This is a genomic window from Xanthomonas hortorum pv. cynarae (assembly GCF_002939985.1).
GTDB lineage: Bacteria > Pseudomonadota > Gammaproteobacteria > Xanthomonadales > Xanthomonadaceae > Xanthomonas > Xanthomonas hortorum_D.
In genome coordinates, this window is the sequence record NZ_MDFM01000002.1 from 57,672 (window position 1) to 115,342 (window position 57,671).

Below are 57,671 nucleotides of genomic sequence, written 5' to 3' on the forward strand. Positions count from 1 at the left end.
TGCAAGCACTACGTCGTGACCTTGTTTGGCTGCCGTCACCGCGCCTTCGACGCCGCGCCACGACATCACCGATGCACTGGCCGGCACGCCGCCTTCCAGAATTTCATCCCAGCCGATCATGCGCCGGCCTTGCTGGGTGAGGTACTGCGCCAGCTGCGCGTTGAACCAGCCCTGCATCGCGTGCGCATCCTTGACCCCGAGCTTGCGCATCTGCGCGCGCACCGCAGGCGAGGCCTCCCATTGGTCCTTGACCGCCTCATCGCCACCGATGTGGATATACGCCGACGGGAACAACGTCAGCACTTCATCCAGCACGTTGGTGATGAAGCTCAGGCTGCGCTCGCTGGTGTTGAACAGATACGGGTTGACACCCCAATTCACACCGACCTGGGTGCGCTGGCCGGGCACGCCCACCTCTTCCGGATACGCCGCCACCGCGGCCTGCGCATGCCCGGGCATGTCCAGCTCGGGCAGCACGGTGATGTGCAGACGCGCCGCATAGGCAACGATCTCGCTGATCTGTTCCTGCGTATAGAAACCGCCGTAACGCTCGGGTGTGCCGTGCCGGCCGGCACCGGGCGGGGTGCGCCATGCACCGACCTCGGTGAGTTTGGGGTAACGCTTGATTTCGATGCGCCAGCCCTGGTCGTCGGTGAGATGCCAATGCAGCACATTGAGCTTGTGCGCGGCCATTGCATCCAGCACATGCTTGACCGTGGCCACGTCATGGAAATGGCGGGCCACATCCAGATGCTGACCACGCCAACTGAAACGCGGCCAGTCGCGGATCGCCACCGACGGCACCTCGACCTCGCCCTTGCGCGCGTCCGGTGTCATCAGTTGCCAGGCGCTGATCGCGCCATAGAACAAGCCTGCACCATCGCGTGCGGCAATGCGGATGCCCTTGGCATCCACGTCCAGGCTATAGCCTTCCTTGTGCGCCACCGGTGCCTGCGGTGTGCGCTCCAGGCGGATGCTGTGCGGGGAGGCGCTGGTTTCGGTGCGCACTTCCAGGGTCAGGCCGCGCGTGCGTTGCAGCAGGCTGGCCAGCGTCTCGGCGCTGCGGCGCACTTCGGCGTTGCCGGTGGGAATCGAGATCACCGTGCCGGTGCCGACGCGAAAGCTGCCACTGCCGCGCCTGGCTTCGGCCGGGGCGGGAATCAGGGGCAGCGGTGCATTGGTGGCAGGCAGTGTCGAGGCGCTGCCGGGACTGGCCGCAGCCGGCGTGCTCGCTGCATCGCGTTGGCCGCAACCAGCTACCACCATCGCAGCAAACGCCAGTGCAAGCAGGCGCGACGACTGCCTCTTCGATAACAGCAGGCTCGACGACTGCATGCTCAGTGACCGCATGCTCGATGATGGCTTGCGCAGCGACAGCCGGCGCGATAACGACAAGCGCAAGCCAGGTGCGGAGTTCGACTTCATGCAATCACATCCCGATGTGGCGGCGAGAACACGGCAGCCACGCACAGTAGCAAAGCCATGCCGGATGACGCAGGGACTGGCGCACGCTTCGTTCGCGTGCGCGCAGTGTGCAAGGGGCGTTGTAGAACGGCGAATGCACATCGCAAGCAGCAACAAAACGGGCGCGTGCGGTGCCGGAATCGTCGGTCTCTCCCGATTCAAGCACCGAGCCGCGCCCGCCAGGTCGTGCAACGTTGCGACAACGCGCTTAGCGCTGCGCGCTCGGCAACTCGTCCCACACCTTCGGGTCTTCGGCGCCCAGCACCCAGCAGCTGAAACCTTCCAGGCCGTACTGCTTCACCATGTCGTAGCGCGCCTTGAAGCTGCGTGCGTCCGGGCGGAACACCCACTCGCGCATATCGTCGCGATAGAAGTAGAACCACGATTCCTGCTCGACCGGATCCCACTGCACGGTGGCGTTCTGTTCGATCGCCAGCGGAAACGATTCATCGGCATCGATATACGTGGCCGCGATGTTCGACGCTTCGGTGCCGTCTTCCTTCACCGGGTTACCGGTGTACCAGCGGTAGCCGTAGGTGGCGATGCCGAGCGAAAGCTTCTCTTTCGGCACCTGGGTGATGGCGTAATCCAGATGCTTCTTCATCCACACCATGCCATCCACCGGGCCGGGCGTGGTCCAGCGGGTGTGCTGGTCGTAGGTCATGATGCTGACCAGATCCGCGGCCTGGCCCAGCGCCTTGAGGTCATACGCACCGCGCCAGTATTCCCACATCCACTTGGAGAACTGGCCGCCTTCGGCATGGCCCGGCGCATTCGGCACCACCGCCACCGACATCTTGAAACCGGCCTTGTGCAGCGCATCGGCGGTCTGCTTGACCATCAGCGTGTAGGCGTCGCGGTCGGTCCAGGCGATGTTTTCGAAATCGAACTGAAAGCCGTAGTACTTGTTTTGCTTGCCGTGGATCAGCAGCGACTCGATCATGCGCTTCTTGGCCGCTTCGTCGTGCATCAGCTTGTGGAAGCCGTCGCGGCCGGTGGTCATCGACAGGATCGGCATCACCCGCAGCTTGTTCTGCTTGGCGATGTCGTACAGGTACGTGTTGGGCGTGCCGTTGACCAGGCCGTTCTGGTCCACGCCGTACCAGGTCGGCACCACCACATCGATCTTGTCGACGTTGGCGATGAACGAGTTGGTCGATTTCTGCGTGTTCATCAGATAGAACAACGCCGTGGGGTTTTTGGCCAAGGCAGGCGCACAGGCAAACGCCAGCGCGAGCAGTATCCAGGTCAATCGCTTGCTCATGAAAACAGCATCCGTCAGGGAGTGGAGGAAGAAAGGTCGATGCGGAAAACGTAGGCGTGTTCGCCGACCGGCTTGGCCGGCAGGGTCAGATGCAGGCCGTCGGCCTGCTGCTCGAACGGCACTTTCTTGCCGTTGGCCAGCAACGTCACACCGCGCACGCCATCGGCGGAGGTGAGCGAGCGGATCACCGCCTTGCCACCGGCCGGCCAGCCGAGTTCGATCGCAAACAACGCGCCATCGCGTGTGGTGAAGCGGAAATCTTCGGCCGTATACGGCTTGGTCTTGACGTCCTGGAAGGTGCCGCCCACCACTTCGGTGGGGCCTTCGCCGTACACGCGCCACGGCTTGCTGTCGTAGATCGCGCCGCCGTTGGTCTTGAGCCACTTGCCGATCGAAAGCAGGATGCCGCGCTCGGTCTCGGGGATCGAACCATCCGCACGCGGGCCGATGTTGAGCATCAGGTTGCCGTTCTTGGCCACCACGTCGGCCAGCATGTGAATGATGAAGGTCGGCGATTTGTAGGTGTCGTTTTCGATATAGCCCCACGAGGCATTGCTCACCGAGGTATCGGTCTGCCAATGGGTGGGATGGATGCCGGTGAGCTGGCCGCGCTCGATATCCAGCGTGCCGGCGCCTTCCGGAAACGCGCCGAGCTTGTAGTTCACCACCACGCCGCGATCGGCCTCGGTTCGCGCTGCGCCCTGGTTGTAGTAGTAGGCCAGCATGGTCGGCAGGCTGCTGCGGAAGGTGGGGTGGGCAATCCACCAATCGAAATAGATCAGGTCCGGCTGATAGGTATCGATCAATTCGGTGGTGCGTGCCAACCAATCGTCCAGCCACGCCTGCGACACCGGCGTCCAGTCGTTGGCCACATCGGCATCGTCCTTGCCCGGCAGGCGCACCTGCGCCGGGCCGTACAGCGCCGCATAGCGCGGATCGTTGACGTCCGAATCGAACTTGCGCCCGCCGTCGAAGAACCAGTTGTGCTCGGCGCGATGCGAGGACAAGCCGAAGTGCAATCCCTGCGCGCGGATCGACTTGGACAACTCGCCCAGCAGATCGCGCTTGGGCCCCATCTTCACCGCGGTCCAATCGGAGAGCTTGGAGTCGTACAGCGCGAAGCCGTCATGGTGTTCGGCCACCGGCACCACATAACGCGCGCCGGAGTCGCGGAACAGCTTGGCCCAGCCATTCGGGTCGAACTTGGGCGCGGTGAACTTGGGAATCAGATCCTTGTAGCCGGAGCTCGCCTGCGGGCCATAGGTCGCCACGTGGTGCGCGAACTCCTTGGAACCTTGCAGATACATGTTGCGCGAGTACCACTCGCTGCCGAACGCCGGCACCGAGAACACGCCCCAATGGATGAAGATGCCGAACTTGGCGTTGTCGTACCACGCCGGCGATTGGTAGTTCTTCAGTGCCGCCCAGTCGGGGCGGAACGGGCCCTTGCGTGCGCCTTGTTCTGCCTCGTGTACCAGCCGCTCGCGCTCGGGTGCGTACTTGGCGGTGGCGCTGAGCCACTGCTGATCGATCTGTTCGGGGCTGAGCGTGGTGGCGGTCGGCGCAGTGGGCGCGGTTGGCGATTGCGCGTGCAACGACAGCACCGGGCAGGCCACCAGCAGAGCGAGCGCAAGCGCGCGACTCCTGGGTACAGCTCCGGCGTGGCGGCGGGATGGAGCCGCGTAGTGGCGGCTATCGGTCGTCATGGGAACTGCACTCCTGTAAGCGAAACGTGTTGGCAAGACGGCAACCGGCACGTGGATGGCGGAAGCGGGCCTGGCGATAGTCCTTCAAGCGCGAAGGGATATGGCCAGTGGCACTTCTGAATGCAACCGATGGCCTGGCGCTGCAGGCGCAACGACAGGCAAAAAAAAGCGCGCCACCGTGGAGGGACGGTGGCGCGCCGGGACTACATCAGAACTTGAAGTTCAACTGGGCCTGGTAGCCGCGGCCGTTCTTGTAGAACGCGGTCGGGGTATCACGCGTGTTGCTGAAGACCCGGTAGGTGGAATCCAGCAGATTGGTCGCGCCGAAGGTGATGCCCATGTAATCGGTGATCTGATACGAGGCGTTCAAATCCAGCTGCTTGTAGGCATCTGCAAAGTCACGCGACTGCAGGCGACCGATCTGGGTGAAGTACTTCGAGCGGTAGCTGTAGTTCACGCGCACCGTCCAGTCGCCGTGTTCCCAGTACGGAATCACGTTGTAGGTATCGCGCGACAGGTACGGCAGGTTCAAGCCGGAGCTGGAATCGGATTCGGCAAAGGTGTAGTTGGCCTGCAAGCCAAAACCCAGACCGAAGGTCTGCTGGTAGTTGACCGACACGCCGGTGACCTTGGCGTCCGACACGTTGACCGGCGTGGTGACCTGGTAATCGCCCGGCCGGGCCGGCGGTGCCGGATTCAACGGCTGCGTGGTGGTAGTGCTTACGATGTAGGAGCTGATGTCGCGATAGAACACTTCACCGGACAACATGCTGGACGGGGCGAAATACCACTCGGCCGCCAGATCGTAGTTGGTGGATTCGTACGGCTTCAGATCCGGGTTGCCGCCGTTGGCAGTCAGATCGCCGGTACCGCTGTTGATGGTGAACGTGCCGGCCAGATCGGCGTAGCGCGGACGCGCGATGACCTTGGCCGCCGAGAAGCGCAGCACGGTGTCGTCGGTGATGTCGTAGGCGATGTTGAAGCTCGGCAGCGCCTTGCGATAGTCGTTGGTCTCGGCAACACGGTCGAAGTTGGTGCCGCCATCGTTGCTCTGCCAGAACTCGGACTTGTCGGTGGTGTCGACCAGGCGCACACCCACGTTACCGCGCCACTGGCCGGATTCGAAGTTCAACTGCGTGTAGACGTTCTGGGTGATTTCCTTGACCTGGAACGAGGCGCCGAAATCGGTGCGGTACGGGCCCTGCGGCTGCGACAATAGATAGTTGCGCACCGAATCCAGACTCGCGGTCGACCAGTTGGTGAGATCGCCACTGGCACCCAAACCGTCGTACAGGCTGCTGGGCGTTCTGCCGGGATTGAACTGCGTCAACGACACTGCGTCGGTGGAGTTGATGCGATTGCCGCGTGCCTCTACGCCATTGTTGTGGTTGATGTACTTGTAGCCGAACTGCAGCTTGGTGAACGGGCCCCATTCCAGGTCGCGCGAGGCGTCCCACTGGAAGTACTTTTCGTCGTCCTTGCTCTTCTGGTAGGCGATACCGCCGGCCTGCATGATAGGCGTCCCTGTACCGGGAACATTACCCACCTGACCTGGTGCCAGGCCTGCCGGATTGCCCGGTAACACCCAGTTGGCCGCGCCACCATTCTCATAATTGACCGCAGTGTTGCGGCCATCAAAGGCGTAGTTATAGCCGCCATCCTGCATCAGGTACTTCATCAGGTATTCGGGGTTCTTGCCACCCGTCGCCTCGGTGTAACCACCCTGCGTGGTGAAGACCCACTTTTCGCCCGACCAGTCGTGACGCAGGTTCAGGCTTTTGGTGGTAACAGTACTTTCGCGATAGATCGTGTCCAGCTGCGAATAGGGTTGGGCAAGACCGTTATCGGCGAAATTTGCAGACGTGACCACGCCATCCTGTACTGTCGCCCTATCGATCAGACGCATATTGTTGATCTGGACCTGGTTTCCGTTCGCGTCCAGCGACCCATCGGCTGCCGGAGAAGAACAGTTCGGGCAGACATAGCGCGCCTGGCTGAAGTTGTTGTACTTGCCCTTGATGTACAGGCCGGTCAGGTTGAACTCGTTCTGCTCGTTGGGCTTCCACTGCAATGCACCCTGCAGGCCGCTGCGCTCGCGGGTCTGCTGGAAGAATGCACTGCTGATGCCGGCCGGCACGCGGGCGGTGGCCACATCGCTGCCGTCGCCGGTGATGGTGGCGCTGGCGGGGATGTTGGCACCGGTGGTGTAGCCGAAGTATTCGATACCGGCGCGTGCCAGGTCCTGCTTGTCGTGCGTGGCGGAGATCAACGCGCCGAAGGTTTCGTCGTCGTTCTTCCAGCTCCACAACGCCGAGCCGCGCGGATTACCTTCTTCCGAGCGATCGTTGTAGTTGTAGCCGATCGAGCCGCGGATGGTGTTCTTGGGCAGGTCCAGCGGCTTGCGGGTGTGCACGATCACGGTGCCGCCGATCGAGCCTTCGTCGATGCGCGCCTCGGGGGTCTTGTAGACCTCCATCAGGCCGATGATTTCCGGCGACAGCAGCGTGTAGTTGAAGGTACGGCCGCTGGTGTCGGTCGGGTTGCCGCCCCAGTCGCCGGAGGCGATGGTCTGGCCATTGAGCAGCACGCGGTTCAATGCCGGGTCGGTGCCGTTGATGCTGACCTTTTCGCCTTCGCCGAACTGGCGGTCGACGCTGATGCCCGGCAGGTGCGAGAGCGATTCTGCCGCATTGATGTCCGGGAACTTGCCGATGTCTTCGGCGCTGATGGCGTCGACGATCGAGTTGGCCGAGCGCTTGACCGCCTGGCTCTTCTCCAGCGAAGCGCGGTAGCCGGTGACGGTGATCGTGTCCAGCTCGGTGGTGGACGAGGGCGCGTTTGGAGCAGCTTGCGGAGCGGCTTGCTGTTCTTGTCCGGCAGCCATGGCAGCGCCGGAGTAGTACAGGGCGGCGGTAATACAGAATGCTAACGTCGTGGTGCGGCTGTGCATGGCTAAACCTCGTTGGTTAGTGCTTTGAGCGCGGATGGCCCGTGGTGAGGCGCAACGCGCTCGGCGTGGCCGGCAAAACAACACGCCCTGACCGATCGCGGTGATTGCGCTGGCACGCGTCGTGAGAAGCGGGTCCAGGCGATTCGCGTGGTAGAGGAGGTGTCCCCCGTGTGGTGAAGCGGTGTGGCGAATGCGACTTCAGCGAGTCGAACGTCGGGTGACGCACCACTCACGAATCCGGAATCGGCAGGCGAGGGGATGGCCCGATGTTCAGTCCCGAACAGTCCATGGCCCCTCCTGCCAGAACCCTGATTTGGATCGAGTCTCGCGTAGCGTTGACAGCGTTGTCAACACATCGTCACAGATCTCTGAAGCGCCTGCGATTGCGCTGCAATGCAGCAAATTTGCGACAGGGTTCCGTTTGCGCCGATGCAGTTGCGCAGCACGGCGTGAGAACGTGCGCATCGCGATTCGCTGTTTCTATGGTGAATTCGCAATGCAATGCGTCCCGACGCTGATTTGTGCGGAAATCGCTGCCACAGATGCGGATTTTTGGTGGATGATGAAATCAACAGCGCCCCGCATAAATCGTGATCGCAACGGTTGCGTTACAGGGCGATTGCTGACAACGTTGTCTACCCGTTACCGTTCGTCGGCTAACGGGACATGACACCGGCCCGCTGCCATTTATCAGGAGAACGCGTGAGCGCAAGCAGCCCAATGGACGCGGTGTCTTTTCCGCGCACCGAAACCTTCGTGGCCGCAGATGTGGGCGGGACGCATGTGCGCCTGGCGCTGGTGTGCGAAAGCATCGATCCACGCAAGCCGGTCACTGTGCTGGACTACCGCAAGTACCGCTGCGCCGATTACCCGGGCCTGGCCGAGATCATGTCGGCATTCTTCGCGGAGCTGGGCTGTGCGCCGGTGAAGCGCGGCGTCATCGCCAGCGCCGGTTACGCGCTGGAAGACGGCAGCGTGATCACCGCCAATCTGCCGTGGGTGCTGGCACCGGGGCAGATTCGCAGCCAGCTCGGCATGCAGGCCTTGCATCTGGTCAACGATTTCGAAGCGGTCGCCTATGCGGCCAATTACATGGTCGGCAATCAGGTCCTGCAGTTGTCTGGCCCCCCGCAGGGTGCAACAGGTCCGGCGCTGATCCTGGGCCCCGGCACCGGGTTGGGCGCAGCGTTGTGGATTCCCAACGGCGCCAACGCGGTGGTGTTGCCGACCGAAGCCGGCCACGCCGCACTCGCGGCAGCCAGCGATCTGGAAGTGGCGTTACTGCAGCAACTGCGCCGCACGCGCACGCACGTGGCCACCGAACATCTGCTTTCCGGCCCGGGCTTGTTGAATCTCTATACCGCGCTGGCCGCACTGCGCAGCGAGTCGGCCGTGCACGCCAGCCCGTCTGACGTCACCGCCGCCGCATTGGCCGGTAACGACACGTTGGCACGCGATGCCTTGCAGGCGTTCTGCGGTTTCATGGGGAGCGTGGTCGGCGACATGATCCTGCTGTACGGCGTGCGCAGCGGTGTCTATCTGGCTGGCGGCTTCCTGCCGCAGATCGCCACCTTCATCGCCGAAAGCGACTTCGTCGCGCGCCTGCTCGACAAGGGCGCCTTGCGTCCAGCGCTGGAGCAGGTGCCGGTCAGCATCGTCGAACATGGCCAGCTCGGTGTGATCGGCGCGGCCAGCTGGTTTTTGCAGCACGGGCGCTGATTCGATCTCCCGTAGGAGCGCACCTGGGCGCGATGAAGCGTTATCGATAACGCCTCGTCGCGCCCAGGTGCGCTCCTACGCTGTAGAGCGAGCATCAGACGACCCGCAGCATCGCCCTATAGATCCCCAAACCGCGACTGCAGCGCCGCAATCGCCGCAAGCCCTGCGGTTTCGGTGCGCAGAATGCGTGGACCCAATTGCAACCCGCTGAAACCAGCCTCGCCGAGGATTGCGCGGTCGCGCGGCGACCAACCGCCTTCCGGCCCGATCGCCACGATCACACGCTGTTGCGCGGCGACCGGCAGCGTGGCCAGGCGATGCTCGCCATGCGGGTCCAGCGTCAGCCGTAGCGCATGCGGATCGCTGGCCTGCGCCGCGTCCTGCAGGCCCAGTGGCGCAGCGACCGTGGGCACGCGTGCACGCCCGGATTGCTCGCAGGCCGAGATCACCACGCTGCGCCAGTGCGTCACGCGTTTTTCCATCCGCGCCGGATCCAGCTTGACCTCGGTGCGCTCGGCGTTGACCGGCACGATCGCCGCAACCCCCAACTCGGTCGCCTTCTGCAGGATCAGGTCCATCTTCTCGCCGCGCGCGATGCCCTGGATCAGCGTGATCGACAACGGCGATTCGTTGCACAGCGGCTGCGCACGTTCCAGCATTGCGCGCGCTTCGCGCTTGCCGGCCAGCGTGATACGCGCGTGGTAGTCGCTGCCGTCGCCGTTGAACAGGATGCAGGCATCGCCCTCGCGCAGTCGCAGCACACGCAGCAGGTGATTGGCCGACTCCTCCGGCAGCGTCACTTCCTGGTCGCAGTGCAGCGGCAGCGCGACATGCGAGCGGGTCAGGCGCATGCAACGGCCTCCTCGATGGCATGGCGGGTGGTGGCAGCCAGCAGCGCAAGCTGTGCTTCGTCCACGCAATACGGCGGCATCCAGTACAGCACATCGCCGAGCGGGCGCAGCACCACGCCCTTGTCGAGGGCCGCGCGATAGGCCTTCAGGCCCACCCGCGCCGCTGCCGGGAACGGCGTGCGCTTGTCGCCGCCCTGGGTGAGCTCGAACGCCACGATCATGCCGGCCTGGCGCACGTCCGCCACGTCGGGGTGTTCACCGATCTGCGCGGCCAATGCGCGCATGTGCGCGGCCGTGTGCTGGTTGCGCGCAATCACATCGTCGTCTGCAAAAATCTGCAAGGTGGCCAGTGCCGCCGCACACGCCAGCGGATTGCCGGTGTAACTATGCGAATGCAGAAACGCACGTTCGCGCGAATCATCGAGAAAGGCGTCGTACAACTGCTGCGTGGCCAGCACCGCCGAGAGCGGCAGAAAGCCACCGGTCAATCCCTTGGACAGACACAGCAGGTCAGGCATGACACCGGCCTGCTCGCAGGCGAACAAGCTGCCGGTGCGGCCAAAGCCGGTGGCGATCTCGTCGGCGATCAAGAACGCGCCATGCGCATCGCATAGTTCGCGCGCACGCCGTAAGTAAGCCGGGTGATACATGCGCATGCCGCCTGCGCATTGCACGCGCGGCTCCAGGATCAGCGCGCAGATCTCGCCGGGCGATCGTTCAAACAACGCCTGCAACGCATCGGCGGCCTGCAGCGCATAGTCTTCCGCGCTCTGTCCGGGCTCGGCCAGATACGCATCCGGCGAGGGCGCAAAGATCGATTCCAGCAGCAGCGGCGCATACACGCGGCGATACAGCGGAATGTCGCCGACCGACAGCGCGCCGATGGTCTCGCCGTGGTAGCCGTTTTCCAGCGCCACGAAGCGGGTGCGGCGATGCTCGCCCCGGTTGTGGAAATAATGGAAGGCCATCTTCAACGCCACTTCCACGCCGGCCGACCCATTGTCGGCATAGAACACTTTAGATAGCGGCGCGCGGCCGGCCTGACGTGGCGCAATCGCCAACAGGCGCTCGGCCAGTTGCACTGCCGGCGCATGGGTGAAGCCGGCCAGCATCACCTGCTCCAGCTCGCCGGCCTGGCGCGCGATGGCCGCGCCGATGCGCGGTTCGGTGTGGCCGAACAGGTTGGTCCACCAACTGCTGACCGCATCCAGATAGTGGCGGCCGTCGTAACCGACCAGCCACGCACCGTCGCCACGCGCGATCGGCACCAGTGGAAGTGTGTGCGGGTGCTCGCGCATCTGCGTGCAGGGGTGCCACAGCACCTCAAGATCGCGTTGCCGCCAATGTTCGGCAGCTTGAGAGGCTGCCGGGTCTGCTAGGATTTCGGGCTCATGAACATGTCGATGCATACGCCTATTCTATCGGTCGCCCCCGCCCCTGCGTGTCACGCATGAGCCCGCGTCTGCCGACCATCCACAAGATCACCGATCTCGGTGACGGGCCGTTCCGTCGCCAGCAACTGGATCTGGAATTTTCCAACGGCGAGCGCCGCTTGTACGAACGCCAACTCAGCCAGGGCCACGGCGCGGTGGTGGTGGTGCCGATGCTGGATGCGCAGACCGTGCTGCTGGTGCGCGAGTACGCCGCCGGCGTGCATCGCTACGAGCTGGGTCTGGTCAAGGGCCGCATCGATGCCGGCGAGACGCCGGAGCAGGCGGCCGACCGCGAACTCAAGGAAGAAGCCGGTTACGGCGCGCGCCAGGTGCAGGTGCTGCGCGCGATGACGCTCGCTCCTACTTATATGAGTCACCAATCCTGGTTGGTGCTGGCGCGCGATCTCTACCCCGAGCGGTTGGTTGGCGACGAGCCCGAAGAGATGGAAGTGATTCCCTGGCCGATTGCCCGTCTGGCCGACTTGATGCTGCGCGACGATTTCTCCGAAGGCCGTTCGCTGGCTGCCCTGTTCATTGCGCGCGAGTGGCTGGAGCGCAATCCATGATCCGCATTCCGATGGAACTGCGCGAAACCGTGATCGCCATTGCCCGCGAGGCGGGTGATGCGATCATGCAGGTGTACGCGCAGGACTTCGCGGTGCAGATCAAGGACGACGCCAGCCCGCTGACCCAGGCCGACCTGGCCGCCAATCGCGTCATCGTCGATGCGCTGCGCCGGGTCACGCCGGACGTGCCGGTGCTGTCGGAAGAATCCGCGCACATCGCCTGGGAAGAACGCCAGTACTGGACCAGTTACTGGTTGGTCGACCCGCTCGACGGCACCCGCGAGTTCGTCAAGCGCAACGGCGAGTTCAGCGTCAACATCGCGTTGATCCACATGGGCGCGCCGGTGCTCGGCGTGGTGCAGGCACCGGTCGATGGCCGGGTCTGGTACGCGGCGCGCGGGGAGAACGCCTACCGCCGCGATGGCCATCGCGACGAAATGCTGCAGACGCGCACGCCCGCCGCCACACCGCTACGGGTGGCCGCCAGCCGTTCGCACCGCGACGCGCGCACCGCGGCCGCACTGGAGCGCATGGGCGAGATCGATGTGGTGGCGCAGGGCTCGTCGTTGAAGTTCTGCCGCATCGCCGAAGGCGATCTCGACGTCTATCCACGCTTCGGCCCCACGTCCGAGTGGGACACCGCTGCCGGCCAGTGTGTGCTGCATGCCGCCGGCGGCGTGTTGCTGGCGGGCGGCTCCGGCAAACCGTTTCGCTACAACCGCCGCGACACCTTGCTCAACGGTGATTTCATCGCGTTGGGCGATCCGAATCTGCCGTGGCGCAGTTGGCTGGTATGAGCGTCGCTATGCCTCAGACCCCGCCGACCGGCGACATCCAGCGCCTGCTGCAGTTGATGGCGCGTCTGCGCGATCGCGAGCACGGCTGTCCCTGGGATGTGGAGCAGACCTTCGCCAGCATTGCGCCGTACACGATCGAAGAAGCCTACGAAGTCGCCGACGCCATCGATCGCAACGACCTGCCGGGCCTGCGCGACGAGTTGGGCGACCTGCTGCTGCAGGTGGTCTTCCATGCACAGATGGCAGCAGAGCAGGGCGCATTCGACTTTGCCGACGTGGTCGCCACACTCAGCGACAAGCTGGTGCGCCGCCACCTGCATGTCTTCGCCGATCAACAGGTCGACGGCGCGCAGGCCGTGAGCGCCAACTGGGAGCAGATCAAGCGCGAAGAACGGCGTGCAGCCGGCCATCAGGACGACTCCGCACTTGCCGGTATCGCACGCGGCCTGCCGGAGTGGCAGCGCTCCACCAAGCTGCAGTCGCGCGCGGCGCGGGTCGGCTTCGACTGGCCCGGCCCGGCACCGGTGCTGGAAAAACTGCAGGAAGAAATCGAAGAATTGCGCGTGGAGTTCGCACGCGGCCCGGTCGCCGACAACCAGGCACGGCTGGAAGACGAGCTTGGCGATGTGTTGTTTGTCTGCGCCAACCTGGCGCGGCACGCCAAGGTCGATGTGGGCGCCGCACTGCGCCATGCCAATCTCAAATTCGAGCGCCGCTTTCGCGCCATGGAAGCGCTGGCGCAGACCGCAGACACCAACCTGGCAGCACTGTCCCTGGACCAACAGGAAGCGCTGTGGCAACAGGTCAAGCGCGGCGAGCGAGGCGAGGATCCGGCTGCTTTCGACCAGCTGGTCGCTGGCAAACCTGCCACCTATCAGTCAGTCGTCGGCGAGCAAGGTCTCGATGCCTCCGACCCGCATCAGGCAGACCGCCACCAGCAGGATTTGAACAAGCAAGATTTCGACAAGCCAGACCGCGCATGAATTCCGCACCGACCACGCTGCTGCTGTTCGCAGCTACCGCGGTCGCCGAACTGGTCGGTTGCTACCTTCCTTATCTATGGCTGCGCAAGGACGGCAGCATCTGGTTGTTGCTGCCGACCGCATTGAGCCTTGCCATCTTCGTATGGTTGTTGAGCCTGCATCCCGAGGCCAGCGGGCGCGTGTATGCGGCCTATGGCGGCGTCTACATCGCCAGCGCCTTGTTGTGGTTGTGGTGGGTGGACCGGGTGACGCCGACGCGTTGGGATCTGTTGGGCGCCGCCTGTTGCCTGCTTGGCATGGCCATCATCATGTTTTCGCCGCGTAGCGTCTGATCGCGCGCATGGCGAGGTCGTGCGGCTGACGCAGCGCCACGCTGGCGACGCACCGAGCATCGCAACGTGCGGATGCAGCGACTCGATGGCAGCTCACAGGAGTGGCTACGCAAATTGCTGCGGCGCGGCGAACACGCCGTTCCCGCAAGCGCGGCCGGGCGGCGATAATGGTCTTCTTTTCCCTTGGACCGGCGCGCATGACCCAGAAGACCATCCTCAACGACACCCATCGTGCGCTCGGCGCCAAGATGGTCGACTTCGGCGGTTGGGACATGCCGATCCATTACGGCTCGCAGCTGGACGAGCACCATCAGGTGCGTCGCGACGCCGGTATGTTCGACGTCAGCCACATGACCGTGGTCGATCTGCACGGCGCGCGCGTGCGCGAATTTCTGCGCTACCTGCTGGCCAACTCGGTGGACAAGCTCAAGGTCTCCGGCAAGGCGCTGTACACCTGCATGCTCAATCCGCAGGGCGGGGTGATCGACGACCTGATCGTCTACTTCATGAGCGAAGAGTTCTTCCGCCTGGTGGTCAACGCCGCCACCCGCGAAAAGGATCTGCAGTGGATCGGCGAGCAGGCCGCACGTTTCGATGTGCGCGTGGAAGAGCGCAGCGACTTTGCGATGATCGCCGTGCAAGGTCCCAACGCACGCGCCAAGGTCATCGAGCTGGTGGATCCTGCCGACAGCGCTGCAGCCAGCAAGCTCGGCCGTTTCGCTGCACTGCAGACACATTCGCGCGATGGCATCGCACTGTTCCTCGCACGCACTGGCTACACCGGCGAAGATGGTTTCGAAATCGTGTTGCCGCAGGACGCGGCGGTTGCGTTCTGGAACGCGCTGCTCGCGCAAGGCGTCAAGCCGGCCGGTCTGGGCGCGCGCGATACCTTGCGTCTGGAGGCAGGCATGAATCTCTACGGGCAGGACATGGACGACGCGGTCACGCCTTATGAGGCTGCGTTGGCGTGGACCATCACCCTGGACGAAGGCCGCGACTTCATCGGTCGCGCCGTGCTCGAGGCGCAAAAGGCGCGGGGCGCGCCACGCCAACTCATCGGTGTGGTCATGGATGAGAAGGGCGTGCTGCGGCACGGCCAGAGCGTGTTCACCGCCAGCGGCGAAGGCGAGATCCTGTCCGGCACCTTCTCGCCCACGCTCGGCAAGGCGATTGCATTCGCGCGCGTGCCGGCCGGCAGCATCGACGACCTGCGCGTGGACATCCGCGGCAAGCAGGTGCCGTTGCGCGCGGTGAAGTTTCCGTTCGTGCGCGATGGCCAGGCACAGCCCGGCGTGCTCGGACAATGAGTCAAACGCTGCCGGGCGTGCAGACGGTCGGCAGCGCGCAACATCGGTAGCAACCAAGCAGTCCTGCACGCGCGTGCACCTGTCTTGTCGCGCGGTCTAAACTAGCCACCTGTCCCTAACCCCAGTTTCCCCGGAGCACACATGAGCGAGATCCCTGGCGACCTCAAGTTCCTCAAATCCCACGAGTGGGCCCGCGTCGAAAACAGCGGCCGTGTGACCGTCGGTATCTCCGACCACGCGCAGGGCTTGCTGGGTGACCTGGTCTACGTCGAACTGCCGGGCGTCGGCGACACCGTGCAGGTCGGCAACGGCGCGGCAGTGGTGGAGTCGGTCAAAGCCGCCTCCGACGTCTACAGCCCGGTCAGCGGCACCGTCGTCGAGGTCAATAGCGCACTCAGCGACAAGCCGGAAACCATCAACGAAGACGCTTACGGCGACGGCTGGATCTTCGTGGTCGAACTCGACGACAAGGAAGAGCTCAACGACCTGCTGTCGCCGGACGACTATGCCGAGCTGCTGGAAGAAGACGCGCACTGATCGCGCCTGGCACATCGCAACCTCGGATGGCCGCTCCTGGAGCGGCCATTTTTTTTTGCACGCCAGGCAGGCTGCGCCGGCGCGCCGGTATCGATTGCAGTGGCCAGCGAACTGCCGCGTTGCCGAGTCCTCGAACGATGCCTGCATGCCAGGTGCCGGTCTCCATCGCCACGCTCGGCGGCCGAGCGAAAAACACCGCACGCGCCAGGCACGCATCACCACCACCGCGTCGAAGGATGTCCGCGTGCAGGCGCGTCGGATTTCTGGCGTGAGCCAATCGTGAGGACGCGGCGTGTGCGTGGTGAAAAAAACTGGCGCTCGCATGCGTCGATGGTCGATCGTTGGACGCGATGCAAGGCATGCATGCATGCATCGAGTCGTCCATGCAGACGCATGCAAGGTGATCGAAGAGCGCAATAAGTTTGCGCATTTGTGCTGATGCGATGCCCCAAGCGCAGTCGTTGGATAAAAAATTTTCAGCTGGCGGACAGGCGACGCGAGACATCACTGCCTTGCACCTCGCGACGCGTCCGTCATGCCGATCCAGTCGCTGCATTTTTGACCGCTTCAAAAAAACAGCACAAAAGAAGTGGTTTTCTGAAAACCCGATTGCACGAATGCGCGCGTCGCTCGCACGCGCATGCCAGTGCAAGGCCTGTCTGGATCACCTCGACGCGGCGCATTGCGATGGCTGGCTGAAAAAAAATTGCAAAAGAGTGTTGACAGTAAAAAAAAGCGTGATTAGGTTTCGCCCAGCAGACGTTGCTGCGAAAGAGAGTGAGCAGAATCGACATCAAGCCGACACGCTTGTTCCAGATGTCCACCGAAGCGCTATCCACGGTGGAGTCGGGTCCGCTTCTCTCCAAGAAAGCAGCAGTCGTTCCGATCACGCACCCGTGTCGCCGTTCGATGCGGGTGTTTCTGTATCCGTCCCGTCGCGCATCACCTGCGGATGGTTCTCGACGACGGCATGCCGTCGCGGGGTTTGGTTCAACTGGGCGTTTCACCTCCATAGTTCACTGACGAGGAGCCAATTACATGGCCACTAAAAAAGCTGCAAAAAAGAAACCCACCGCCAAGAAGGCAGTGAAGAAGACTGCCGCCAAGAAGGCAGTCAAGAAGGTCGCCAAGAAGGCAACCGCTAAGAAGGCAGTGAAGAAGGCTGCTGCCAAGAAGGCCGTCAAGAAGACTGCCAAGAAGGCAACCGCCAAGAAAGCAGTGAAGAAGACTGCCAAGAAGGCAACCAAGAAGACTGCCGCCAAGAAGGCAGTGAAGAAGACCGCCAAGAAGGCAGTGAAGAAGACTGCCAAGAAGGCGACCAAGAAGACGGCCGCCAAGAAAGCAGTCAAGAAGACCGCCAAGAAAGCAGCAGCTCCGAAGAAGGCGACCAAGAAGTCCGCCACCAAGAAGACTGCCGTAAAGAAGGTCGCCAAGAAGAAGCCGGCCGTTCGCAAGAAGAAGGCCGCTCCGGTCGCGCTGCCCGCAACTCCGGCGCCGCTGATCTGATCTGCAACACCCGATCGCCGTAAACATCGAGCTCTCTCCCCGACGCCCAGCGGGGAGGGAGCTTTTTTATTGGGTCGCTCTCAACAATCGCGAACGCCAAAAACAACAAAGGCGACCGAAGCCGCCTCTGTCTTGAATCGCTGCAAACGCTAACTCAGCGCGGCGATGCCACCGACTTGCCGGACGAGGCACCCTTGCCGGCAGGATCGGGACGCTCGGCCAGCATGTTCTCGCTGCCGAAGTCGCCATCCACATCGATGTCCAGCCAACGCTTGGCCGGCAGGCCGAGTGCGCGATCCAGGATGGTCGGCAGCATGCCCGACGGCAGACCACTCTCGCCGTTCCACATGATGGCGATGCCAAGGTCGCGCTCGGGCAGCAGCGCGACCAGGCCGCGATAGCCCTGCACCGCGCCGGCATGGAAGATGACTTGATGGCCGGCGTAATCGAACACGCGCCAGCCCAGCGCGTAGCTGGCAGCGTCCACACGCTCGTGGCGCCAACCCGAGCGCATCTCGCCCGGTGTGGAGATCAACGGCGCATGCAGCGTCGCCAGCAGCGGCGCTGGCAGCACGTCGGTGCGGTGACCGGTGTGTGCAAGCAACCACTGCGCCATGTCGCTGGCGCTGGCGTTGACGCCGGCAGCGGGCGCCAGGCGGTAGTAGGTCGGCTTGGGCGTCAGTGCCACCCAACCGCCGCGGCTGCGCACATGCGGGCGTGCCGCATGCGGGCTGGCCTGGATGCCGGCCAGGCCCATGCTCGCGTCATTCATGCCCAACGGCTTGAAGATGCGGCGCTCCACCGACTGCTCATAGAAGCTGCCGGAAGCGGCGAACACCACATCGCCGACCAGGCTGAAGGCCACGTTCTGATACGCATAGCAATCGCCCGGCGCGCAGCGCAAGGGTGCAGCGGCGAGCTTGTGGCTGAGCGAGTAGTAGTCGACGTTGGATTCGATATCGCGGTCGTAGGCGTTGCGGGTCAGGCCAACGCGGTGGCTGAGCACCTCGGCGACGGTGAGCTGATGGGTGGCGACGTTATCGCTGAGCTGGAAGCCGGGCACATAATCGACCACCTTGCTGTCCCAACGCAGCACGCCGTCGTTGACCAGCAGGCCGGCCATGGTGCTCGCGAACGCTTTGGACAGCGAAGCAAGACGGAACACGGTGTGGCCATCGACCGGCTGCGGATGATTGACGTCGGTGACGCCATAGCCGCGCGCGCTGAGTACTTTGCCGCCCTGCACGATCGCCATCGCAATACCGGGCACGCGGTTGCCGTATGTCAACTGATTGGCCATCGATTCGAACGCGGCCACATCGAAGCCGGCCGCCGGTGCCAGCACACTGCTGGCCGGAAGCGAGGCGCGATACTGCAGCGGAGCGGTGGGCGACTGTGCGGCGGTGGCCGGCTGCAGCGCAAAGGCAGCTGGCGCGGGCGTCTGCGCGGTGGAAGAGAGGGCCAGGGGCAATAACGCCCCGAGCAGCCCGATGGCCAACGGACGAAACCGTCGGGGCCTGCGCATTTCAGTCATGGTTGTCCCGCCTGTTCCACTGCCTCCGGCGATTCTAGCGCCGCGCTTCGCAATAGCACAAACTGCCAGAAGATGAATGGGCATCATATTGATCCTATTGATGATTTTAGGTTCAGAAATCGGGCTGCGCGGAGCGCTTCGAGTGCGCCTCGGCACCTGTGCAGATGTGGCTGCAAGCGGCGTGCCGTCTGGATGCAGGATCAGTCCGTTGTGTTCTGCGCCGCGGCGCTGGTGGTGCTGCGCCGCATCGGCTAACTTGCGCGCTTCCTTCGTGGGTGCCGCCGCTGCCATGTCCACGCTGTCGGGCCCGTTTGTGCAGGCGATTTGTTCACCATGACCAGCCGATTTTCTTCGTCGCAGTCTGCGGCTGGCCGTTTGAGCGGCGCGTTGCGCAGCTCGCCGACGCTGGCGTGGAGTTTTCTGTATTTCTTCTGCCTGCTCAGCGGGTATTACGTGCTGCGCCCGGTGCGCGAGGCGATGAGCGCCTCGGCGGATGTGGAAGCGATCTTTCCCACCGGCATGATCGCCTTCTTCGCCGCGCATGGCATGCCGCTCAAGGACTTCACCCTGCAGGTGCTGTTTACCTGCACCTTCCTGATCATGGTGTTGCTGCAGCCGGTCTACGGCGCATTGGTCAGCCGCTATCCGCGCCGGGTGTTCCTGCCGGCGGTGTATGGCTTCTTCATCGCGACCCTGTTGCTGTTCTACGTGTTGTTCGATAGCGGCGTGCCCGGGCGCGGCATGGCGTTCTTTTTGTGGGTGACCGTCTTCAACCTGTTTGCGGTGGCGGTGTTCTGGAGCTTCATGGCCGACGTCTTCAGCAATGCCGAAGCGCGCAGTTACTACGGTTACATCGGTGCTGCCGGCACGCTGGGTGCGTTTCTCGGGCCGATCCTCACCCGCACCCTGGTCGAGCGCATCGGCATCGCGCATCTGATGCTGGTGTCGGCCGGGTTTTTGACGGTATGCATGGTCTGCGTGCTGCGTCTGCGCTTGTGGGCGGTTGCGCGCGAGCAGGAGCGACAGCTGAGCTCCGGCGAAGTGCCGATGGGCGGCGATGTGCTCGGCGGGCTCAAGTTGATCGTGCGCGAGCCGTTGCTGCGCTGGTTGGCCTTCATGGTGTTGTTCGGTGTGGGCGTCGGCACCTTGCTCTACAACGAGCAGGCAGCGCTGGTACGGCGGCTATACACGGACGCAGCGGCGGCCACCGCCTATTACGCGAGCATCGATCTGGCGATCAACGCGCTCACCCTGGTATTGCAGCTGCTGGTGACGCGCGCGCTGTTGTCGCGTTTCGGTATCGCACCGGCGCTGTTGATTCCGGGTGTGGCGATCACGCTTGGCTATGCCGTGCTGACAGCCTCGCCGTTGCCGATGATGATCGCGATCGTGCAGGTGATCACGCGCTCCAGCGAGTTCGCACTGGCCAAGCCGGCGCGCGAGACCTTATACACGCGCGTCGACCGGGAATGGCGTTACAAGGCCGGCGCGGCGATCGACACCGTGATCTACCGCGGTGGCGATCTCACCTTCGTGTGGGTGCACAAGCTGGTGTCGGCATTCGGCTCCAGCGCCGTGTTCGGCGTCGGTCTGCTGGTGGCCTCGGGCATGACACTGGGCGCATTCGGTCTGCTGCGCGAGGCGCGCAAACTGCCTGCCGAGCGCGATGCGCAGACCGTCAGGCAGACCTCCGACTAACAGTGGCTGGCAAAACTACTTTGCTGCCATCAGGCGGACGCGACTGTTGCTGGGTACTGCGTGTACCACTCGTACTATGCCGGCTTTGAGTACGCCGTCCGCAGCCACCTGCCATTGCTCGCAACGTTTTTACAGCCACTTCAAGGCAGCGAATCTTTGTTGCCTTGTCGTAGTTGGACAGTGCTGAAGCTCACCTGCAGAGCGGATGATCTCAGGGCTAGAGCGGCTGATCTGCGGCCTGGCTGCAGGGCCCTTGCCCGCCCACCCTCGCGGGACACGCCGCAAGTACGTCCGTGTAGGCTCTTACGCGGCATCCATGCCGCGTAAGGTCCCGCGACGGTGAGCGGGAAAGGACCAATCAAGAGTGTCGGTGTGTAGGGTGCAAGCAGTGCATGACGTGCTTCCAATTCGCTAACTCTCATGTAGATGCGGCCTGCATCAGCAGGCCGATGTAGCCTGAGAGATGGCCCGCTTTTCACAAAGCTAGCGATCAGCTCCCTGGTGCGGTGTCCTCACCGCTTGCGGGATCGTGTGGCGGCATGGATGCAGCCACCGAGCCTACATGGACGTACTTGCGGCGTGTCCCGCGGGCGGCGAGGGCATCGCGCCCTCGACCAACGCGGCTTGGGACCATCGAGATGACGCAAAGAGCGGCAACAAAATGCTGCGCTCACTTTCAGGCTGTCGCGGCCGGTGTTCGGCGAGGCATGTAGCACCGGGGCACTCCGATCCTGAGCGCGCCCTACGTGCCACCGGTCGAGAGCTCGCGACCTTCTATCAGCCACTCAAGGAGCAGGCAGCAAGCCACGGCGCGGCTGTCAAACAGCGGCTGTCAAACATACGTAGCCGGTGCGCGCATGGCAGCGCTTTACTCGTACACGCAGGTCTTGCATCTCTTCCGCCCGTCTTGCGGCAGCATGAGGTTTGATCAGCTGCTTCGGACCGGATGACTGCAATCGCGACTATGCTGGCTGCCACGTTCATTACGCCAATCTGCCATGTCCCTGTTCGCCATCGTCGCCGGCCTGTGCGTCGCTCTGCTGCACGTCTACATCCTGGTGTTGGAAATGGTGCTGTGGACGCACCCGCTGGGCCTGAAGACCTTCCGCAATACCCTCGAGAAGGCGCAGGCCACACGCGTGCTGGCCGCCAACCAGGGCCTCTACAACGGCTTCCTGGCCGCCGGTCTGTTGTGGGGCGCGTTGCAGGCCCGCACCGACGTGCTGAGCTTCTTCCTGGGCTGTGTGGTGGTGGCGGGTTGCTACGGCGCCTATAGCGTCAACCGTCGCATCTTCTTTGTGCAGGCGTTGCCGGCGTTGATCGCGTTGGTATTGGTGTGGTTGCCGCGCTGAAAGTTCTGCCAGCAGCGTGTTCGCTTCCTGTAGGAGCGGGCCTGACCGCGATGTGGCGTTACCGGTAAAGCTTCATCGCAGGCAAGCCCGCTCCTACGAAGGTGTAGCCGCTGGTAACTGTCTGAGGACCAAGGCGGCAACCCACTTGCGAGATTGCCAATCTCCACAAACAACGACGGCGGGCCGAAGCCCGCCGTTGTCTACTGTCACCTTGGCCTGCGCCTTACGCCGCTTCGCGCGGCTGCTGTGCCTGCGGCTTGTCGTAGTAGCTGGCCGCACGCAACTCATGCGGATCGAAGTCGTCGACGGTGATGGTATCCATCATGATCGCGCGCAACTCTTCCAGCTGCTTGCGCTCGTCTATGGTGATCACGCCTTCGGCCACGGCCTCATCCAGCTGCGCGGGGAAATCCAGTGCTTCGATCCCCTTGGTCTTGAGCGCCTTGAGGAACTTGCGCTCCACCGGCTCGGCCAGCACGGCCTTGGCCAGGTAGCTGGCGATACGGCCGCCGGGATTGTTGGCACATGGGGTCAGAAACACACCCTGGCCCAGACGGTCGCGTGCTTCGTTCGGCGTCATCAGGATCGATGCCACGCGATGGCCCAGGCGGTCGCCCGGCGCTTCAGCACGACGGCCGAGCGGGAAAATCAGCACCCACATCAGCCAACCCACCGGACGGATCGGGAAGTTGCGCAGCGCGGCCGACAGCGCGGTCTCGATCTTGTGCACGCTATCGTGGAACGCCCATGCCAGCAGCGGCTGATCGGCGGCCGGTGCGCCTTCGTCGTGATAGCGCTTGAGCATCGCGCTGGTCAGGTAGATGTGGCTCAGCACATCGCCCAAGCGACCGGACAGCGATTCCTTGAACTTGAGCTTGCCGCCCAGCATCAGCATCGACACGTCGGCCATCAGCGCCAGGTTGGCGGAATAGCGATCCAGCTTGCGGAAGAACCGACGCGTATAGGCATCGCCCGGTGCAGCGCCGATACGTGCGCCGGTCAAGCCGAACCAGAACGAGCGCACCGCGTTGGAAATGCCGAAGCGGATGTGACCGAACAGGCTCTGATCGAAGTCTTCCAGACCGCGACGCGTATCCGGATCCTGCGCCGCCTTCATTTCCTTCATTACCCACGGGTGGCACAGGATCGCGCCCTGGCCGAAGATCAGCAGGCTGCGGGTCATGATGTTGGCGCCTTCCACGGTCACGCCGATCGGCGCCGACTGCCAGGCACGGCCGGCGAAGTTGCGCGGCCCCAGGATGATGCCCTTACCGCCGATCACATCCATCATGTCGCTGACCACTTCGCGGCCCATGGTGGTGCAGTGGTACTTGGCGATCGCCGACGGCACCGACGGCACATCGCCACGGTCCACCGCCGCTGCAGTTGCCTGCGACAACGCACTGATCGCATAGGCCTTGCCGCCGATCCGTGCGAGCGCTTCTTCCACGCCCTCGAAGCGGCCGATCGACAGACCGAACTGCTTGCGGATGCGCGCATACGCACCGGTCACCACCGCCGCATACTTGCCGCCGCCGCTGGCCGTGGAGGGCAGGGTGATCGAGCGGCCCACCGCCAGACATTCATTGAGCATGTTCCAGCCCTTGCCGACCATGTCCACGCCACCGATCAACTGGCTGAGCGGAATGAACACCTCGTTGCCACGGATCGGGCCGTTCTGGAAGGTGGAATTCAGCGGAAAATGCCGGCGACCGATTTCGACTCCCGGCGTTTCGCGCGGCAACAGCGCCAGGGTGATGCCGATGTCCTTGTTGTCGCCGATCAAGCCTTCCGGGTCGTACATGCGGAACGCCAGGCCGATCAGCGAAGCCACCGGTGCCAGGGTGATGTAACGCTTGTCGAAGGTGAGCTTGACGCCGAGCACGTTGGCGCCATTCCACTCGCCCTTGCAGACAATGCCGTAGTCCGGGATCGAGGTCGCATCGGAGCCTGCGAACGGGCCGGTCAGACCGAAGCACGGTACTTCAGTGCCGATGGCCAGACGCGGCAGGTAATAGTCTTTCTGTTCCGGCGTGCCGTAATGCAGCAGCAACTCGCCCGGCCCAAGCGAATTGGGCACACCGACAGTGGAGCTGACCACGCTGGAGATCGAGGACAGCTTCTGGATCACCTTGTGGTGCGCCAGCGCGCTGAAGCCCAAGCCGCCGTATTGCTTCGGAATGATCATGCCGAAGAATTTCTGCTTCTTGATGTAGTCCCACAGCTCCGGCGGCAGATCGGCATGGACGTGGGTGATCTCCCAGTCGTTGACCATCTTGCACAGCTCTTCGACCGGGCCATCCAGAAACGCCTGCTCTTCGGCAGTGAGCTGCGGCTTGGGATAGTTGAGCAGCTTCTGCCAATCCGGATCGCCGGTGAACAGCTCGCCTTCAAACCCCACCGAGCCGGTTTCCAGCGCAATGCGCTCGGTCTGCGACAACGGCGGCAGCACCTTGCGGAAGAAGCCCATCAGCGGCGTGGTCAGCAGCGGCTTGCGCAGGAACGGCAGCAAGACAGGCGCCGACACCAGCACCACCAGTACGGCAGCGACGATGGTTGCGGTGAGATTGGCACCCAGCAACCAGCAGGCCACCAGCACACAGGCGCTCAGCGCGACCCAGGTGGCAAGGCGCATGCGGTGGTAGGCAGCGATGCCCGCCGCCAGGATGACGAGGAGGAACGGTGCAACGATGCTCATGGTCTTGCTCCAGTGACATGCTCGGTAATGTTGGACGCTGCGATGGTGCCAACCGAGGGCAGTGCATCCAGATAATGCAACACGGTGGCGGTAAAGGTGGTGTTGTCGTCGCCGGCCAGCATGTGCGTGGCATCGGGCAACTGTACGTGCTGCGCATGCGGGGCGATCGACAGGAATTCGCTGATGGTGTCCGGTGTGACCAGATCGCTGCAACCGCCGCTGATCAACAGCATCGGGCAACGCACCTGTGACGCGGCGTCCAGCAATGCCTGCTGCTGCGTATGCGGATCCTGTCCCGCCAGTTCGTCGATCAGGCGCGGGTCCCAATGCCAGTGCCAACGCCCGTCGGCACGCTGCCGCAACAAGGCCTGCAACTGGTCTGCGGTCTTGCGCGGACGATGCGGCAAGTATGCGGCAATCGCGTCTGCCACCGCATCCAGCGATGCGAATCCGCCCGGATGTGCAGTCATGAAACGCAGGATGCGCTCCACGCCCCGCGTATCCCAGCGCGGCGTGATGTCGACCAGCACGATCGCCCGAAACAAACCCGGCCAGCGCGCCTCTGCCAGCAGACCAAACAGCCCGCCCATCGAGGCGGCGACCAGCACCGGCGGCTCGGATTGCTCACCGGCGAGCACGATCAGATCGTCGGTGAATTGCGTGGCCGAGTAGGGCACCTCAGCATCGTTGACGCTGGAATCGCCATGCCCGCGTGCGTCGTAAGACAGCGCCCGGTAGCCGGCTTCCGCCAAGGCGGTGGCCGTGCCTTCCCATGCGTGTCGTGTCTGACCGAATCCATGTGCCAACAGCACGGTCGGTGCGTGCTCCGTGCCCTGCGCCGACACCGCAAGCAACGTCTCACCAATACGGATGTTGGTGACAGACGTAATGCAGGCGAGGCTAGAGGAAGAGGTGACCATACCTAATGGTATGGATCTAGTGCGCTCACTGTCAATACTCAGTGGTATGGATGGTTAAGCCATTGAATCCTGGCGGTTGTGCCTGCATTTTCTGCCGCATACTGCAATCGACCCGAGCGTATGGTTAAATCGTCACAATGAACGACACCACCGATTCCAGCCCCACCACGCCCCGCGCCAGTTCCGGTCGCGGTCAGCGCCTCAGCGCAGACGATTGGGCACAGGCCGCGCTGGACCTGATCGCCGAACAAGGTGTCGGTGCAGTCGCCGTAGAACCACTGGCGCGCCGGCTCGGCGTCACCAAGGGCAGCTTCTACTGGCACTTTCCCTCGCGCGACGCGCTGCTGCAGGCAGCCCTCGAACGCTGGGAGATATTCGAACAAAAAGAGGTGTTCGGCAGCCTGGAAGACGTCCCGGATCCCAGCGCACGCTTACGCGCGCTGTTCCAACTGGTCGCGCACGAAGTCAAACCGCACGTCATCTACAGCGAACTGCTCAAGGCACTCGACCACCCGGCCGTGCGCCCGGTCATCGACCGCGTCTCGCAACGCCGCCTCGACTACCTGATCGCCTCGTTCCGCCAGGCCGGCCTCACCCGCACCGACGCCCAACACCGCGCCCGCCTGGCCTACGCCGCCTACGTCGGTTTCCTGCAGCTGTCGCTGCAACTACAGCAACCCAAGCAGGCCCGCGAAGACTTCGAAGCCTACGTCGAGCATGTGATTCAGACGTTGATTCCGGGGTAGGTTTCAGGCGTTTCTGCAGCTGCTCTAAGAAGATTGATTGTCTAGTTCCAAAGCAAAACAAAGCGGGCCGGATAACCGGCCCGCTTTGTTTTTACACCTCGTCTCTTAGAACGCGAAGGTAACACCCAGCGTGTAGAAACGGCCAATTGCATCGTAGAAGTTCGGGAACGTGTTGCCGCTGTTCTGAGAGGTGTCGCCGATCGTATTGCCCACAACCGGAGCTTTCTTGTCGGTCAGGTTTGCTACCGACAGGTTGACCGAAGAGTTGAACGGCAGTTTGTAGTTCACGCCGAAATCGAAATAGCTGTAAGACGGGATTTCGGTGTAAGACTCGAACCAGGTGCCAGTGTTCGGCTCCACTTTCATCTTGCTGCTATAGCGCCATGCGAGCGATACCGAAAGGTCGTTGTAAGACCAGCTGGAGCGCAGGATGGAGCGATACTTAGAGTTAGGTGTGCAGCTGACGCTGTAATAGCCCAGGCAGTCGCGGTTTTCAGACTCGGGCGTAGCCTGGGATTCCAGTGTTTGCACCAAAGTCGCGTCGTAGGCGAGGTTCAAGCGTCCGAGGGTGCCGGGCAAGTCGAAGCCATACTTGACCCCGAGGTCGAAGCCATCAGTCTTCAGAGTGCCCTGATTGCTGAGCAGCAACGACACGCCACGCGAGGTAGTACCGTTGAAGGTGCCGGTCAGCGGCGAGCGGCCCACCAGCGCGCAATTGCCGTTGAAGGTCAGCCCCGGGTTGAGCGCCGGGTCATAGCAACCCGAAATCACGTCATCCACGCTCTGCGAAGAGATGGTCTTCTCCATTTCGATCTTCCAGTAGTCCAGCGTCACTGCGAAGTTCGAGGTTGGATTCCAGACCAAGCCGATCGTCTGTGTATCGGCCTGCTCAGGCGTCAATAGCGGATTGCCGCCAGTCAAAACGTTGACTTGTCCGGCATTGGGCTGAGCGACAAGACCAGCAGAGCCAGCCGGGACACCGGTCTGCACGCACAGATTAGAGAGTGTGCCGGGAGTATTGGCTTGTGCCGCACTAATTGCCGCACCTGCACACGGATCAGTGTCCAGATTTCCGAGGCCGGTTACCTGAGGAGCGAACAGCTCGCCAATTCCGGGAGCACGGTTCGCACGCTGAAACATGCCGCGGAAACGCAGGCTTTCGATCGGTGCCCAGTTGAGGCCGTACTTAAAGCTGCCGTACTTGTCACCCGTGTTGGATGTAGTCGAAAAATCGGAGTAGCGATATCCGCCCTCGAGCGACAACGCATAAATTCCCGGGACGTTGTCGATTAGCGGCACAATCAGCTCAGAATAAGCCTCATTGATCGTGAATCCGCCGTTGCGATCCGGTACTGGTGCACCGGTACCCATCACCTCGCCCTGGATCTGGTTTGGACCGTCAGAACGGGTCGCCGCAGTGGCGCGACGGTGTTCTGCGCCCACCGCGACACCGATCGGATACTCGGACCATGGGCTCTTGAAACCACCCAGGTCGCCCGAGAAGTTGAGTGCTGCGTTGTCTTGTTCAACATTCTGGACGGAGAAAGCGCTCAGATTGATGAAGTTGATCGCTTCCGGCGAGATCGAGCCTTCAGGACCCCATATGTTGAGTGGGACGCACCCATTGCTCGGGTCGACGCATGTCGTTCCATCAAGCGACATCAGAGCCTGGCGCGTCTTTGACAGCGAACCCCAATTGCGGCGCTCCGCCAACTGCTCGGACTCACCATGCGACCAGAATGCGTCGTACTTCCAGCTGTCCGAAATGGCACCACGGAGTCCAACAGTAGCCTGGAAGGTCTTGGTATCGTATCGGTCTGCGCGTGGGCCAAGCTCGGTCAGACGACGGCCGACGGTCAGTCCTTCAATCATGGTCGGATCGCCGGCAACGCAGTTGCCCGCAGCAATGCCGTAAGCCTGACACAACTGCTGGCGTGCCGGTTCGGGGATAAGCGGATTTCCGATCGGCATGTCGAACGCCTCTTGGAACAGTCCGCTCGGCGCAAGCGAGGCCTCGACGCGAGAGCGCGTGTAGTTCACCTGACCATAGGCTTCTGCGTGTTCGTTTATCTCATAACGGCCAAGTGCAGTGGCCTGGTAACGATCAAGCGCAGTCTGGAAAAGGTTGACCGGATTAAAGTTGTAGGTCTGGACTGAGTTAACAATCTGACCAGTGGTGGGGTCGATCTGGCCACGGCCGTCAAGCGTGCCGTCTTCGCCCGGAGCACCCCACACGCCAGGAGGACCGGCGATGAGTGAAGGCACGGTTGTGCCGGAGCCCTGCGGATTACCACTTCCGGACGAGCGCGACACTTCACCCCATGCGCGATCACCTTGGAAAACTGGATCAACTTTGGTGTGTCCAACGCTGAAGACGACGTTTCCTTTGCCATCAGCCGAATTGGCGCCCATCGTAGCTTCGATGCGCTGGCGTGCGCCGTCGCCATACTTGGATTGACCGTAGGAGCTCTGAACTTCCACGCCTTCGAAATCGCGGCGCAGAATGAAGTTGGCCACGCCGGAGATGGCATCGGCGCCGTAGACCACGGATGCGCCGCCTGTTAATAGATCCACGCTTTGAATCAGCGCAACTGGAATCGTATTGGTGTCGACAACACCCGACAGATCGTAGGGCACCGGACGGCGGCCATCGACCAAGACCAGTGTGCGATTCGAGCCCAGTCCGCGTAGATCGATCTCTGCAGCGCCAGTGGTGCCATTGTTGGTGCCAGGGCCGACGGTAGGCGATACGCTCGGCAATTGCTTCACGAACTCTTCAACCGCAATGGGTTGCGTGCGCATGAATTCCTCGCGCTCGATGCTCGTGACCGGGCTGCTCGTGGTCAGGCCGGGCGTTGAGATGCGGCTACCCGTTACAGTGATGGTATCGAGCGTGGCTGCTTCGCTGGCAGGCGCACTCTGCGCGACCGCGGCTGACGACAGGGCGGCGTTGCTCACACCAATGACCAGCGCAAAAACAACAGCATCGCGCAGCTTGTTGGACTTCAAATTCATTAGCTCTCTCTCCAAGTGATCTTGGGTACTGCCAAGGGTTGTTTGCCTGGCGGGGGTTCCGAAAGAAGCGGATCCAAAACGTCAGGGTGAACCGATGGTATATGCGTTGCGCGAAGAATTAAAGTCCCGTTAACGAAAAAGAAGAAAGACGTGAAACAGAGGCGCGCGGCAGCATCCAGAACGAAAAACGCCACCGGCGACAAACCGGTGGCGTTCTGGGAAAGTACTTTTGAATCAGTGGCTTACAGGTCTTGTTCGTACCGAACGTACGGGATCGTGCCGTCGTTGTTGCTTTCATTGTTCGGGGCGAAGGGATTTTTGCCGCGGGAGATGACATTTTCCGCGCCGACTGTCAACTGCCCGCTCCAGGGAGTGCGCCAAGTCAGACCGAGCCCTAAGCCTTCCCATTTTTCCGGCTGGCCGGGAACGTCGACCACGCGGCCGATGACGTTGGCGCTGAAGGCACCATAGCCGCCGCCGACGCTAAGGGTCTTGGTGTCCCACTGGTCTGCGATGGCCGGGGAGACGTCTGCCAAGGGCACCAGCCGCGCGCGGGCATAGGTGCCGCCGATCGAGACAAAGCCTTCGCGGCCGATGTTCTTCTGGCCGAACACGGTCAGGTCGTTCTGTTCGACGCGGGTCAACGGTGCCTTGCCGGCGCCGATCAACCAGGCGGGCAAGGTGTCGCGGCCGGTGCCGGCGGTGACGCCAGCGCGTGCGCCAGCGCGATTGAAGCCCAGCGTCGCCGAGACCCGGCGCGATGCGGCAGCGCTGTCGTCTTCTTCGTCGCCGATGCCGGCAAGCAGGCAATGGCTGGCCAGACCGTTGATGTTGGTGCCACGGCTGCTGTTGCAGATCAGGCCCAGCGAATCGCCCGAGGTCAGGCCGAAGGCCGCATCCAGCGAATTGCGTCCAAAGTGCCAGCGTGCGCCGGCCTTCTGCTCGCCGGTCGGCTCCAGATACAGGAAGGCTTCCACCTTGCCGCTGCCCTTGTTCCACACCGGCAGGATGGTGCTTTCGCGCAGCTGCTGGGAGGCGGCCGACTGCGCGTGCACACCCGTGGCTGCCGCAAGGGCAACCAGCAAAGCGAGCGGAAGGCGCAGGAGGTGTCGCATACCAGAGTTCAGACCCAGGAGGAGTTGTTAAGTTCCCGAGAGCGGGCGACGAGAATGCTAGGGTGTTTATGATTATTTAACAAGTGGGTACGTTCCCCAGAAAGCACCCGTCAAACCTTTCTACTGCAACCTTTCCGGCGCTTCCAGCGAGGGTTGCGCTGCGCTGAAAAGTACGTCGAGGGCGGTCAACGGAAAGTGATACTCACGCCCGCAGAACTCGCAGCGCACCTCGACTTCGCCAGTCGCCTCCGCCGCTGCGCGGGCTTCTTCTTCGCCCAGGGACTGCAGCATCGAGGCGACCCGCTCGCGCGAGCAGGAGCAGCCGAAGCTGAGCGGCTTGTCGCCGAGCAACTGCGGCTCTTCTTCGTGGAACAGGCGTTGCAGCAGGTCTTCGCCAGCCACCGACAGCAGTTCCGGGGCACCCAGAGTATCGAACAGCGCGCCGATGCGGGTCCAGCCGTCGTTGTCGCCCTCGTCGCCGGGCAACTTTTGCAGCAACAGGCCGGCCGCCTGGTCCGGGCCTGCGGCCAGTAACAGGCGGGTCGGCAACTGCTCGGACTGGTGGAAATAGGTTTCGAAGGCTTCGGCCAGATCCGGGGCCTGCATGCCGACCAGGCTCTGGTAGCGCTGCGGTTCGCGCGGGTCCAGGCCGGGATTTTCGATGGTGATCGCCAGTAGTGCGGCTTCGCCCAGTTCGCGCAGGTCGGCGGGTGCATCGGCGCCGTCGGCCAGTTGCACGATGCCGCGCAAGGTACCGGCTGCGGTGCATTCGGCGAACAAGGTGCGCAGTGTTTCATTGCCGCGCAGCTGTACCGACAGACGTCCGTCGACCTTGGTATGGCCGGTGAACAATGCTGCGGCCACCGCCGCTTCGCCGAGCAACTGGCGTGCGGCAGGCGGGTACTCGGCCGCGCCTTGGATGTCGTGCCAGGCCTGGGTCAGGCGCACGTGGACGCCGCGCACGCCGGCGGCAGGCAGCAGGAAACGGGAAAGCTGATCGTGATCGGTCATGGGAACATCGGACGTAAGGGACGCCGGTTGCCGGATAATGCGGCAGGCATCGGGATGAATAGGTCGTAGCAAACAATGGGGACGGATGCATTGGATGGCAAGCAGGTAGCACCAACGCGGCGCGCTCGGCGCTGGCTGCGCTGGGTGTTGGCGGCACCGTTGTTGTTCGCCGCCGCGAGCGTGGTGCAGGTGCTGGTGCTGCGGGTGGTTGATCCGCCGATCAGCAGCATGATGGTGGGGCGCTATCTGGAAGCCTGGGGCGAAGGCGACTGGAATTTTTCGCTGCATCAACAATGGCGCGACTACGACAAGATTGCTGCCAGCCTGCCGATTTCGGTGGTGGCTGCGGAGGATCAGCAGTTTCCAATACATCACGGTTTCGATCTGCAGGCCATCGAGAAGGCGCGCGATCACAATGCGCGCGGTGGGCGCGTGCGTGGGGCGAGCACGATCAGTCAGCAGGTCGCCAAGAACGTGTTCCTGTGGCAGGGCCGCAGTTGGGTGCGCAAGGGCCTGGAAGCCTGGTACACGGTGCTGATCGAGCTGTTGTGGCCGAAGCAGCGCATTCTGGAGATGTATCTCAACGTGGCCGAATTCGGCGACGGGGTGTATGGCGCGCAGGCCGCTGCCCGGCAGTTCTGGGGCAAGGATGCGGCAGGGTTGTCGCCGACCGAATCGGCGCGTCTGGCGGCGGTGCTGCCCTCGCCACGTCGCTATGACGCACGGCGCCCCGGGGCCTATGTGCAGCGGCGCACCGCGTGGATCCAGCGGCAGGCGCGCCAGTTGGGCGGTCCTGCGTATCTGCAGGCGCCATGAGCATGAGCGCGTTAGAAACAGCGCAACTGCCGGCTGCAACAGATCGCCTCACGGTGGTGATTGCGGCCTACAACGAAGAGACCAGCATTCCGTTACTGCATCCGCGTCTGTGCGCAGTGCTCGCTGGCTTGAGCGGATTGGAAACGCACGTGCTGTATATCGACGATGGCAGCAGCGATGGCACCTGGACTGTGTTGCAGGCGCTTGCCGATGCCGATGCGCAGGTGAGTGCGGTGCGGTTGTCGCGCAATTTCGGCAAGGAGGTTGCCATTTCTGCGGGGCTGGATCATGTGTTGCCCGGCGCGGTGGTGCTGCTCGATGCCGATGGGCAGGACCCGCCGGAGTTGATCCCGGAGTTCGTTGCGCTGTGGCGTGCCGGTTACGACAACATTTTCGGCACGCGGATTTCCCGCGAGGGCGAGAGCTGGTTGAAGCGCAGTGCGGCGCATGCGTTCTATCGGGTGATCCGGCAGTTGTCTCGCACGCCGATTCCGGCCGATACGGGGGATTTCCGGTTGTTGTCGCCGCGTGTGGTGCATGCCTTGCAGCAGCTACGCGAGCGCCACCGGTTCATGAAAGGCCTGTTCGGCTGGGTCGGGTTTCGCCAGGTGGCATTGCCATACCGGCGTGCGCCGAGGCTGTCGGGACGCAGCAAGTTCACGGTGTGGCGGTTGTGGAATTTCGCGCTGGATGGCATCACCAGTTTTTCCACGGTGCCGTTGCGCGCGGCGACCTATCTCGGTTTGCTGACCGCACTGGTGGCGTTCCTGTTCGGTGGCTGGGTGGTGATCAAGGCGGCCTTGCTGGGCGACCCGGTGGCGGGTTGGCCGACCATGATGTCGGTGATCCTGTTTCTGGGCGGGATCCAGCTGATTGCGTTGGGCTTGATCGGTGAATACCTGGGCCGGCTGTATGACGAGGCCAAGCAGCGCCCGCTGTATCTGGTCGATACCCACTGCGGCGCGGTGGGAGTAGTCTGCGATCACCAGACCAAGCGCGGAGCGGGCCATGCAGACCGTACGACAGCTGTTGGGGACCAAACAGGTTGAGGTATTTGCGGTTGCGGCCGACGCCGCAGTGATCGAGGCGATCCGCTTGATGGCCGAGAAGGGCATCGGTGCGGTGTTGGTGATGGACGGGCCGCGCCTGATTGGCATCGTTTCCGAGCGCGATTACGCGCGCAAAGTGGTATTGCGCGATCGCGCCTCATCGACTACCAGCGTTGCCGAGATCATGAGCACCGAAGTGGTGACAGTATCGCCATCGGACACGGTGGAGCGTTGCATGCAATTGATGACCGATGGACGCTTCCGGCATCTGCCGGTGGTCGAAAACGGCCGGGTGCACGGGGTGATTTCCATCGGCGATCTGGTCAAGGCGGTGATCGAGAACCAGCAGCGCGATATCGATCAGTTGCAGCGTTATATCGCGAGCTGACACCGCGCTGGCTGAAGCCTTGCAGCCAAGAGTGGCTACAAATTTGCTGCGCCCACCGCTAGATTGGTGCGGCCGGCTTTTTGGTTGCAAACGTGCACATTGCAAGGTGCGATGTTCTCAGCGCTTGCGGTACCTTGTGGCGGCATGAATGCCTTTACGGAGCTCCATGGATGGATGCACCGGGTGTTCCGAAGCGGTGAGAGCATCACGCCCGCAATCCGCTTGGTTTGGGAACATTTATCGGTTTGGGAGCATTCAAACTGCGCTGAAGCTCTCGTCCGGCTTGCTAGGGGATTGAACGGTGCGGATGGCTCGGTTTTAGAGCGGATGATCTGCGGCTTGGCTGCAGGGCCCTTGCCCGCCCACCCTCGCGGGACACGCCGCAAGTACGTCCGTGTAGGCTCTTACGCGGCATCCATGCCGCGTAAGGTCCCGCGACGGTGGACGGGCAAGGACCAGTGGAGATGGTCGGTGTGCGTGGTTGCGATTGGTGCACGCTGCGCGTTCGACCGATGATGGTGCGGTCTGATCAGCTCAGTTCGATTCGACTGACGTCACTGCTATTTCCGACACTTCACTCGTCAACGAAGGCGAGTGCGGCGAAGATTCTGCCGCACTGGATACAGCGATCGAGCTGTTTTGTTGGTCACTTCAAGTCGCGCAGTTGGGCTACTTTGCGAACTTGCCGCCGCAGTCGCTGTCCTTGCCGGGGCCTGGTTCGAAGGTCGCGAGCAATGCTGCGGGCGGGGCGATCATGCCCAGGCCGACGGCAAGCGCGCCACGTAGTCCCAATGCTTTGAAGTCCGGCCGGAAGCTGGGATCCTTGAAGGTGCCGCCGATTCGCAGCGGCGAGCGCAGGCTCAGGATGCTGCGGTCCTTCGGACGTGGACGAAGCAGCAGATCCAGCGTTTCGTCTTTGAGGCTGATGCTGCCTTCGCCAATGATGATGGTGTCGGTGCTATCGAAGGCCAGGGCGCGCGATTGCATCAGGCCGTCTTGCACACCTAAGTCGCCGAAAATGCAGCGCACCGGAATCTGACGATCCTTGGTGAACAGATATTTGAGCGACTCGGCAATGTCCAGGCCGGCCAGCTCCATGATCAGATTGCCCACATGACCCCGGCCCATGCCAACGCCGATCGTGCCATCGGCGCTGCCGAGCATCGCGGCGATCGAGTTGCCGCGACCACGCAGATCGAATTCGCCCCCGATGGCGCCCGAGGCTTGTTTTGCGAGCGCGGTGTCGGGGAATAGCTGATCCAGCCGAATCCCGCGAAGGCCGGCCTTGAGTTGCGTGGTGATCACTTCGTTGCGTGCATCCATGCGGATGGTGGAGCGGATATCGCCGCCGGCAACGCCGAAGTTGAGCGGGTCCAGTTGCAACAGGCCGTCCTTCAACGTCAGCGAGGCATCCATGTCGTCCAGCGGCCACGATGGTGCGTTGATGCGCTGTGCGCGCCAACGCACCTGCGCATCCATCGCGCGCAGTTTGGACAAGTCATAGGGCGTGCTGGGCAACACACGCGCACTGGCGGCAAGTTGTGCAGCCTGTTTTTTCTGTTCGGCATTTGCCGATTCATTCGTGCCGGTCTTCGGTGGCGCACCGATGAAGCCGGCCAGATCGTCGAAATCCAGGCGTTTCGACGCCAGATCCGCACGCAGGAACGGGCGCTTGTTGCGTAGGTCCACCTCGGCAGTGCCGGCAAGATCGCTGTCGCCAGCGGTGCCGGTGAACTTTTCATAGCGCCAGATCTTGCCGTTGCGGCGCAGATGTCCGTCGAGTTTGTACGGCGGCGTCGACGGCATGGCGACGCCGGTCAAGGGATACAGGTCCTGCATGTCCTGCCCACTGAGCGCCATCTGCAGATCGAAGACCTGGAACTGGAAGGGGTTCGTCAGCGTGCCGCGTACGTGCGTACGGGTGGCGCCGGCGCTGCCGCGCAGATCGATGCGGAAAGGATGCTCGCTCTGGCTCAGCTCCATCGGCGAAGCGGTGTCGCCCTTGAGCGTGAAGGGGTAGCCCTTCCAGCGGCCTTTGCCGTCGATGCCGATCGGCGCTGCACGCTGATCGCTGCTGGGCGGTGCGAGACTGTTGATCGCCACATCCACATCCGAGCGGTTGGCGGCATCGATATATTGCAGCCGCCCGTTGTGGACCAGCAGGCGCCCAAGCCGTGGCAGCGTGCCGTCGCCATCGTCCTGATCGAACACCCAGTTGCCCGGATGCGTGTCGTCGCCCGCTTCCAGCAGTACCTTCGGGTGATCCAGGCGAATTTCCGGCAAGCGCACATTGCCGCGCAGCAATGGCCACAACTCGACATCGATCTCGGCCGAATTCAGTTCGGCCATCGGGCCGCGCTTGGACCACTGCGCATTGGCCAGGCTCAGCCGGTTGCCACGCACGGTGGTGGTGCGGCCCAGTTTCACATCCAGATAGCCCAGATGAAATTCGCGACCGGTCTTGGCACTGACCACGCGCTCGACCGGGCCACGTAGCCAGTTCCACTCGAACAACAGCACGAAGATCACCACAAGGACGGCGACGATGCCGAACCCGATCAACCAGCGTCGACGACGTGGTGTGCGGGGAGGGGGAGTCGCAGCGGTGTTGGTCACAGTGTTCACGCGGGCCATGGTTGGCGACAGCTTGTGCACGGCGCGCGAACGCGCCGTCAATCGTCTATCACAGCACCTGCGCAGATCACACCACTTGCGCAATCACCGCAACGAAGTGACAAGCGCTGCCGGCCAGCACGAACAGATGCCAGATCGCATGGAAATAGCGTTGGGTGTCGCGCTGATAGAAATACGTACCCAAGGTATAGAAGAGCCCGCCGGCCAGTAGCCAGCACAGCGACCAGGTATCGACCGAGCGTAACAGGGGCTGGATCGCGACCAGGATCAGCCAGCCCATCGCCAGATACAGCACCGTGGACAGCAAGCGAAAGCGTCCGGTGAAAAACAGTTTGAAGATCACCCCGGCGGCGGCAATCGTCCAGATGGCGGCGAACAATCCCCAACCCCAGGAGTCGCGCAGATTGATCAGCGTAAACGGCGTATAGGTGCCGGCGATCAATAGATAGATCGCGCAATGATCCAGTATCTGCAACCGTGCTTTGGCACCCGGATGCGGGATGGCATGGAACAAGGTAGAGGCGACGTAGAGCAGCACCAGGGTGGCGCTGAAGACGATGGAGGTAGCCAGCTGCCAGCCATCGCCATAAATGGCGGCCAGCGTGATCAGCACCGAGCCACCGGCCAATGCGGCAATTGCGCCCAGGCCGTGGGTCACGGCACTGGCTATCTCGTCGCGCAGGTCGGTCGAGGGGGAGGCGTCTGCGTTCATGCCAAAAATGTACCGTAACTGCGAGCAATTCGCATCGCCAGCAGTTGCATTTTCATGCGTCGGTTCAAGCAGCGGTCAATCGATCGCCTTGGCATGCGCATGTTCGCGCGTTGCGGAAAAGCGCACGTCCGGTGCGCGTTCCTGGGCCAGCTGCAGATTCACCCGGGTCGGTGCCAGATAGACCAGCTGGCCGGCCGCATCGATGCCCAGATTGCCGGCATTTTTCTCGCGGAACTCTTCGAGCTTCTTCGGGTTGTCGCAATGTACCCAGCGCGCGGTGGTGACGCCCACCGGTTCGAAGATCGCATCCACGCCGTACTCGTCCTTGAGCCGGTAGGCCACCACGTCGAACTGCAGCACGCCCACCGCACCAAGAATCAGATCGTTGCTCATCAGCGGGCGGAAAAACTGCGTGGCGCCTTCTTCGGACAGCTGCGCCAGACCCTTTTGCAACTGCTTGAGCTTGAGCGGGTCGCGCAGGCGCGCGCGGCGGAACAGCTCAGGCGCGAAGTTGGGGATGCCGGTGAACGACAGCGATTCGCCCTCGGTAAAGGTGTCGCCGATGGAGATGGTGCCGTGGTTATGGATACCGATGACATCGCCCGGCCAGGCTTCGGCAGCGATCTCGCGATCGGAGGCCATGAAGGTCAGCGCGTTGGCCAGCTTCACGTCCTTGCCGCTACGCACGTGCAGGGTCTTCATGCCGGCGGTGAACTTGCCCGAGCACACGCGCATGAAGGCGACGCGGTCGCGATGTTGCGGGTCCATGTTGGCCTGGATCTTGAAGACGAAGCCGCTGAGCTTGGCTTCGGTCGCCTCGACGCGACGGCCGGTGGTGTCGCGCGCTTGCGGCGGCGGTGCGTGTTCGATGAAGAAATCCAGCAGCGGTTGCACGCCGAAGTTGTTGACGCCCGAACCGAAGAACACCGGGGTCTGCTTGCCGGCGCGATACGCCTGCAGATCGAATGGATTGCTGGCGCCTTGCACCAGGTCCAGATCGTCGCGCAGCTCGGCTAGCATCTGCGTGCCGATCTTCTCGACCAGACCCGGCGCATCCACCGACGGAAAAATGGTCGAATCCTGGCGGGTGAAGTTGCGCCCCTGTTCGTACAGGTGCACCTCGCCGGTGATCAGATGCACCACGCCCTTCAGGCGTTGGCCCATGCCGATCGGCCAGGTCACCGGCGCGCACTGGATGCCGAGTACGGTTTCGACTTCATCCAGCAGATCGATCGGGTTCTTGCCCTCGCGATCGAGCTTGTTGATGAAGGTCATGATCGGCGTGTCGCGCAGCCGGCAGACTTCCATCAATTTGATGGTGCGTTCTTCCACGCCCTTGGCCACGTCGATGACCATCAGCGCCGAGTCCACCGCTGTCAGCACCCGATAGGTGTCCTCGCCGAAGTCGGCGTGGCCGGGGGTGTCGAGCAGGTTGATCACCTTGCCCTCGTACGGGAACTGCATCACCGAAGAGGTGACCGAGATGCCGCGCTCCTTTTCCAGCGCCATCCAGTCCGAGGTGGCATGGCGGGCGGCCTTGCGGCCCTTGACCGAGCCGGCCATCTGGATCGCACCGCCGAACAGCAACAGCTTTTCGGTCAGCGTGGTCTTGCCCGCATCGGGGTGGGAGATGATGGCGAAGGTGCGGCGGCGCGCGGCTTCGTTGGAGACGTCGGACATGGGTTGGGCGCGCCCGGTCGGACGCCTGCGGAAACTGAGGAAGCCGGTGATTATAGCGGCTTCGCTCCGGCACGCCTTTCATGACCGGGTCGAGCCAGTCGGCCATGGCGACGCCACCATCCTGGCGTCTGCGGGTCAGGGCGCCGGCGATGGAAACTGCAGCTCGCCTTGCGGGCCCAGCATCCGGAACGGCAGCGAGATCAGCTGCATCCCGGCATTGCGCTGAAGCGCGAAATGCAGGTGCGGGGCGGTGCTGAAACCGGTGTTGCCCGAGCTGCCCAGCTGCTCGCCGGCAGCCACCACCTGGCCGGCGCGCACTGCCACGCCATCGGGTGCCAGGTGCGCGTACACCGCCATGCTGCCGTCGGCATGCAGCACCCGCACCAGATTGCCGCCGCCGGCCGCCGGGCCATGCGGGCCGTCTTCGCTGCTGTCGCGCTGCACCTGCATGACCACGCCCTCGCGCGCTGCCAGCACCGGCGTGCCGTGCGGCAGCGCGAAGTCCACCGCATACCAGTTGGGCGCATCGGTGTGGCTGAAATGCCCACCGAAGCCTTGATCTACCTGCACCGGCACATCGCGGAACGGTAATTGGTAGCGCACGGGCTGGGCGCGTGCCTGTGGGGCGCCGGGCACGACGTCGAGCTTGAGTCCGAGCCCGCCCAGGGCGCGCTGGTTGCTGGCCGGATACAGCCGGGCGAGCAGGCGGCGTTCGTGCGCGGCCAGTTCTACCGTCAACGGTAATTGCGGCACGGCGCGGTAATCCTCGCTGGGCGGTGCGCTCAGTCGCACCTGCGCAGGTCCGGCCAGCGGGTTGCTGACCCAGGTCAGATAGGCCGGCGCCTGCCATTCGAGCTGCAGCAATGGGCCTGTGTCGCCGGCGTCGAGTACAGACGGGGTGGCCGAAGTTCCAGGCCCGGTTGCGGCCGCAGCGCCGGGCCAGTGCCAGCGCTGCTGGGCGCTGGCAGGTGCAGCGCAGGGCAGCATCAGGGTCATCGAGACCGATGCAAGGACGCGCAGGGCAGTGCGAGACACGTGGTGGGGCACGCGATCGGCTCGGACGGGAGAGGCGTCAGTATGCGGCGCATCACACGCTGCAGTGGTATCGGATGAAAATATATCTTTCCATCCGCATGAAGAGATTGACATCGCAAAAAGGCGGTGGCATCTTAGCCTCACCATCGAGACCGGCGGAGGGACAGGCCCTTTGATGCCGGGGCAGCCAGCGGAGCGCGCAAGCGCCCGCGTTTGGTGCCAAATCCTGCGGGGACCTGCGTGTCCGCCGAAAGATGGTTCGATTTGTGCCTTGTGCACGTCGAACGCGAGCTCCCGCGAAGCTCGATGGCCGATCCACCCCGGATATCGCCATGAGCCTCGTGAATACAGCATCGCCTTCTACTACCGACTACGCCTATACGCCCGCCACCACCGATGACGGTTTGATTGCCGTGCGCGGCGATCTTGTCATCGCGCTGCCGATGCGGCATGCCGGCATGCGCGAGCTGCGGCTGCGCTATGAGCTGGTTGGCGCGGCCAATGCGCCGGTGGTGTTCGTGGCCGGCGGGATTTCTGCGCACCGCCATCTGGCCGCCAGCGGCTTGTTTCCCGAGAAGGGCTGGGTGGATGGCCTGGTTGGTACAGGCCGCGCGCTGGATCCGGCATCGCGCCGGCTGTTGGCATTCGACTTTCTCGGCGCCGACGGCACGCTGGATGCGCCGATCGATACCGCCGACCAGGCCGATGCGATCGCCGCGCTGCTGGATGCATTGGGCATCGCGCGCCTGCACGGTTTTGTCGGTTATTCGTATGGCGCTTTGGTCGGTCTGCAATTCGTCACCCGCCATGCCGCCCGTGTCGGCACGCTGGTGGCAGTGAGCGGTGCGCATCGCGCGCATCCGTATGCCGCAGCGTGGCGCGCACTGCAGCGCCGCGCGGTGGCGCTAGGCCAGCTGCAATGCGCGGAACATCATGGACTGGCGCTGGCACGCCAGTTCGCCATGCTGAGCTACCGCACGCCGGAAGAATTCAGCGAACGCTTCGACGCGCCGCCGGAAGTGATCAATGGCCGCGTGCGCGTGGCGGCCGAAGACTATCTGGACGCCGCTGGCGCGCAATACGTGGCGCGCACGCCGGTGAATGCCTATTTGCGGTTGTCCGAATCTATCGATCTGCATCGCATCGACCCCGCGCAGGTGCGCGTGCCCACCGTTGTCGTTGCGGTAGAGGGCGACCGCCTGGTGCCGCTGGCCGACCTGGTCACGCTGGTCGAAGGCTTGGGCCAGCGCGGCAGTCTGCGCGTGCTGCGCTCGCCGTATGGCCACGACGCCTTCTTGAAAGAAATCGATCGCATCGACGCGATCCTCACCACTGCCCTTCGCATCACCGGAGAAACCGCATGAGCTTTCGTGACCCCACCGACGCCCCCTGTACCGCTGCCACTGCCGCTGTCCGCGCCGGTATCGATCGCGACACGGCCTATGGCGCGGTAACGCCGCCGATCGTGTTGTCGTCGAATTTTTCCTTCGATGGTTTCGGCAACAAGCGCCAGTACGACTACACGCGCAGCGGCAATCCCACCCGCGATCTGCTCGGCGAAGCGCTGGCCGAACTGGAAGGTGGCGCCGGCGGGGTGATCACCTCCACCGGCATGGGCGCGATCAATCTGGTGCTCAACGCGCTGCTGCAGCCGGGCGATACGTTGGTGGTGCCGCACGATGCGTACGGTGGCAGCTGGCGCCTGTTCAACGCGCTGGCCAAGAAAGGCCACTTCGCGCTGATCACCGCCGACCTCACCGACCCGCGCTCGCTGGCTGATGCACTGGCGCATTCGCCCAAGCTGGTGCTGATCGAAACCCCGTCCAATCCGCTGTTGCGCATCACCGATCTGCGCTTTGTCATTGAGGCGGCGAAGAAGGTCGGCGCGTTGACGGTGGTGGACAACACGTTCCTGTCGCCGGCACTGCAAAAGCCGCTGGAATTCGGTGCGGATCTGGTGCTGCATTCCACCACCAAGTACATCAACGGCCATAGCGATGTGGTGGGTGGTGCGGTAGTGGCGCGCGACGCGGAGCTGCACCAGCAGCTGGTGTGGTGGGCCAATGCGCTGGGCCTGACCGGTTCGCCGTTCGACGCCTTCCTCACCCTGCGCGGTTTGCGCACGCTGGATGCACGTCTGCGCGTGCATCAGGAAAATGCCGACGCGATCGCCGAGCTGTTGAACGGGCATGCGGCCGTCAATCAGGTGTATTTCCCCGGCCTGGCGTCGCACCCCGGCCATGCATTGGCGGCGCGCCAGCAGAAGGGCTTCGGCGCGATGATGAGCTTCGAGCTGGAAGGTGGCGAAGCGGCAGTGCGCGCGTTTGTCGATGGCCTGCGTTACTTCACGCTGGCCGAGTCGTTGGGCGGTGTGGAAAGCCTGATCGCGCATCCGGCATCGATGACGCATGCGGCGATGACCGCCGAAGCCCGCGCTGCGGCCGGGATTTCCGACGGGCTGCTGCGGTTGTCGATCGGGATCGAATCGGCCGAAGATCTGTTGATCGATCTGCGCGCCGGCCTGGCACGTGCCGAAGCGACGCTGACCACCGCAAGCCGCAAACAGGTCGACGCGTGAGTACTGTGCTACCTGCTTCGCGTCGCGCGTCGGCGGCCGCGGTGACACCGACGCCACGTCTGGCCTTGCTGGGCACCGGCACCGTGGGGGGCGCGTTCGTGACGCGCTACACCGCGCTGCAGGAGCGTCAATTGCGTTTGCCGCGCTTCGATTGGCTGGCCAATTCGCGCATTGCCCACGACTGCGGCACCAGTGCGGAACAGGCATTGCGGCAGGCCAATGCAGCGCCGCGCGGCCAGGCGGTGTTGCAGCCTTGGGCGGAGACCACCGCATTGCGTGCCGGCGATGTGCTGGTGGATGCCACTGCCAGCGACGTGGTGGCCGATTGGCATGTGGAATGGCTGTTGCGTGGTGTGCATGTGGTCACCGCCAACAAGTTGGGCCAGGGCACGGCGTTGTCGCGGGCGCAGGCGCTGCACGCGGCGCGTCATGCCAGCGGTGCGCACTATGGCGACAGCGCGACGGTGGGCGCGGGGCTGCCCGTGCTCAGCAGCGTGCGTGCGCTGGTGGCGGGCGGCGATCATATCCATTCGATCGAAGGCGTGTTGTCCGGATCGTTGGCGTGGCTGTTTGATCGCTATGACGGCAGCGGCGCGTTTTCCGATTGCGTGCGCGAGGCGATGGCGGCCGGTTACACCGAGCCGGATCCGCGCATCGATCTGTCCGGCGAGGATGTGCGGCGCAAGTTGCTGATCCTGGCACGCGCGGCGGGTTGGCAGCTGGAGGCCGAGCAGGTGCATGTGGAATCGCTCGTGCCCGCAAGCATTGCGCGGGTTCCGCTTGACGCCTTGGATGCGCAGCTGGGCGCGCTGGACGAGGTAGTGGGCGCGCGTTGGCAGCAGGCGCGTGCCGCAGGGCGTTGCCTGCGCTTTGTCGGTCGCGTGGATGCGCATGGCGCCAGTGTGGGCTTGCGCGAATTGGCGCTGGATCACCCGCTGGCCGGCGGCGCCGGTACCGATAACCGCGTTGCGATCAGCAGCGATCGCTATCGCGAGCAGCCGTTGTTGATCCAGGGCCCGGGCGCGGGTGCGGAAGTGACTGCGGCGGCGTTGCTGGATGATGTGCTGCGGATTGTGGCGGGTTGATCGAGTGATCGTCGTTGTTTGAAGCATCGCGCAGGCCAAGGCTCTGGCTTGATCAGGTTGCAGCAGGCCAACTGCCTGGCAATCGTGTGCTGAGAGACGCGGCATCAGATACGCATCGATGCGCATCCAGCCGCAGCTCGCATGTCAGCGAGCTGCGGCTTTCAGATCAGCGTAGGTCAGGCGACACCGTGCGACCGGCCCGCCGCTTACAGCGCAATCGCCTTCAATAACGCAGCATTGAAGCGCTTCGGGTCCTGCACCTGCGGGGAATGTCCGAGGTCGGCGAACTCGATCAGCTTCGCATTCGGAATCGTCTCGGCCGCACGTTTCCCCAGCTTGGTGTAATCGCCGACGCGTGCCTTGACCTCGGGCGGTGCGGTGTCCTTGCCGATCGCGGTGCGGTCCTTGAGGCCGATAAATAATGTGGTCGGCACGGCGAGCTTGGGCAGTTCGTAGACCACCGGTTGGTTGAACACCATGTCGTAGGTCAGCGCCTGGTTCCAGGCGACGGCCTGCCTGCCGTTGCCCAGCGACATGCCGGCCTGCATGCGCGCCCAGCGTTCGAACTCCGGCTTCCACTGGCCGGCGTAGTAGACCTCCATCTGATATTTCTTGATCCGCTCGAAACTGATCTTCAGTTCGTTGTCGTACCAGGCATCGACGCTGCGCCACGGAATGCCTTCGGCCTTCCAGTCTTCCAGGCCGATCGGGTCGACCAATGCCAGATGCTCGGTGGCCTGCGGATACATCAGCGCATAGCGGATGGCGAGCATGCCGCCCATCGAATGACCGACCACCACGGCACGTTCGATGCCCAATTTTTTCAGCAGCGCCTGCGTGTTGTCGGCCAGCTGCGCGAAGGAAAATTGATAAGCCGCCGGCTTGCTGGATTTGCAAAAACCCACCTGTTCCGGCGCGATGACGCGGTAGCCGGCGGTGCTCAACGCGGCAATGGTCTGCTCCCAGGTGACGGCGCAGAAGTTCTTGCCATGCAGCAGCACGGCGGTGCGTCCGTTGGGCTTGCCGGTGGGTGCGACATCCAGGTACGCCATTTCAAGCGGCTGCTGTTGCGAAGTGAACGCGAAGGTCTTGACCGGATAGGGATAGTCGAAGCCTTCCAGACGCGGGCCATAGCTGGTTTCCTGCGCCATCAATGGACCGCAGGCCAGGGCCAGGGCGAGAGTGCAAACAAGCTGTCGCATCGCGATCTCCGTGGGAATTCAGCCTTCGACGGTACACACGTGCATGTGGTGATCGCGTTCAACACGGCAACCCGCGTGCGGGAACGCCTGCTGTGTCGGATCAGTTCGCTGCGTCTGATTTCCGGTGCGATGCGCCAGGCGCGCGGGGTGGCCGCAAATCTCTTATTGCAGCCGATGAGGCATGGCAGCTAACGCCTAATCGTACTCAGGCGCGCCTTCACGATCGCGCGCAGTTGCCTGCCAATGCAGCCGAGCGAGACCCGCCACCGCTCAGCATTCGATCACGTTCACTGCCAGGCCGCCGCGGCTGGTTTCCTTGTACTTGTCCTGCATGTCGCGGCCGGTGTCGCGCATGGTCTTGATGACCTTGTCCAGCGAGACCTTGTGCTTGCCGTCGCCGCGCATGGCCATGCGGCTGGCATTGATCGCCTTCACCGCGCCCATCGCATTACGTTCGATGCACGGGATCTGCACCAGGCCGCCGATCGGATCGCAGGTCAGGCCGAGGTTGTGTTCCATGCCGATTTCCGCAGCGTTTTCGATCTGCCCCGGGTTGCCGCCAAGCGCGGCGACCAGACCGCCTGCCGCCATTGAACACGCCACGCCCACTTCGCCCTGGCAACCGACTTCGGCGCCGGAAATGGAAGCGTTTTCCTTGTAGAGAATGCCGATGGCCGCAGCGGTGAGCAGGAAGTCGAAGATGCGTTGCTCGGATGCGCCGGGGCAGAAGCGATCGAAGTAATGCAGCACCGAGGGAATGATGCCGGCCGCACCGTTGGTGGGTGCGGTAACGACGCGGCCGCCAGCAGCGTTTTCTTCGTTGACCGCGAGCGCGTACAGATTGACCCAGTCCAGCGTGGTCAACGGATCGCGCATCGCCGCTTCCGGTTTGGACGACAGTTCGCGATACAGCGCCGGTGCGCGACGCGAGACGTTCAGGCCACCCGGTAGCGTGCCTTCCTGGCGAATCCCGCGTTCCACGCACGACTGCATCGCCGCCCACAGTTCGCGCAGGCCGGCGCGAATTTCGTCTTCGCTGCGCCAGCTCTTTTCGTTTTCGAACATCAGCGCGGCGATGCTCAGACCGCTGCGTGCGCATTGCGCCAGCAGTTCGTCGCCACTGAGGAACGGGTAGGGCAGTGGCGTCTCGTCGGCGACGATGCGGTCGTCGGCGGCATCGTCCTGGTTGACCACAAAACCGCCACCGACCGAGTAGTAATCGCGCGTGGCGATCACGGCGTCATTGCCGTCGTAGGCGGTGAAACGCATGCCATTGGTGTGGTACGGGAGCTTCTGCCGTTTGTTCATCGGCAGGTCGCGTTTTTCGTCGAAGGCGATGGTGTGCTGGCCCATCAAGTTGATGCGCTTGCTGGCGCGGATGCGCTCGAGCGTGGCGGGGATGATGTCCGGGTCGATCAGGTTGGGGCGGTTGCCTTCCAGGCCGAGCAGCACGGCCTTGTCGGTGCCATGGCCGCGGCCGGTCAACGCCAGCGAGCCGAAGATCTCGGCGCGGATGCGCACCACGTCCTGCAGGCGTCCGGCGTCGAGCAGCCAGCGATGCACGAAGCGTTCGGCGGCGCGCATCGGCCCCACGGTATGGGAGGAACTCGGACCGATACCGATCTTGAACAGGTCGAACGTGCTGACAGCCATGCTTGCCGGAGAGGTGAGCGTAAAGGCGGCTATTCTAGTCTTTCGGCGATTGCGGCACGGCTGCAGCGCAGCATGAGACCTCTCAATGGGCCTGATCCTGTACCAGCGCGACGAGTGCCACCTGTGCGATCAGGCCGTGGAGGTGCTGGCGCAGGCGCGCGCGGGCGAATTCAGCAGCGTGTTTATCGATGGCGATGCGGCGCTTGAGTCCGCTTATGGTGAGCGTGTGCCGGTATTGCGCGATGCGGTTGGGCGCGAGTTGGGGTGGCCGTTTGACAGCCATCGTTTGCGGGAGTGGTTGAACTCCGGCACGCGCTGATGCGGCGCTCGTGGACCCGGTACGCGCCAGATTTTGGATTTAGAGCGGCTTAAAACGACTTCACGCCGCTCTGGTGCGGAGCGGATGATCTGGGCCTTCGCTGCAGGGCGGCCGATCTGCGGGTTTGCTGCAGGGCCCTTGCCCGCCCACCATCGCGGGACACGCCGCAAGTACGTCCGTGTAGGCTCTTACGCGGCATCCATGCCGCGTAAGGTCCCGCGACGGTGGGCGGGCAAGGACCAGTCGAGTTGATCGGTGTGCATAGGTTTCAATAAAGCAATCAGCAAACTGTCTGGTGCGGTGTCCTCGCCGATTGCGGGACCGTGTGGCGGCATGGACGCCGCCACCGAGCCTACATGGACGTACTTGCGGCGTGTCCCGCGAGCGGTGAGGGCGCCGCGCGCTCGACCGACTCAGCGTTTGACATGTGCGTTTGACTGCATCCAACAAGATGCGGCTAACAAACTCATTTTGTCGGATACCCCTTCAAAATGTCAGCTGCATTGATTCAACGGCACCATTGCTGCTCGCAGGGCACGCCATCGTGGTCGCCGTCCATTTCGGTATTTGGGCAATGCTGCAACACGTAAGTGGCATCGTCGCAGGAGGTCATCTGCGAGCAGTGCGTGCGTCCGCCACAGCTGTATTGCGCGGTGGGCGCAGACGCAGGAGTGGTTGCTACGGGCCGCGTTGGCGACGACATTTGTTCTAGTGCCGATGCCCGGGTGAATACATCGATCAAGTAATCGCGCTGCTGATAGGCGAACGCCCCGCCACCGAGCACCAGCATCATGAGCAAGACCTTTCCAAGCCCTATCTGTCTTTTTGCCGGCGCCATGCGTGCCGTGTTGCGTCGCACAGGCGCGTCATGCTTGGGCGCACGCGCTCCGGCGCGCATCACGCGCACCGCTTGCTGTCGCCCATCCTTGCTTGGTTCGATCTCGAAGGAAATCAGCTCGCCGATACGCGGCGCATCTGCGCTTCTGGGAAACGCGGAAATATGCACGAACACCTCATCGCCCGGCTGAGCAGGGGTAATGAAGCCGAAGCCGCGATCGGGGTTCCAGCGGGTCAACGTTCCGTGTGTGCGCATCGTCGGCATCCTTTGGGCGAGTGCCGAGTCTAGCTGTCGCGCGGTGTCATTCAATCATCGGGCACAAAAAAACGGCGGACCCGACGAGGTAGTCCGCCGTTCAATGGCCGCGTCCGGTTGCGGCCGGTGGCGTTACTTCGCCTTGAACACGACCTTGGTGCTGATCGCGGTTTCGTTGGGAATGGTCTTGGTGTCGGTCCAGTCGCCGCTGCCCACGCCGAAATCCAGCCGTTTGACGGTGGCCTTGCCGGCCAGCACCGGCTGCGCGCCGGGTGTCCAGGTGAAGGTCAGCGTGACCGGCTTGCTGATGCCGCGCAATTCCAGCGTGCCGTCGGCGGCGTACTGGTTGCCGCCGAGTGCGCGGAACTTGTCGGCGCGGTAGCGCGCGGTGGCGAACTTGGCCACGTTGAAGAAGTCCGGCCCCTGCAGGGTCGAATCACGGTCGCCATTGCCGCTGACGGCACCTGCCAACGGGATGCGCACGTCGAGCTTGGCACCGGCCAGATTGGCCGGATCGAAACTCAGCGTTGTGTCGAAACCGGGGAACTTGCCGGTGAAGACTTCGCCGTCGTACTTGCTGGCAAACACCAGCGACGAACCGGGCGCCTGCACGTAATCGGCAGCGAGGACCGGGGCGGCAGCGAACGTGGCCACCAGTGAGGCGGCGACCAACAGGGGAGAGGCGAACAACCTGGACGACATGAGGAATCCTTTAGGGTTTGGAAGAGAGCCAACCGCGCGGCAACATCCGCACCAAGGTGGCGTCACGCTGGAACAGGTGGTGGTAGAGCGCAGCGCCGGCATGCGCCAGCACCACCGCAATCAACAACCAGAAGCCCCACTCGTGGATGAAATGCGCAATCGCGCGCAGTTGTTCGTCCGGCGGGCTGAGCTTGGGGACGGCAAACAAGCCGAACCAACGAAACGGGCGCAGGCCGCTGGTGGAGTCGTACAGCCAGCCCGACAGCGGCATGGCGAAGATCATGGCGTACAGCAGCCAGTGGGTGAGCCCGGCGATGCGTTCCTGCCAGCGCGGCGTACCGCTTACCGGCGGCGGCGCGCCTGCATAGATGCGCCAGCCCAGCCGCACGATCACCAGTGCCAGCACGGTCAGACCCACCGACTTGTGCGCGGTGTAGACCCAGAAATATTTCGGGGTCTTGGGCAGGTCGCCCATGATCAGGCCAACCACGCCCAACGCCAGAATCAGTAGTGCGATCAGCCAATGCAGGGTCTGGCTGACACCGCCCCAACGTTCGATGTTCTTCAGGCTCATGCTCCCGATTCCGGGCTGGTGGCAGCGTCAGGGGCGGCGGGTGTGTTCTGCAGTTGCGGTGCGTCGTCTTCGGCGCGGCCCTCGCGCACGGCTTCGGCTTCGATGCGCAGTTCCACCGAGTCGCCGATCATCGACTTCCACGCGTCGATTCCGAACTCGGCACGGCTCAGCGTGGCGGTGGCCGAGAAACCGGCAGTGCGCCGGAACGGCGGCAGCGGATGACGTTTGAGCGCGTTGAGGGTGACATCCAGGGTGACCGGGCGGGTGACCCCATGCAGGGTCAGATTTCCAGTGACCTTGGCGTGGTTTTCGCCGCTTGCGACCACCTGCGTGGAGACGAAATGCGCGTCGGGAAACCGCTCGGCGTCGAGCAGGTTGCGCGCCAGCGTGGCCTCGTTCCACTTGGCATCGCCCAGGTCGGCGCGGTGCAGCGGCACGTTGACATCCAGCCGTGCGGAGGCCCAGTCGTCCGGGTCGAACACCAGCGTGCCGCTACTTCCGGAAACGGTGCCCAACGCCTTGGAAAACCCGGCATGTTCGACTGCGAACAGCACCCGCGTGTGCACCGGATCCAGCGCGTAACGCACCGGCGCGGCGGTTGCGGCAAGGCTGGTCGCGACCAGGGCGGGAAGCAGCAACAGGCGGGCGAGGATTGTCATGGGCGGATTCTAGGCATTCCCGCTGCGCTCCGCTTGGCTTGCGCTCGCAACGATCCGTTGCGAGCATGCGGGCTGGACGTGGAAAGGATGCCCACATGCGTGCGCTCATCGTTGTGCTTGTCTTGATGCTTGTCTTGCTGCTTGGCGCTTTGCCATGTGCGGCGAAGATTCCCGAGATTCCCCGTTTCCGCATTGTAGGGCCCAGCGATGGACTTCCATCGACCATGGTGGTTGCGATCCACCGGGATCGTGCCGGTTATCTGTGGCTTGGCACCCTGGATGGCCTGGTGCGTTACGACGGCGCGGGATTCAGGACCTGGAGACACGATCCGAACGACCCTGCGTCGTTGCCCTGCAATGCCGTCCAGGCGCTGCATATCGATGCGCTGGACAGGATATGGATCGGCTGCGGCAAGACGCTGAGCGTCATGGATGCCGGACGACGCCAGTTTCGCCACTATCGCACTGCGGACTATCCTTTGCTGAAGGACGGCGAGATCTACAGCATCGCTGCGTTCGACGGCGATATCTGGGCCGGGACCACGTCCGGCGCGCTGGTCCGCATCGATGCTGGTGGGACGATGTCGTCGGTGGATCTGGGTGCGGTCGATGGCGATCTTGACCAGGCCATGGTCATGAATCTTGCGGCGGACAACCGGCAGCGGCTGTGGATCGCAACCAGTAATGGACTGGCTTATTACGACGGGAAACATCTGCGTCGCGAATATGTCCCAGACGAGCCGAACCGGCAGTCGGCCATTTTCGGTCTGCAATGGACCGGCGACCGTCTGTGGCTGGGCAGCGAGTCTGGATTGCATGTCATGGGGTCCAACGATCAATGGCAGCCGCTTCCCTGGGGAACGATGTTCGGTAGCGGCAACGAGTTCTGGGGCGCAGTGGCTGCTCAGGACGGCGAGTTCTGGCTAGGGAGCGGACGCGGTCTATGGCGGACGCGTGGCGAGCGTCCACCGGTCCCTGCCTTCAGCGGCGAGGGTCCGTTGTCGCGCCGTAATGTGGTCGGTCTGCTGGGAGCGGCCGATGGGGGGCTTTGGGTTCCGATGCATGGCACTGGCCTGGGGTATTTGCCTGCGGATTGGAAGCGCAGTGCCGTGCTCAAGCCCGCCGCGCCGACCGGCGATGCCATTTATTGCAATCTGGCACCCGCCACACGGTCTGGTGGTTTGTGGCAGGTGGATACAGACGGTCGCTTGTTGCGCGTTGATCCGAGCACGGGCGACACGTTTCAGACAGGATTGCAGTCGCCGCATCTCAAGGGCATGGAGCTGGTGTCGGCGTTGGAGGATCGTCTGCAGCGTGTCTGGCTGGGCAATTTGAGCTTTGGTCTCTCGCGGATGGATCTGCGCACTGGTGAGTTCATCCACTGGCCGTCCGATGGTCCCGAACCGGCATCCGCGCTGTCGGCGCCGGACTGGATCATCGAGCAGGGCGACACGGTGTGGATGGCATTCCTCGACATGGTGCAGCAGCGCGATTTACGTAGCGGCCGCGTCTTGCAGCGCATCACTCAGCAAGACCTGCATGGCCTCAGCGACATCGCTGTACAGCAGCTTGAACAAGGCCCCGACGGGCGTGTCTGGGCTGCGGGCGAGGGCGGCATGTTTGCCTGGGACGACACCTCTCGCCGCTTTGTGCCGGTTGCAGGTCTCGAAGGAACCCCGATCCAGGCGTTTGCCAGCCAATCGCCGGAGACGGTGTGGGTATACCGGGCCACCGGTGCGGAACAATGGAAAAAAACCGCAACAGGCTGGACGCGTGTGCGCCACGTGGGCGAAGCCGACGGGCTGGCCGGGTTCGACGCCTCTGCAATGCAGATCGACCCGCATGGCAGGGTCTGGATTTCCAGCTTACGTGGGCTCTGGCGGATCGATCCCTCGGTGACGCCGGCACGGCTGCGCAATATCGGCACGCGCGATGGGTTGACCAGTCAGGAATTCGTCCAGCATTGCCTGCTGATGGCGGGCGACACCTTGATCGGGGCGACCAGCGATGGCTCCACCGTATTGCTGGATACCGCAATGCCCGATATCGCACCGTTCGTGCCCGCATTGCAGTTGGAACATCTCAGCGTGCTGCGTAATGGTGCACGCATCGCGTTGCCGATGGATCGCCCGTTTCAGCTGGGTCCCGGGGACCGGCAGTTGCAGATCGTCAGTCGTCTGCTGTCGTATAGCGATCCGCTTTCCAATCGTTATCGCAGTTTCTTGAAAGGCTTCGATACGGAGTGGCAGACCTCGGGCAACGCGGGGATCCGCGAATTTGCCAGTTTGCCTGCCGGCAACTACGAGCTCGCGCTGCAGGGTGTAGACCCCTTGGGTAATCGCTCGCAAGTGCGCACCCTGCGATTTACGGTCAATCCACCCTGGTGGCGCAGCGACGTCGGCATCGCGCTGATCTGCCTGCTTGGATTGCTGCTGAGCGCATTGCTTGCCGCCGCTTACCGCCGGCGTGTGCGCATGCGTGCGCAATGGCAACTTGCGCAGCACAAACGCGAGCTTGCCGAGCAGGCGTCGCAGGCCAAGACGCGGTTTCTTGCGACCCTGGGGCACGAGGTGCGTACGCCGATGACCGGTGTGCTGGGGATGAGCGAGTTGCTGCTGCAGACACCGTTGGATGGACGTCAGCAGGGCTATGCCAGCGCAATCCAGTCGGCGGGCAAGCATCTGCTGCGGCTGGTCAACGATGCGTTGGATCTGGCGCGGATCGAGGCCGGCAAGCTGCCATTGGATTACCGCGATTTCGATTTGCGCCAGCTGATCAGGCAAGTGGCCGAGCTGGTGCGCCCGACTGCCGAGCAGAAGCAGTTGGTCTTCGAGTGCGAGCTGGAGGATGCGTTGCCGCCGGCACTGCACGGCGATGCCAGCCGGGTGCAGCAGATCCTGCTCAATCTGTTGTTCAACGCGGTCAAGTTCACTGAGCACGGCAATGTGAGTTTGCGTGTCTCAGTGCTGCCGCAAGGCCACAAGCGAGGCATCCGGATGGAGGTGCGCGATACCGGCCCCGGCATGAGTGCAGAACAGCGCGGGCGCTTGTTCCAGCGCTTCGAGCAGGCCGAAGGCGCGCTCACGCTTGCGCGGCATGGCGGCAGTGGCCTGGGGCTGGCGATCTGCCGCGAATTGGCAGCGGCCATGGGCGGTGAAGTGACGGTCAGCAGCGAACTGGGGCGGGGCGCGTGTTTCGTGGTCGAGCTGCCATTGCGCTGGGTGGCTGCGTTACCCGCAGTGACGCCGAATGTGGCACGCACAACGCCGCTTCACGATCAGGCGCCACTGCAGCTGCTGCTGGTCGAAGACGACCCCACCGTGGCGCAGGTGATTGTCGGCCTGCTGCAGACGCGCGGGCATCAGGTCACGCATGTATTGCATGGTCTTGCGGCACTGGCCGAGGTGAGCACGCGCAGCTTCGATGCGGGGCTATGCGACCTGGATTTGCCCGGCATCGACGGCGCGGCACTGGTGGCGCAATTGCGCGCGCGCGGCGTGCGTTTTCCGATCGTTGCGGTGACCGCACGCGCCGACGCCGATGCAGAACCGCAGGCAATGGCGGCAGGGTGCAATGGATTCTTGCGCAAGCCGGTCACCGGCGACTTGCTCGCGCAGGTACTGGCGCGCGCGCTTGCTGACGCCAGCGACGCACAGGAAGACCCGGTTGCCGACTAGGGGCGGCCGTAGCGAAGCAGGTACAGTGCAGTCCCGCCAGGGAGCGCGCGCAAGCGTGCAGGTGGCGATGGGGACAAGGATGAAGATGAAGAAGGTGCTGCTGTCGTTGCTTGCGGTCTTGTTGCTGCTGATCGGTGTGGATGCGTTGGCGGTGAACCAGATCGAGACCCCGCGCATGCGCCGGTTCGGGCCGGTCGAAGGCCTGCCTTCGCGCATGGTGCTGGCCTTGGCGCAGGACCGGCAGGGTTATATCTCGGCGGCCACCAGCGATGGTCTGGCGCGCTATGACGGCATCGGCTTGCAGGTGTGGCGGCATGATCCGCACACCGCAAACTCAGTTCCCGGCAACGAGGTCGAAGCGCTGTTTATCGACAATCGCGACCGGGTCTGGCTGGGCATCAATGGCTCGCCGCTCAGTATGCTCAACACAGAACGTGAGGCCTTTACGACATTTCCTGACGTCGCCGAAGCCTGTGCCGGGCAGGTCTGGTCGATTGCGCAGGCGCAGGGCGCGATCTGGGTTGGGAGCAGTGGCGGCGGCCTGTGTCGACGCGAAGAAAATGGCCGGGTGACGGTATTCCGCGCATCGCCTGATGTGCCGGATGCACTGCCTAGCGACACCATCATGAGCATGGTGACCGACGCGCGCGGCCGATTGTGGATTGGCACCGCCAGCGGTCTGGTGCTGCGCGATGACGAGCGTTTCGTGCGCATCGCGCCGGACCGCCTGAGCGCAACGGTGTTCAAACTAAGCAAGGATCCCGACGGCACCCTGTGGGTGGGCAGTAGCAAGGGTTTGTACCGGGTAACACCCGCCGGCGTGCTGGAACCCGCGCCCTGGGACGGATCTACCGACATACGTGCCGGCACGGTGGTGCACGATGTGCATGGTGGCTACTGGGTGGGCGCGGCCGATGGTTTTTTTCGAGTAGCGCCCGGCGAAACTGCGCTGCGAGTGATGGAAGGCGATCGTGGTAGTGGGTTTCTTACTGCGCACAGCGGTGTGCTCGATGTCATGCAGGACCGCCAGGGCGGCCTGTGGCTAGGGATGATCTCGCAAGGCGTGGCGTACCTGCCGCCGGACTGGCGACGCTTTTCCACGATTTTCGAGACGCAGGGCAAGCCGCTGGAGGGCCTTTACCTGGTGAATGCCGCCGCCGATGGCGATAGTTTTCTGGTGACCACTGGCGAGGGGGTTTATCGGGTCGGCGATCAGGGCAACGTTGTGCCCGTGTTGCAAAGCGATGTAATGGGCGGCGGTACCGTGCAGTCGGTGCTGCCGACCGGCGACGGCAGTCTGTGGGTTGCGCTGCGGGAGGGTGTCACCCGCTATACCCTGAAAACAGGGGAGAAACGCAAGCTCGCGATGGAGATCGGCACGTCCGACACCCATAGGGTGGAACTGATGGCGCCAGGTATCGATGGCGAGTTCTGGCTGTCGATTGTGGAAGCCGGCGTGCAGCGGCGTGCGGCAGACGGACGGCTACTGGCAACGTTCCACTTCGGTACCGACCTCGGCGAGGTGGGTGGCATGGTGCAGCAACTGGTGATACGTCCCGATGGCTCGGCGTGGGTTGCGGCCGGTGACGGGCTATGGGTTTGGCAGGGTGAGCGCTTTCGCAAGGTGATCGGCGACGCTAGCCGCGAAGTCTATGCGCTGGCTTTCGTATCGCCGCGCGAATTCTGGGTGGGGCGCCCGGGTGCGCTGGAGCGCTATCACTGGGATGGTCAACAGGCGCGCCTGCTTGAGCGGGTCGGGCGCGAGCACGGTCTGCCGTCCACCGAAATACGCGGTCTGGCCTTGGGCGGCAAAGACACGGTGTGGGCGACTACCTCGCGAGGCCTGTTCGCCTACAAGCGCGGCCAGGCCCAGGTGCGCATGTTCGGCCAACGCGATGGCCTGCCGGACAGCGAATTCTCGATGCGCCCCCCGGTCACCGGCCCCACTGGACAAGTGTTGGCGCTGACCACCAGCGGCATCGTGCTGTTCGACCCATCGCGGCCGTTTTCCGCCGCGCCATCGGCACGGCTGGTGATCGAATCGGTGCAGGTGCGCCGTAACGATGCCGAGCGCTCGCAGCCGGTCTCTCACAAGGTGCCGATGGTGCTGCAGGCGCGCGATCGCGATCTGCGTATCAGTGCGCGATTGCTGTCGTTCGTCGATCCGGCTTCTGCGCATTATCGTTACCGCATCGACGGCTACGACGAACGTTGGGTGGAGCAGGGCGCCGGCGGCGAACGCGTGATTTCGCGCTTGCCGCCCGGCGACTACCGTATCGAAGTGCAGGCGCGTGCCGGCGAGGGCGACTGGGTCGCTGCGCCCACGTTGCAGTTGGAAGTGCGCCCGCCGTGGTGGCTGAGCACGCCGGCGCAGCTGGTGGCCGCGTTGCTGTGCGTGCTGCTGTCATGCCTGGGTGTGTGGGCCTGGCGGCGCCGCGTGCGACGCCAGCAGGGATGGATACTGGCACAACAACGCCAACAGCTTGCCGAGCAGGCCTCGGTGGCCAAATCGAACTTTCTTGCCAACCTGGGACATGAAGTACGCACGCCGATGACCGGTGTGCTCGGCATGAGCGAACTGCTGCTGGCCACGCCGCTGAATGCCAAGCAGCGCAGTCACGTCGACGCGATCCGCAAGGCCGGTGCGCATCTGCTGCGGCTGGTCAACGATGCACTGGATCTGGCGCGTATCGAAGCCGGCAAACTGGAGCTGGTGCAGCAGCCGTTCGACCCGGCGCAACTGACCCAGGAACTGGCCGATTTCATGCATCCGATCAGCGAAGCGCGCGGATTGCGTTTTCACTATCGCAATCAATTGCCTGCGCAGTTGGTGGTGCTGGGCGACGCGACGCGGGTACGCCAGATCCTGATCAATCTGCTCGGCAACGCGATCAAGTTTTCCGAACGCGGCGAGGTCTCTCTCACGGCCAGTCAGCATGGCGAGGTGCTGCGTTTCAAGGTGCGCGATTCCGGGCCGGGCATCGGCCCGGAGCAGCAGAAGCGCTTGTTTCAGCGCTTCGAACAAGCCGATGGCGCGCACACCAGCGCTCGCTACGGCGGCAGCGGGCTGGGGCTGGCGATCTGCCAGGAGCTCACCGTGGCGATGAAGGGCACGATCCGCGTGCGCAGCAGGCTCGGCGTCGGCACCCAGTTCAGCGTGGACCTGCCGTTGCCGATCGATCGCTCCGGCGTGCGCATCGCTTCTGGCGAGCTGGGCGCGGTGGCCGGTGAGTCGTTGCGCATCTTGCTGGTGGAAGACGAGCCGACCGTGGCCGAGGTGATCTCCGGCCTGCTGATGGGCCGCGGCCATCGGGTGGTGCATGCCGCGCACGGGTTGGCGGCGCTGTCGGAGGCGGTCGATGGCGGTTTCGACATCGCGCTGCTGGATCTGGATCTTCCCGGCCTGGATGGATTTGCGCTGGCATCGCAACTGCGCCGGCTCGGGCATGGGTTCCCACTGCTCGCAGTCACCGCGCGTGCCGACGGCGATGCGGAGCGCCAGGCGCAAGCCGCAGGTTTCGATGGATTCCTGCGCAAGCCGGTCACCGCCGATATGTTGGTTGAGGCGATCGCGGCGGCGCGTAAAGCGCAGAGATCGCGCGCGCGATCGGACGATGGCGCAGCACTAGGAGTACCGATGTGAACCGCAGCAGGCTTGCCCGTGTGTGGCGCGGCCCGCACTATGCGGAAAACTGCAGTGAAATGTTCATGTTGCGCCAACGTCTTTTTCCCAATTTCCGACGGATTTTCGCCGGACTGTGTTTTTGGCTGCTGATCGCGGTCTTGCCTGCGCTCGCCTTCGCGAATGTGCCAATCACCCCGGTGCCTGTCCAGCTCACTGTGGCTGACGGCCTGCCTTCCAATACGATCAATGATTTTGCTGAAGACAAATACGGTTACCTGTGGCTGGCAAGTGCCGATGGTCTGGCCAGATTCGATGGGCGTACTTACCGCATCTGGCGAATGGAGGAAGGGCTTACTGATAACTTTGTCTGGGCTGTCAGCGTAGATTCAAACGACGGGGTATGGGTTGGTTTTGAAAATGGTGGCGCAGGGTTACTAGACGCCAAGAAGCGGGCATTCAAGCGTTTGGCAGATCCGCGCTTTCCTGAGTTTTCACGCAGCTCCGTATGGGCGATTGCGCAGACGCCTGAACACGATATTTGGTTTGGTACATCCAGGGATGGACTTTATCGATTGCGGGCAGATGGCAGTATGCAGCGCTTTACTTTTGCGGAGGATGATGTTCATAGCCTGCCTGGCAATAGTATCAGTGCGTTGCGTGTTACTCCCGACGGCTCGTTGTGGGTT

The 57,671-nt window shown here is 63.3% G+C and carries 42 protein-coding genes, 1 other RNA gene, 1 pseudogene and 1 riboswitch (2 of these 45 cut by a window edge); of the genes and pseudogenes, 22 read left to right on the plus strand and 22 right to left on the minus strand.

Features of this window, described 5'->3' with window-relative positions; translation table 11 throughout:
• The 4 genes from XcyCFBP4188_RS01700 to XcyCFBP4188_RS01715 all read right to left on the minus strand — a co-directional run.
• Positions 1 to 1,350, minus strand: partial view of a family 20 glycosylhydrolase gene (locus XcyCFBP4188_RS01700; RefSeq protein ID WP_167393492.1) — the 5' portion only. 1,095 nt of this gene lie to the left of the window's left edge; 1,350 of the gene's 2,445 nt are visible here — the first part of the coding sequence; the start codon lies at positions 1,348 to 1,350; its stop codon lies beyond the left edge, outside the window.
• 322 nt (positions 1,351 to 1,672) lie between these two features.
• Complete coding sequence (locus tag XcyCFBP4188_RS01705) at positions 1,673 to 2,728, minus strand: glycosyl hydrolase family 18 protein (RefSeq protein ID WP_104591529.1); 1,056 nt, start codon at positions 2,726 to 2,728, stop codon at positions 1,673 to 1,675.
• A 14-nt stretch (positions 2,729 to 2,742) separates the two neighbouring features.
• On the minus strand, positions 2,743 to 4,434 hold the full coding sequence (locus XcyCFBP4188_RS01710) for an alpha-L-fucosidase (protein ID WP_006451445.1): 1,692 nt from the start codon (positions 4,432 to 4,434) through the stop codon (positions 2,743 to 2,745).
• Between the two features lie 208 nt (positions 4,435 to 4,642).
• On the minus strand, positions 4,643 to 7,384 hold the full coding sequence (locus XcyCFBP4188_RS01715) for a TonB-dependent receptor (protein WP_104591530.1): 2,742 nt from the start codon (positions 7,382 to 7,384) through the stop codon (positions 4,643 to 4,645).
• 720 nt (positions 7,385 to 8,104) lie between these two features.
• Between XcyCFBP4188_RS01715 and XcyCFBP4188_RS01720 the strand changes: the two genes are divergently transcribed.
• Complete coding sequence (locus XcyCFBP4188_RS01720; protein WP_006451447.1) at positions 8,105 to 9,103, plus strand: glucokinase family protein; 999 nt, start codon at positions 8,105 to 8,107, stop codon at positions 9,101 to 9,103.
• A gap of 116 nt (positions 9,104 to 9,219) precedes the next feature.
• Here the strand turns inward: XcyCFBP4188_RS01720 and XcyCFBP4188_RS01725 are convergent, their stop codons facing one another.
• Positions 9,220 to 9,954, minus strand: a complete 735-nt coding sequence (locus XcyCFBP4188_RS01725; RefSeq protein WP_006451448.1) for a 16S rRNA (uracil(1498)-N(3))-methyltransferase — start codon at positions 9,952 to 9,954, stop codon at positions 9,220 to 9,222.
• A complete protein-coding gene (gene bioA / locus XcyCFBP4188_RS01730) occupies positions 9,945 to 11,363 on the minus strand; it encodes an adenosylmethionine--8-amino-7-oxononanoate transaminase (protein ID WP_043909538.1) in 1,419 nt (472 codons plus the stop codon). Before bioA ends, XcyCFBP4188_RS01725 begins: the two co-directional genes overlap by 10 nt.
• Positions 11,364 to 11,404: 41 nt before the next feature.
• Between bioA and nudE the strand changes: the two genes are divergently transcribed.
• The 7 genes from nudE (at position 11,405) to XcyCFBP4188_RS01765 (ending at position 17,415) form a co-directional block, all read left to right on the plus strand.
• Positions 11,405 to 11,953 carry an ADP compounds hydrolase NudE gene (nudE, locus tag XcyCFBP4188_RS01735; protein WP_006451450.1) on the plus strand — a complete coding sequence of 183 codons (549 nt, stop codon included), beginning with the start codon at positions 11,405 to 11,407 and terminating at the stop codon, positions 11,951 to 11,953.
• Positions 11,950 to 12,750, plus strand: a complete 801-nt coding sequence (gene cysQ, locus XcyCFBP4188_RS01740; RefSeq protein WP_006451451.1) for a 3'(2'),5'-bisphosphate nucleotidase CysQ — start codon at positions 11,950 to 11,952, stop codon at positions 12,748 to 12,750. Before nudE ends, cysQ begins: the two co-directional genes overlap by 4 nt.
• 8 nt (positions 12,751 to 12,758) lie before the next feature.
• Positions 12,759 to 13,733, plus strand: coding sequence for a nucleoside triphosphate pyrophosphohydrolase (gene mazG, locus XcyCFBP4188_RS01745; RefSeq protein ID WP_233397305.1), 975 nt, complete (start codon positions 12,759 to 12,761; stop codon positions 13,731 to 13,733).
• A complete protein-coding gene (locus XcyCFBP4188_RS01750) occupies positions 13,730 to 14,065 on the plus strand; it encodes a YnfA family protein (RefSeq protein ID WP_006451453.1) in 336 nt (111 codons plus the stop codon). Before mazG ends, XcyCFBP4188_RS01750 begins: the two co-directional genes overlap by 4 nt.
• Positions 14,066 to 14,262: 197 nt before the next feature.
• Complete coding sequence (gene gcvT, locus XcyCFBP4188_RS01755) at positions 14,263 to 15,372, plus strand: glycine cleavage system aminomethyltransferase GcvT (RefSeq protein WP_104591531.1); 1,110 nt, start codon at positions 14,263 to 14,265, stop codon at positions 15,370 to 15,372.
• Between the two features lie 141 nt (positions 15,373 to 15,513).
• Positions 15,514 to 15,909, plus strand: a complete 396-nt coding sequence (gene gcvH / locus XcyCFBP4188_RS01760) for a glycine cleavage system protein GcvH (protein ID WP_006451455.1) — start codon at positions 15,514 to 15,516, stop codon at positions 15,907 to 15,909.
• 1,086 nt (positions 15,910 to 16,995) lie between these two features.
• Positions 16,996 to 17,415, plus strand: a complete 420-nt coding sequence (locus tag XcyCFBP4188_RS01765) for a histidine biosynthesis protein HisIE (protein WP_080955290.1) — start codon at positions 16,996 to 16,998, stop codon at positions 17,413 to 17,415.
• A gap of 154 nt (positions 17,416 to 17,569) precedes the next feature.
• On the opposite strand, the gene XcyCFBP4188_RS01770 is transcribed toward XcyCFBP4188_RS01765, so the two are convergent.
• Positions 17,570 to 18,949 carry a serine hydrolase domain-containing protein gene (locus tag XcyCFBP4188_RS01770; RefSeq protein WP_006451457.1) on the minus strand — a complete coding sequence of 460 codons (1,380 nt, stop codon included), beginning with the start codon at positions 18,947 to 18,949 and terminating at the stop codon, positions 17,570 to 17,572.
• 333 nt (positions 18,950 to 19,282) lie between these two features.
• On the opposite strand from XcyCFBP4188_RS01770, the gene XcyCFBP4188_RS01775 reads away from it, so the two are divergent.
• From XcyCFBP4188_RS01775 to XcyCFBP4188_RS01790, 3 genes are all read left to right on the plus strand, one after another.
• On the plus strand, positions 19,283 to 20,647 hold the full coding sequence (locus XcyCFBP4188_RS01775) for an NTP/NDP exchange transporter (RefSeq protein ID WP_043909554.1): 1,365 nt from the start codon (positions 19,283 to 19,285) through the stop codon (positions 20,645 to 20,647).
• Positions 20,648 to 20,707: 60 nt separating this feature from the next.
• Positions 20,708 to 20,784: non-coding RNA, sX9 sRNA (locus XcyCFBP4188_RS01780), on the plus strand.
• A gap of 861 nt (positions 20,785 to 21,645) precedes the next feature.
• A complete protein-coding gene (locus XcyCFBP4188_RS01790) occupies positions 21,646 to 21,999 on the plus strand; it encodes a DUF1304 domain-containing protein (protein ID WP_006452676.1) in 354 nt (117 codons plus the stop codon).
• Between the two features lie 223 nt (positions 22,000 to 22,222).
• Here XcyCFBP4188_RS01790 and XcyCFBP4188_RS01795 read toward each other — a convergent pair whose 3' ends face one another.
• On the minus strand, positions 22,223 to 24,697 hold the full coding sequence (locus XcyCFBP4188_RS01795; RefSeq protein WP_006452677.1) for an acyl-CoA dehydrogenase: 2,475 nt from the start codon (positions 24,695 to 24,697) through the stop codon (positions 22,223 to 22,225).
• Positions 24,694 to 25,617 (minus strand): alpha/beta fold hydrolase, encoded by a 924-nt coding sequence (locus XcyCFBP4188_RS01800; RefSeq protein WP_006452678.1) that lies wholly within the window; start codon positions 25,615 to 25,617, stop codon positions 24,694 to 24,696. The genes XcyCFBP4188_RS01795 and XcyCFBP4188_RS01800 overlap by 4 nt, the downstream gene beginning before the upstream one ends.
• 137 nt (positions 25,618 to 25,754) lie before the next feature.
• On the opposite strand from XcyCFBP4188_RS01800, the gene XcyCFBP4188_RS01805 reads away from it, so the two are divergent.
• Complete coding sequence (locus tag XcyCFBP4188_RS01805) at positions 25,755 to 26,363, plus strand: TetR/AcrR family transcriptional regulator (protein ID WP_006452679.1); 609 nt, start codon at positions 25,755 to 25,757, stop codon at positions 26,361 to 26,363.
• Between the two features lie 105 nt (positions 26,364 to 26,468).
• Here the strand turns inward: XcyCFBP4188_RS01805 and XcyCFBP4188_RS01810 are convergent, their stop codons facing one another.
• From XcyCFBP4188_RS01810 to hslO, 3 genes are all read right to left on the minus strand, one after another.
• On the minus strand, positions 26,469 to 29,378 hold the full coding sequence (locus XcyCFBP4188_RS01810) for a TonB-dependent receptor domain-containing protein (protein ID WP_104591532.1): 2,910 nt from the start codon (positions 29,376 to 29,378) through the stop codon (positions 26,469 to 26,471).
• A gap of 242 nt (positions 29,379 to 29,620) precedes the next feature.
• Positions 29,621 to 30,460 (minus strand): XOO1806 family protein, encoded by an 840-nt coding sequence (locus tag XcyCFBP4188_RS01815; RefSeq protein ID WP_043889850.1) that lies wholly within the window; start codon positions 30,458 to 30,460, stop codon positions 29,621 to 29,623.
• A 153-nt stretch (positions 30,461 to 30,613) separates the two neighbouring features.
• Positions 30,614 to 31,504: an Hsp33 family molecular chaperone HslO gene (gene hslO / locus XcyCFBP4188_RS01820; RefSeq protein ID WP_006452682.1), complete on the minus strand. Its 891-nt coding sequence runs from the start codon at positions 31,502 to 31,504 to the stop codon at positions 30,614 to 30,616.
• A 75-nt stretch (positions 31,505 to 31,579) separates the two neighbouring features.
• Here hslO and mtgA point away from each other — a divergent pair, with 75 nt between their 5' ends.
• From mtgA to XcyCFBP4188_RS01835, 3 genes are read left to right on the plus strand one after another with little or no spacing between them, the layout of a single operon-like run.
• Entirely contained in the window at positions 31,580 to 32,320 is a 741-nt protein-coding gene (gene mtgA, locus XcyCFBP4188_RS01825) for a monofunctional biosynthetic peptidoglycan transglycosylase (protein ID WP_006452683.1), read from the plus strand.
• 2 nt (positions 32,321 to 32,322) lie between these two features.
• Positions 32,323 to 33,369, plus strand: coding sequence for a glycosyltransferase family 2 protein (locus XcyCFBP4188_RS01830; RefSeq protein WP_104591533.1), 1,047 nt, complete (start codon positions 32,323 to 32,325; stop codon positions 33,367 to 33,369).
• On the plus strand, positions 33,329 to 33,757 hold the full coding sequence (locus XcyCFBP4188_RS01835) for a CBS domain-containing protein (RefSeq protein ID WP_006452685.1): 429 nt from the start codon (positions 33,329 to 33,331) through the stop codon (positions 33,755 to 33,757). Before XcyCFBP4188_RS01830 ends, XcyCFBP4188_RS01835 begins: the two co-directional genes overlap by 41 nt.
• 669 nt (positions 33,758 to 34,426) lie before the next feature.
• Here XcyCFBP4188_RS01835 and XcyCFBP4188_RS01840 read toward each other — a convergent pair.
• From XcyCFBP4188_RS01840 to XcyCFBP4188_RS01855, 4 genes are all read right to left on the minus strand, one after another.
• Complete coding sequence (locus tag XcyCFBP4188_RS01840; RefSeq protein ID WP_104591573.1) at positions 34,427 to 36,391, minus strand: AsmA family protein; 1,965 nt, start codon at positions 36,389 to 36,391, stop codon at positions 34,427 to 34,429.
• 67 nt (positions 36,392 to 36,458) lie between these two features.
• On the minus strand, positions 36,459 to 37,103 hold the full coding sequence (trhA, locus tag XcyCFBP4188_RS01845; RefSeq protein WP_023904694.1) for a PAQR family membrane homeostasis protein TrhA: 645 nt from the start codon (positions 37,101 to 37,103) through the stop codon (positions 36,459 to 36,461).
• 75 nt (positions 37,104 to 37,178) lie between these two features.
• A complete protein-coding gene (locus XcyCFBP4188_RS01850; RefSeq protein WP_104591534.1) occupies positions 37,179 to 38,783 on the minus strand; it encodes a peptide chain release factor 3 in 1,605 nt (534 codons plus the stop codon).
• Between the two features lie 135 nt (positions 38,784 to 38,918).
• A complete protein-coding gene (locus XcyCFBP4188_RS01855; protein ID WP_174705823.1) occupies positions 38,919 to 39,830 on the minus strand; it encodes a M23 family metallopeptidase in 912 nt (303 codons plus the stop codon).
• A 128-nt stretch (positions 39,831 to 39,958) separates the two neighbouring features.
• Positions 39,959 to 40,079, plus strand: a riboswitch (SAM riboswitch).
• 71 nt (positions 40,080 to 40,150) lie between these two features.
• Here XcyCFBP4188_RS01855 and metX point away from each other — a divergent pair.
• From metX to XcyCFBP4188_RS01870, 3 genes are read left to right on the plus strand one after another with little or no spacing between them, the layout of a single operon-like run.
• A complete protein-coding gene (gene metX, locus XcyCFBP4188_RS01860) occupies positions 40,151 to 41,182 on the plus strand; it encodes a homoserine O-succinyltransferase MetX (RefSeq protein WP_104591536.1) in 1,032 nt (343 codons plus the stop codon).
• Positions 41,179 to 42,396 (plus strand): O-succinylhomoserine (thiol)-lyase, encoded by a 1,218-nt coding sequence (locus XcyCFBP4188_RS01865; RefSeq protein ID WP_104591537.1) that lies wholly within the window; start codon positions 41,179 to 41,181, stop codon positions 42,394 to 42,396. The genes metX and XcyCFBP4188_RS01865 overlap by 4 nt, the downstream gene beginning before the upstream one ends.
• The gene (locus XcyCFBP4188_RS01870) at positions 42,393 to 43,481 is read left to right on the plus strand and encodes a homoserine dehydrogenase family protein (RefSeq protein WP_167393490.1); all 1,089 of its coding nucleotides are present in this window, start codon (positions 42,393 to 42,395) and stop codon (positions 43,479 to 43,481) included. Before XcyCFBP4188_RS01865 ends, XcyCFBP4188_RS01870 begins: the two co-directional genes overlap by 4 nt.
• 206 nt (positions 43,482 to 43,687) lie before the next feature.
• Here XcyCFBP4188_RS01870 and XcyCFBP4188_RS01875 read toward each other — a convergent pair whose 3' ends face one another.
• A complete protein-coding gene (locus XcyCFBP4188_RS01875) occupies positions 43,688 to 44,683 on the minus strand; it encodes an alpha/beta fold hydrolase (protein WP_104591539.1) in 996 nt (331 codons plus the stop codon).
• 270 nt (positions 44,684 to 44,953) lie between these two features.
• Positions 44,954 to 46,336, minus strand: a complete 1,383-nt coding sequence (locus tag XcyCFBP4188_RS01880; RefSeq protein WP_006449620.1) for an L-serine ammonia-lyase — start codon at positions 46,334 to 46,336, stop codon at positions 44,954 to 44,956.
• An 85-nt stretch (positions 46,337 to 46,421) separates the two neighbouring features.
• Between XcyCFBP4188_RS01880 and XcyCFBP4188_RS01885 the strand changes: the two genes are divergently transcribed.
• Positions 46,422 to 46,655 (plus strand): glutaredoxin family protein, encoded by a 234-nt coding sequence (locus tag XcyCFBP4188_RS01885; RefSeq protein WP_006449619.1) that lies wholly within the window; start codon positions 46,422 to 46,424, stop codon positions 46,653 to 46,655.
• A gap of 508 nt (positions 46,656 to 47,163) precedes the next feature.
• On the opposite strand, the gene XcyCFBP4188_RS01895 is transcribed toward XcyCFBP4188_RS01885, so the two are convergent.
• The 4 genes from XcyCFBP4188_RS01895 to XcyCFBP4188_RS01910 all read right to left on the minus strand — a co-directional run bounded on the left by XcyCFBP4188_RS01895 (position 47,164) and on the right by XcyCFBP4188_RS01910 (position 49,683).
• Positions 47,164 to 47,748: a cold shock domain-containing protein gene (locus XcyCFBP4188_RS01895; protein WP_043908930.1), complete on the minus strand. Its 585-nt coding sequence runs from the start codon at positions 47,746 to 47,748 to the stop codon at positions 47,164 to 47,166.
• 132 nt (positions 47,749 to 47,880) lie between these two features.
• Positions 47,881 to 48,450: a YceI family protein gene (locus XcyCFBP4188_RS01900; RefSeq protein WP_104591541.1), complete on the minus strand. Its 570-nt coding sequence runs from the start codon at positions 48,448 to 48,450 to the stop codon at positions 47,881 to 47,883.
• Positions 48,451 to 48,460: 10 nt separating this feature from the next.
• A complete protein-coding gene (locus tag XcyCFBP4188_RS01905) occupies positions 48,461 to 49,024 on the minus strand; it encodes a cytochrome b (RefSeq protein WP_006450665.1) in 564 nt (187 codons plus the stop codon).
• Positions 49,021 to 49,683, minus strand: coding sequence for a YceI family protein (locus XcyCFBP4188_RS01910; RefSeq protein ID WP_006450664.1), 663 nt, complete (start codon positions 49,681 to 49,683; stop codon positions 49,021 to 49,023). The genes XcyCFBP4188_RS01905 and XcyCFBP4188_RS01910 overlap by 4 nt, the downstream gene beginning before the upstream one ends.
• Before the next feature lie 95 nt (positions 49,684 to 49,778).
• On the opposite strand from XcyCFBP4188_RS01910, the gene XcyCFBP4188_RS01915 reads away from it, so the two are divergent.
• The 3 genes and pseudogenes from XcyCFBP4188_RS01915 to XcyCFBP4188_RS01925 all read left to right on the plus strand — a co-directional run.
• Positions 49,779 to 53,360 (plus strand): hybrid sensor histidine kinase/response regulator, encoded by a 3,582-nt coding sequence (locus XcyCFBP4188_RS01915; protein WP_104591542.1) that lies wholly within the window; start codon positions 49,779 to 49,781, stop codon positions 53,358 to 53,360.
• Between the two features lie 85 nt (positions 53,361 to 53,445).
• A complete protein-coding gene (locus XcyCFBP4188_RS01920) occupies positions 53,446 to 57,003 on the plus strand; it encodes a sensor histidine kinase (RefSeq protein WP_104591574.1) in 3,558 nt (1,185 codons plus the stop codon).
• A gap of 65 nt (positions 57,004 to 57,068) precedes the next feature.
• Positions 57,069 to 57,671 (plus strand): annotated as a pseudogene (locus XcyCFBP4188_RS01925) (hybrid sensor histidine kinase/response regulator); it runs 2,977 nt beyond the window's last position.

What these genes read in the sequence shown, in the direction of transcription:
- gcvH (WP_006451455.1), top strand. Translation starts at nt 15,514, where the DNA reads ATGAGCGAGATCCCTGGCGACCTCAAGTTCCTCAAATCCCACGAGTGG.
- XcyCFBP4188_RS01725 (WP_006451448.1), bottom strand. Translation starts at nt 9,954, where the DNA reads ATGCGCCTGACCCGCTCGCATGTCGCGCTGCCGCTGCACTGCGACCAG.
- XcyCFBP4188_RS01795 (WP_006452677.1), bottom strand. Translation starts at nt 24,697, where the DNA reads ATGAGCATCGTTGCACCGTTCCTCCTCGTCATCCTGGCGGCGGGCATC.
- XcyCFBP4188_RS01905 (WP_006450665.1), bottom strand. Translation starts at nt 49,024, where the DNA reads ATGAGCCTGAAGAACATCGAACGTTGGGGCGGTGTCAGCCAGACCCTG.
- mtgA (WP_006452683.1), top strand. Translation starts at nt 31,580, where the DNA reads ATGGGGACGGATGCATTGGATGGCAAGCAGGTAGCACCAACGCGGCGC.
- XcyCFBP4188_RS01835 (WP_006452685.1), top strand. Translation starts at nt 33,329, where the DNA reads ATGCAGACCGTACGACAGCTGTTGGGGACCAAACAGGTTGAGGTATTT.
- XcyCFBP4188_RS01830 (WP_104591533.1), top strand. Translation starts at nt 32,323, where the DNA reads ATGAGCGCGTTAGAAACAGCGCAACTGCCGGCTGCAACAGATCGCCTC.
- hslO (WP_006452682.1), bottom strand. Translation starts at nt 31,504, where the DNA reads ATGACCGATCACGATCAGCTTTCCCGTTTCCTGCTGCCTGCCGCCGGC.
- XcyCFBP4188_RS01850 (WP_104591534.1), bottom strand. Translation starts at nt 38,783, where the DNA reads ATGTCCGACGTCTCCAACGAAGCCGCGCGCCGCCGCACCTTCGCCATC.
- XcyCFBP4188_RS01920 (WP_104591574.1), top strand. Translation starts at nt 53,446, where the DNA reads ATGAAGAAGGTGCTGCTGTCGTTGCTTGCGGTCTTGTTGCTGCTGATC.
- XcyCFBP4188_RS01840 (WP_104591573.1), bottom strand. Translation starts at nt 36,391, where the DNA reads ATGGCCCGCGTGAACACTGTGACCAACACCGCTGCGACTCCCCCTCCC.
- bioA (WP_043909538.1), bottom strand. Translation starts at nt 11,363, where the DNA reads ATGCATCGACATGTTCATGAGCCCGAAATCCTAGCAGACCCGGCAGCC.
- XcyCFBP4188_RS01720 (WP_006451447.1), top strand. Translation starts at nt 8,105, where the DNA reads ATGGACGCGGTGTCTTTTCCGCGCACCGAAACCTTCGTGGCCGCAGAT.
- XcyCFBP4188_RS01895 (WP_043908930.1), bottom strand. Translation starts at nt 47,748, where the DNA reads ATGCGCACACACGGAACGTTGACCCGCTGGAACCCCGATCGCGGCTTC.
- XcyCFBP4188_RS01705 (WP_104591529.1), bottom strand. Translation starts at nt 2,728, where the DNA reads ATGAGCAAGCGATTGACCTGGATACTGCTCGCGCTGGCGTTTGCCTGT.
- XcyCFBP4188_RS01900 (WP_104591541.1), bottom strand. Translation starts at nt 48,450, where the DNA reads ATGTCGTCCAGGTTGTTCGCCTCTCCCCTGTTGGTCGCCGCCTCACTG.
- XcyCFBP4188_RS01770 (WP_006451457.1), bottom strand. Translation starts at nt 18,949, where the DNA reads ATGACTGAAATGCGCAGGCCCCGACGGTTTCGTCCGTTGGCCATCGGG.
- XcyCFBP4188_RS01805 (WP_006452679.1), top strand. Translation starts at nt 25,755, where the DNA reads ATGAACGACACCACCGATTCCAGCCCCACCACGCCCCGCGCCAGTTCC.
- XcyCFBP4188_RS01865 (WP_104591537.1), top strand. Translation starts at nt 41,179, where the DNA reads ATGAGCTTTCGTGACCCCACCGACGCCCCCTGTACCGCTGCCACTGCC.
- XcyCFBP4188_RS01915 (WP_104591542.1), top strand. Translation starts at nt 49,779, where the DNA reads ATGCGTGCGCTCATCGTTGTGCTTGTCTTGATGCTTGTCTTGCTGCTT.
- cysQ (WP_006451451.1), top strand. Translation starts at nt 11,950, where the DNA reads ATGATCCGCATTCCGATGGAACTGCGCGAAACCGTGATCGCCATTGCC.
- XcyCFBP4188_RS01800 (WP_006452678.1), bottom strand. Translation starts at nt 25,617, where the DNA reads ATGGTCACCTCTTCCTCTAGCCTCGCCTGCATTACGTCTGTCACCAAC.
- gcvT (WP_104591531.1), top strand. Translation starts at nt 14,263, where the DNA reads ATGACCCAGAAGACCATCCTCAACGACACCCATCGTGCGCTCGGCGCC.
- XcyCFBP4188_RS01880 (WP_006449620.1), bottom strand. Translation starts at nt 46,336, where the DNA reads ATGGCTGTCAGCACGTTCGACCTGTTCAAGATCGGTATCGGTCCGAGT.
- nudE (WP_006451450.1), top strand. Translation starts at nt 11,405, where the DNA reads ATGAGCCCGCGTCTGCCGACCATCCACAAGATCACCGATCTCGGTGAC.
- XcyCFBP4188_RS01910 (WP_006450664.1), bottom strand. Translation starts at nt 49,683, where the DNA reads ATGACAATCCTCGCCCGCCTGTTGCTGCTTCCCGCCCTGGTCGCGACC.
- XcyCFBP4188_RS01710 (WP_006451445.1), bottom strand. Translation starts at nt 4,434, where the DNA reads ATGACGACCGATAGCCGCCACTACGCGGCTCCATCCCGCCGCCACGCC.
- XcyCFBP4188_RS01715 (WP_104591530.1), bottom strand. Translation starts at nt 7,384, where the DNA reads ATGCACAGCCGCACCACGACGTTAGCATTCTGTATTACCGCCGCCCTG.
- XcyCFBP4188_RS01750 (WP_006451453.1), top strand. Translation starts at nt 13,730, where the DNA reads ATGAATTCCGCACCGACCACGCTGCTGCTGTTCGCAGCTACCGCGGTC.
- XcyCFBP4188_RS01885 (WP_006449619.1), top strand. Translation starts at nt 46,422, where the DNA reads ATGGGCCTGATCCTGTACCAGCGCGACGAGTGCCACCTGTGCGATCAG.
- XcyCFBP4188_RS01775 (WP_043909554.1), top strand. Translation starts at nt 19,283, where the DNA reads ATGACCAGCCGATTTTCTTCGTCGCAGTCTGCGGCTGGCCGTTTGAGC.
- XcyCFBP4188_RS01810 (WP_104591532.1), bottom strand. Translation starts at nt 29,378, where the DNA reads ATGAATTTGAAGTCCAACAAGCTGCGCGATGCTGTTGTTTTTGCGCTG.
- trhA (WP_023904694.1), bottom strand. Translation starts at nt 37,103, where the DNA reads ATGAACGCAGACGCCTCCCCCTCGACCGACCTGCGCGACGAGATAGCC.
- metX (WP_104591536.1), top strand. Translation starts at nt 40,151, where the DNA reads ATGAGCCTCGTGAATACAGCATCGCCTTCTACTACCGACTACGCCTAT.
- XcyCFBP4188_RS01875 (WP_104591539.1), bottom strand. Translation starts at nt 44,683, where the DNA reads ATGCGACAGCTTGTTTGCACTCTCGCCCTGGCCCTGGCCTGCGGTCCA.
- XcyCFBP4188_RS01790 (WP_006452676.1), top strand. Translation starts at nt 21,646, where the DNA reads ATGTCCCTGTTCGCCATCGTCGCCGGCCTGTGCGTCGCTCTGCTGCAC.
- mazG (WP_233397305.1), top strand. Translation starts at nt 12,759, where the DNA reads ATGCCTCAGACCCCGCCGACCGGCGACATCCAGCGCCTGCTGCAGTTG.